At 75.6% G+C, this 56,413-nt stretch carries 48 protein-coding genes and 2 riboswitches (2 of these 50 only partly in view); of the genes, 25 read left to right on the top strand and 23 right to left on the bottom strand.

The features are described from left to right. Positions 1–1,740, bottom strand: the 5' portion of a protein-coding gene (locus ACPCUX_RS02260) for a phosphoketolase family protein (RefSeq protein WP_021482342.1). The gene continues 762 nt to the left of window position 1, outside the view; the window shows 1,740 of its 2,502 coding nt (coding positions 1–1,740); its start codon is at positions 1,738–1,740; the stop codon falls past the left edge of the window. Between the two features lie 260 nt (positions 1,741–2,000). On the opposite strand from ACPCUX_RS02260, the gene ACPCUX_RS02255 reads away from it, so the two are divergent. Both ACPCUX_RS02255 and ACPCUX_RS02250 read left to right on the top strand, forming a co-directional pair. Next, the gene (locus tag ACPCUX_RS02255) at positions 2,001–2,894 is read left to right on the top strand and encodes an SURF1 family protein (protein ID WP_051028280.1); all 894 of its coding nucleotides are present in this window, start codon (positions 2,001–2,003) and stop codon (positions 2,892–2,894) included. A 207-nt stretch (positions 2,895–3,101) separates the two neighbouring features. Continuing rightward, complete coding sequence (locus ACPCUX_RS02250; RefSeq protein ID WP_423388094.1) at positions 3,102–3,395, top strand: hypothetical protein; 294 nt, start codon at positions 3,102–3,104, stop codon at positions 3,393–3,395. Positions 3,396–3,532: 137 nt separating this feature from the next. On the opposite strand, the gene ACPCUX_RS02245 is transcribed toward ACPCUX_RS02250, so the two are convergent. Genes ACPCUX_RS02245 through ACPCUX_RS02235 form a run of 3 tightly spaced genes read right to left on the bottom strand, consistent with a single transcriptional unit; the run spans position 3,533 to position 8,123 of the window. Further along, the gene (locus tag ACPCUX_RS02245) at positions 3,533–4,570 is read right to left on the bottom strand and encodes a GNAT family N-acetyltransferase (RefSeq protein ID WP_198285639.1); all 1,038 of its coding nucleotides are present in this window, start codon (positions 4,568–4,570) and stop codon (positions 3,533–3,535) included. Between the two features lie 26 nt (positions 4,571–4,596). Then, on the bottom strand, positions 4,597–6,330 hold the full coding sequence (locus ACPCUX_RS02240; RefSeq protein ID WP_144722367.1) for an ABC transporter ATP-binding protein: 1,734 nt from the start codon (positions 6,328–6,330) through the stop codon (positions 4,597–4,599). Next, on the bottom strand, positions 6,327–8,123 hold the full coding sequence (locus ACPCUX_RS02235) for an ABC transporter ATP-binding protein (protein ID WP_194522193.1): 1,797 nt from the start codon (positions 8,121–8,123) through the stop codon (positions 6,327–6,329). The genes ACPCUX_RS02240 and ACPCUX_RS02235 overlap by 4 nt, the downstream gene beginning before the upstream one ends. 121 nt (positions 8,124–8,244) lie before the next feature. On the opposite strand from ACPCUX_RS02235, the gene ACPCUX_RS02230 reads away from it, so the two are divergent. After that, positions 8,245–8,691, top strand: a complete 447-nt coding sequence (locus tag ACPCUX_RS02230) for a DUF3817 domain-containing protein (protein ID WP_423388093.1) — start codon at positions 8,245–8,247, stop codon at positions 8,689–8,691. Continuing rightward, positions 8,688–10,001: a ThiF family adenylyltransferase gene (locus ACPCUX_RS02225; RefSeq protein ID WP_423388092.1), complete on the top strand. Its 1,314-nt coding sequence runs from the start codon at positions 8,688–8,690 to the stop codon at positions 9,999–10,001. The genes ACPCUX_RS02230 and ACPCUX_RS02225 overlap by 4 nt, the downstream gene beginning before the upstream one ends. Before the next feature lie 99 nt (positions 10,002–10,100). Here the strand turns inward: ACPCUX_RS02225 and ACPCUX_RS02220 are convergent, their stop codons facing one another. From ACPCUX_RS02220 to thiO, 3 genes are all read right to left on the bottom strand, one after another. Further along, on the bottom strand, positions 10,101–10,943 hold the full coding sequence (locus tag ACPCUX_RS02220) for a thiazole synthase (RefSeq protein WP_423388091.1): 843 nt from the start codon (positions 10,941–10,943) through the stop codon (positions 10,101–10,103). A gap of 9 nt (positions 10,944–10,952) precedes the next feature. Beyond that, a complete protein-coding gene (gene thiS, locus ACPCUX_RS02215; protein WP_076405108.1) occupies positions 10,953–11,186 on the bottom strand; it encodes a sulfur carrier protein ThiS in 234 nt (77 codons plus the stop codon). Positions 11,187–11,191: 5 nt separating this feature from the next. Further along, positions 11,192–12,466, bottom strand: a complete 1,275-nt coding sequence (thiO, locus tag ACPCUX_RS02210) for a glycine oxidase ThiO (protein WP_423388090.1) — start codon at positions 12,464–12,466, stop codon at positions 11,192–11,194. Next, a riboswitch (TPP riboswitch) is annotated at positions 12,456–12,558 on the bottom strand. It overlaps the preceding gene by 11 nt. 44 nt (positions 12,559–12,602) lie before the next feature. On the opposite strand from thiO, the gene thiE reads away from it, so the two are divergent. Continuing rightward, the gene (gene thiE / locus ACPCUX_RS02205) at positions 12,603–13,313 is read left to right on the top strand and encodes a thiamine phosphate synthase (RefSeq protein WP_423388089.1); all 711 of its coding nucleotides are present in this window, start codon (positions 12,603–12,605) and stop codon (positions 13,311–13,313) included. Positions 13,314–13,355: 42 nt separating this feature from the next. After that, a complete protein-coding gene (gene guaA / locus ACPCUX_RS02200) occupies positions 13,356–14,969 on the top strand; it encodes a glutamine-hydrolyzing GMP synthase (protein WP_044144565.1) in 1,614 nt (537 codons plus the stop codon). A 4-nt stretch (positions 14,970–14,973) separates the two neighbouring features. Here the strand turns inward: guaA and ACPCUX_RS02195 are convergent, their stop codons facing one another. Further along, positions 14,974–16,134, bottom strand: a complete 1,161-nt coding sequence (locus ACPCUX_RS02195; RefSeq protein WP_423388088.1) for a glycosyltransferase family 4 protein — start codon at positions 16,132–16,134, stop codon at positions 14,974–14,976. 207 nt (positions 16,135–16,341) lie between these two features. On the opposite strand from ACPCUX_RS02195, the gene ACPCUX_RS02190 reads away from it, so the two are divergent. Continuing rightward, positions 16,342–17,148: a hypothetical protein gene (locus tag ACPCUX_RS02190; protein ID WP_423388087.1), complete on the top strand. Its 807-nt coding sequence runs from the start codon at positions 16,342–16,344 to the stop codon at positions 17,146–17,148. A gap of 147 nt (positions 17,149–17,295) precedes the next feature. Here the strand turns inward: ACPCUX_RS02190 and ACPCUX_RS02185 are convergent, their stop codons facing one another. After that, a complete protein-coding gene (locus ACPCUX_RS02185) occupies positions 17,296–17,946 on the bottom strand; it encodes a hypothetical protein (protein WP_396050749.1) in 651 nt (216 codons plus the stop codon). After that, entirely contained in the window at positions 17,946–19,727 is a 1,782-nt protein-coding gene (locus ACPCUX_RS02180) for a PspC domain-containing protein (RefSeq protein ID WP_423388086.1), read from the bottom strand. The genes ACPCUX_RS02185 and ACPCUX_RS02180 overlap by 1 nt, the downstream gene beginning before the upstream one ends. A gap of 137 nt (positions 19,728–19,864) precedes the next feature. Between ACPCUX_RS02180 and ACPCUX_RS02175 the strand changes: the two genes are divergently transcribed. Both ACPCUX_RS02175 and ACPCUX_RS02170 read left to right on the top strand, forming a co-directional pair. Then, the gene (locus ACPCUX_RS02175) at positions 19,865–21,226 is read left to right on the top strand and encodes a PspC domain-containing protein (RefSeq protein ID WP_423388085.1); all 1,362 of its coding nucleotides are present in this window, start codon (positions 19,865–19,867) and stop codon (positions 21,224–21,226) included. Then, entirely contained in the window at positions 21,223–21,921 is a 699-nt protein-coding gene (locus ACPCUX_RS02170) for a LuxR C-terminal-related transcriptional regulator (RefSeq protein WP_021483838.1), read from the top strand. The genes ACPCUX_RS02175 and ACPCUX_RS02170 overlap by 4 nt, the downstream gene beginning before the upstream one ends. A 16-nt stretch (positions 21,922–21,937) precedes the next feature. Here the strand turns inward: ACPCUX_RS02170 and cobA are convergent, their stop codons facing one another. The 5 genes from cobA to ACPCUX_RS02145 are packed head-to-tail and all read right to left on the bottom strand — an operon-like array spanning position 21,938 to position 28,401. After that, positions 21,938–23,335 carry a uroporphyrinogen-III C-methyltransferase gene (cobA, locus tag ACPCUX_RS02165; protein ID WP_255180706.1) on the bottom strand — a complete coding sequence of 466 codons (1,398 nt, stop codon included), beginning with the start codon at positions 23,333–23,335 and terminating at the stop codon, positions 21,938–21,940. A gap of 20 nt (positions 23,336–23,355) precedes the next feature. Further along, entirely contained in the window at positions 23,356–24,744 is a 1,389-nt protein-coding gene (locus ACPCUX_RS02160) for a sulfate adenylyltransferase subunit 1 (protein WP_081600048.1), read from the bottom strand. Then, a complete protein-coding gene (cysD, locus tag ACPCUX_RS02155) occupies positions 24,744–25,739 on the bottom strand; it encodes a sulfate adenylyltransferase subunit CysD (RefSeq protein ID WP_085388368.1) in 996 nt (331 codons plus the stop codon). Before cysD ends, ACPCUX_RS02160 begins: the two co-directional genes overlap by 1 nt. Positions 25,740–25,747: 8 nt before the next feature. Next, entirely contained in the window at positions 25,748–26,635 is an 888-nt protein-coding gene (locus ACPCUX_RS02150) for a phosphoadenylyl-sulfate reductase (protein ID WP_423388084.1), read from the bottom strand. Further along, entirely contained in the window at positions 26,632–28,401 is a 1,770-nt protein-coding gene (locus ACPCUX_RS02145; RefSeq protein WP_043655373.1) for a nitrite/sulfite reductase, read from the bottom strand. The genes ACPCUX_RS02150 and ACPCUX_RS02145 overlap by 4 nt, the downstream gene beginning before the upstream one ends. 411 nt (positions 28,402–28,812) lie before the next feature. Between ACPCUX_RS02145 and ACPCUX_RS02140 the strand changes: the two genes are divergently transcribed. The 5 genes from ACPCUX_RS02140 (at position 28,813) to pcrA (ending at position 33,923) form a co-directional block, all read left to right on the top strand. Continuing rightward, entirely contained in the window at positions 28,813–29,175 is a 363-nt protein-coding gene (locus tag ACPCUX_RS02140; protein WP_085388366.1) for a hypothetical protein, read from the top strand. Positions 29,176–29,275: 100 nt separating this feature from the next. Continuing rightward, on the top strand, positions 29,276–29,836 hold the full coding sequence (locus tag ACPCUX_RS02135; RefSeq protein WP_034653349.1) for a PadR family transcriptional regulator: 561 nt from the start codon (positions 29,276–29,278) through the stop codon (positions 29,834–29,836). Further along, positions 29,833–30,591 (top strand): alpha/beta fold hydrolase, encoded by a 759-nt coding sequence (locus tag ACPCUX_RS02130; protein WP_085388365.1) that lies wholly within the window; start codon positions 29,833–29,835, stop codon positions 30,589–30,591. The genes ACPCUX_RS02135 and ACPCUX_RS02130 overlap by 4 nt, the downstream gene beginning before the upstream one ends. Positions 30,592–30,618: 27 nt before the next feature. Continuing rightward, positions 30,619–31,101, top strand: a complete 483-nt coding sequence (locus tag ACPCUX_RS02125) for a DUF456 domain-containing protein (protein ID WP_034653344.1) — start codon at positions 30,619–30,621, stop codon at positions 31,099–31,101. Positions 31,102–31,169: 68 nt separating this feature from the next. Then, a complete protein-coding gene (gene pcrA / locus ACPCUX_RS02120; protein WP_043655379.1) occupies positions 31,170–33,923 on the top strand; it encodes a DNA helicase PcrA in 2,754 nt (917 codons plus the stop codon). Between the two features lie 90 nt (positions 33,924–34,013). Here pcrA and ACPCUX_RS02115 read toward each other — a convergent pair whose 3' ends face one another. From ACPCUX_RS02115 to ACPCUX_RS02105, 3 genes are all read right to left on the bottom strand, one after another. Beyond that, positions 34,014–34,727 carry a DUF6518 family protein gene (locus tag ACPCUX_RS02115; protein ID WP_232422971.1) on the bottom strand — a complete coding sequence of 238 codons (714 nt, stop codon included), beginning with the start codon at positions 34,725–34,727 and terminating at the stop codon, positions 34,014–34,016. A 172-nt stretch (positions 34,728–34,899) separates the two neighbouring features. Beyond that, positions 34,900–35,475: a Clp protease N-terminal domain-containing protein gene (locus ACPCUX_RS02110; protein WP_034653342.1), complete on the bottom strand. Its 576-nt coding sequence runs from the start codon at positions 35,473–35,475 to the stop codon at positions 34,900–34,902. A gap of 1 nt (position 35,476) precedes the next feature. Further along, on the bottom strand, positions 35,477–35,698 hold the full coding sequence (locus ACPCUX_RS02105; protein ID WP_034653339.1) for a helix-turn-helix domain-containing protein: 222 nt from the start codon (positions 35,696–35,698) through the stop codon (positions 35,477–35,479). A gap of 209 nt (positions 35,699–35,907) precedes the next feature. On the opposite strand from ACPCUX_RS02105, the gene sucC reads away from it, so the two are divergent. The 3 genes from sucC to ACPCUX_RS02090 all read left to right on the top strand — a co-directional run bounded on the left by sucC (position 35,908) and on the right by ACPCUX_RS02090 (position 39,422). Next, positions 35,908–37,077, top strand: coding sequence for an ADP-forming succinate--CoA ligase subunit beta (sucC, locus tag ACPCUX_RS02100; protein ID WP_021482339.1), 1,170 nt, complete (start codon positions 35,908–35,910; stop codon positions 37,075–37,077). Positions 37,078–37,114: 37 nt separating this feature from the next. Continuing rightward, on the top strand, positions 37,115–38,005 hold the full coding sequence (gene sucD / locus ACPCUX_RS02095; protein WP_021482340.1) for a succinate--CoA ligase subunit alpha: 891 nt from the start codon (positions 37,115–37,117) through the stop codon (positions 38,003–38,005). 166 nt (positions 38,006–38,171) lie between these two features. Next, the gene (locus ACPCUX_RS02090; RefSeq protein WP_423388083.1) at positions 38,172–39,422 is read left to right on the top strand and encodes a DUF6350 family protein; all 1,251 of its coding nucleotides are present in this window, start codon (positions 38,172–38,174) and stop codon (positions 39,420–39,422) included. 65 nt (positions 39,423–39,487) lie between these two features. Here the strand turns inward: ACPCUX_RS02090 and ACPCUX_RS02085 are convergent, their stop codons facing one another. Beyond that, on the bottom strand, positions 39,488–40,081 hold the full coding sequence (locus ACPCUX_RS02085) for a hypothetical protein (RefSeq protein ID WP_423388082.1): 594 nt from the start codon (positions 40,079–40,081) through the stop codon (positions 39,488–39,490). 52 nt (positions 40,082–40,133) lie between these two features. Continuing rightward, positions 40,134–40,745, bottom strand: coding sequence for a hypothetical protein (locus ACPCUX_RS02080; protein ID WP_423388081.1), 612 nt, complete (start codon positions 40,743–40,745; stop codon positions 40,134–40,136). Positions 40,746–40,883: 138 nt separating this feature from the next. On the opposite strand from ACPCUX_RS02080, the gene purN reads away from it, so the two are divergent. Continuing rightward, on the top strand, positions 40,884–41,525 hold the full coding sequence (gene purN, locus ACPCUX_RS02075) for a phosphoribosylglycinamide formyltransferase (protein ID WP_415298137.1): 642 nt from the start codon (positions 40,884–40,886) through the stop codon (positions 41,523–41,525). Here the strand turns inward: purN and ACPCUX_RS02070 are convergent. Beyond that, entirely contained in the window at positions 41,522–42,142 is a 621-nt protein-coding gene (locus ACPCUX_RS02070) for an ArsR/SmtB family transcription factor (RefSeq protein ID WP_415298139.1), read from the bottom strand. The two genes, purN and ACPCUX_RS02070, sit on opposite strands and share 4 nt — an antisense overlap. Before the next feature lie 104 nt (positions 42,143–42,246). Between ACPCUX_RS02070 and ACPCUX_RS02065 the strand changes: the two genes are divergently transcribed. Then, entirely contained in the window at positions 42,247–43,641 is a 1,395-nt protein-coding gene (locus ACPCUX_RS02065) for an MFS transporter (RefSeq protein WP_423388080.1), read from the top strand. A gap of 4 nt (positions 43,642–43,645) precedes the next feature. Continuing rightward, a riboswitch (ZMP/ZTP riboswitch) is annotated at positions 43,646–43,734 on the top strand. A gap of 60 nt (positions 43,735–43,794) precedes the next feature. Beyond that, entirely contained in the window at positions 43,795–45,489 is a 1,695-nt protein-coding gene (gene purH, locus ACPCUX_RS02060; RefSeq protein WP_415298143.1) for a bifunctional phosphoribosylaminoimidazolecarboxamide formyltransferase/IMP cyclohydrolase, read from the top strand. A 78-nt stretch (positions 45,490–45,567) separates the two neighbouring features. Here purH and ACPCUX_RS02055 read toward each other — a convergent pair whose 3' ends face one another. Beyond that, on the bottom strand, positions 45,568–46,971 hold the full coding sequence (locus tag ACPCUX_RS02055; protein WP_423388079.1) for an FAD-dependent oxidoreductase: 1,404 nt from the start codon (positions 46,969–46,971) through the stop codon (positions 45,568–45,570). Between the two features lie 54 nt (positions 46,972–47,025). Here ACPCUX_RS02055 and ACPCUX_RS02050 point away from each other — a divergent pair, with 54 nt between their 5' ends. After that, the gene (locus ACPCUX_RS02050) at positions 47,026–47,457 is read left to right on the top strand and encodes a DUF3017 domain-containing protein (protein ID WP_051876960.1); all 432 of its coding nucleotides are present in this window, start codon (positions 47,026–47,028) and stop codon (positions 47,455–47,457) included. Between the two features lie 139 nt (positions 47,458–47,596). On the opposite strand, the gene ACPCUX_RS02045 is transcribed toward ACPCUX_RS02050, so the two are convergent. After that, on the bottom strand, positions 47,597–48,655 hold the full coding sequence (locus tag ACPCUX_RS02045) for an MIP/aquaporin family protein (protein ID WP_423388078.1): 1,059 nt from the start codon (positions 48,653–48,655) through the stop codon (positions 47,597–47,599). A gap of 373 nt (positions 48,656–49,028) precedes the next feature. Here ACPCUX_RS02045 and ACPCUX_RS02040 point away from each other — a divergent pair, with 373 nt between their 5' ends. The 4 genes from ACPCUX_RS02040 to pulA all read left to right on the top strand — a co-directional run. Continuing rightward, positions 49,029–50,246 carry an NADP-dependent isocitrate dehydrogenase gene (locus ACPCUX_RS02040; protein ID WP_378226769.1) on the top strand — a complete coding sequence of 406 codons (1,218 nt, stop codon included), beginning with the start codon at positions 49,029–49,031 and terminating at the stop codon, positions 50,244–50,246. Positions 50,247–50,393: 147 nt separating this feature from the next. Further along, positions 50,394–51,380, top strand: a complete 987-nt coding sequence (locus tag ACPCUX_RS02035) for a malate dehydrogenase (protein WP_423388077.1) — start codon at positions 50,394–50,396, stop codon at positions 51,378–51,380. A gap of 173 nt (positions 51,381–51,553) precedes the next feature. Further along, on the top strand, positions 51,554–55,210 hold the full coding sequence (locus ACPCUX_RS02030; protein WP_423388076.1) for an ATP-binding cassette domain-containing protein: 3,657 nt from the start codon (positions 51,554–51,556) through the stop codon (positions 55,208–55,210). A 278-nt stretch (positions 55,211–55,488) separates the two neighbouring features. Then, a protein-coding gene (pulA, locus tag ACPCUX_RS02025; RefSeq protein WP_423388075.1) for a pullulanase-type alpha-1,6-glucosidase crosses the window boundary here: on the top strand, positions 55,489–56,413 show its start. Its footprint extends 5,267 nt past the window's final position; only the first 925 of its 6,192 coding nucleotides appear in the window; the start codon lies at positions 55,489–55,491; the stop codon falls past the right edge of the window.

The raw sequence follows: 56,413 nt of genomic DNA, 5'->3' as shown, positions 1-56,413 counted from the left end.
CAGCGTGTTCGCGTCCGGCGGCAGGTAGACGCGGACGATCTCGGCCTTCTTGTTCACGACGTGGTCGATGAAGCCCGGGTCCTGGTGGCTGAAGCCGTTGTGGTCCTGGCGCCACACGTGGCTCGACAGCAGGTAGTTGAGGCTCGCGACCGGGCGCCGCCACGGGATGTGGTTCGTGACCTTGAGCCACTTCGCGTGCTGGTTGAACATCGAGTCGACGATGTGGATGAAGGCCTCGTAGCTCGTGAACAGGCCGTGCCGCCCGGTGAGCAGGTAGCCCTCCAGCCAGCCCTGGCACTGGTGCTCCGACAGCATCTCCATGACGCGGCCGGCGCGCGCGAGGTGCTCGTCGACGTCGGGCCCGAAGAAGTCGGCGTTCCACTGCTTGTCCGTGACCTCGTACACGGCCTGGAGGCGGTTCGACGCCGTCTCGTCGGGGCCGAAGATCCGGAAGTTGTCCGGGTTCTTCCGCACGACGTCGGTGAGCCACTGGCCGAGGACGCGCGTCGACTCGGCGATGCTGCTGCCCGGCCCCGTGACGTCCACGGCGTAGTCGCGGAAGTCCGGCAGGCGGAGGTCCTTGAGCAGGAGGCCGCCGTTCGCGTGCGGGTTGTCGCTCATGCGGAGCGTGCCCTCGGGGGCGAGCGCGGCGACGTCGTCGACCAGGCGGCCGTCCTCGTCGAACAGCTCGTCGGCCCGGTAGGACTCGAGCCAGCCGCGCAGCACCTCGAGGTGCTCCGGCGTGTCCCGGGCGCTCGCGAGCGGCACCTGGTGCGCGCGCCACGAGTCCTCGGTCTTCTTGCCGTCGATGACCGGCGGGCACGTCCAGCCCTTCGGCGTGCGGAACACGATCATCGGCCACGCGGGACGCTCGTCGTTCCCCGCCGCGGCGTCGGCCTTGATCTGCGCGATGTGGTTGAGCACCTCGTCGAGGAGCTGCGCGAAGCGGCGGTGCACCTCGAAGTGGTCCTCGCCGTCGAACCCGCCCGTGAAGAAGTAGGGCGTGTGGCCGTAGCCGATCATGAGGTCGCGCAGCTCGTCGTCGCTGATGCGCGCGAGCACCGTCGGGTTGGCGATCTTGTAGCCGTTGAGGTGCAGGATCGGCAGGACGACGCCGTCGTTGCGCGCGTTGACGAACTTGTTCGAGTGCCAGCTCGTCGCGAGCGGGCCCGTCTCCGCCTCGCCGTCGCCGACGACCGCGGCGACGAGCAGGTCGGGGTTGTCGAACGCGGCGCCGTACGCGTGGGAGAGCGCGTAGCCCAGCTCACCGCCCTCGTGGATCGACCCGGGCGTCTCCGGCGCGACGTGGCTCGGGATGCCGCCCGGGAAGGAGAACTGGCGGAACAGCCGGCGCAGGCCCTCGGTGTCCTGGGTGACGTCCGAGTAGGTCTCGGAGTACGTCCCCTCGAGGTACGCGTTCGCGACGAGGCCGGGGCCGCCGTGGCCGGGGCCGGCGACGTAGATCGTCGACTGGCGGCGCTGCGCGATCGCGCGGTTGAGGTGCGCGTAGAGGAAGTTGAGGCCCGGCGTGGTGCCCCAGTGGCCCAGGAGGCGCGGCTTGACGTCCTCGCGGTCCAGCGGCGTGCGCAGCAGCGGGTTGTCGAGCAGGTAGATCTGGCCGACCGAGAGGTAGTTCGCCGCGCGCCACCAGGCGTCGACCCGACGCAGGGTGTCGTCGTCGAGCGGTGCGATCTCGGCGGGCTGCCAGGCGGTGGACTCGGTGACGGTGGTCGTGCTCATCTCACGCTCCTGCGGGGGAAGGGTCCGTGAACGACTACGGCTTCATACAACCCCATCGACCGGGGGCCTGCACTATTCCTCCTGGCGCCCGGCGGTGTGACCTGCGCCCGCGACGGCACAAAAGGTCCAAGGTCCCGCGCCCGGGAACCACGGCCGAGGACGTTGTCCCCGGCCTCGAGGGCCGGTGGGCGGCGTGTGACGTTCGCCCGCCAGGCGGTCCGGATGCGGGGACCCGCCCGCGCCCCGGATACCGTGGGGTCGTGCCCGAGCCCACCGCGCCCCGCTCGTTCTGGGCGGTCGCCCGCCAGCCCCGGGTCGTCGGGCTGCTCGTGCTCCTCCTCGTCGCCGCGGCCGTGTGCGCGCGGCTCGGCGTCTGGCAGCTCGACCGCGCCCAGCAGCGTGCCGAGCTCGCGGCGCAGCACGAGGCCGCCGAGCTTGAGGCCGCCGGCCCCGAGGGCGTCGGCGTGCTGCTCCCGCCGCAGTCCACGTTCCCCGGCGAGCTCGTCGGGCGGCAGGCCTGGGTCGAGGGCGAGTACGACGCGGAGGGGCAGCTCCTCGTCGAGGGCCGCGCGCTCGACGGCCGCACCGGCTACCTCGTGCTCACCCCGCTCCACGTGACCGACGACGGCACCCAGGGCGCGTCGTGGGCCGACCTCTCGGGCGCCCCGGTCCTGCCCGTCGTGCGGGGCTGGGTCGAGTCGCCCGAGGAGAGCGCCGCGCTCGACCCGCCGGACGGCGTCGTGCGTCTGACCGGCTACCTCCAGGCCTCCGAGGCCGCCGGGCAGGGCGGCTCCGCCCCCGGCCGCACCGACGCGATCTCCACGGGCGAGCTGGTCAACGCGTGGGGCGGGCCGATGTACTCGGGCTACCTCGTGCTGCTGTCCTCGGACCCGGCGCAGCCGTCGGCGGCCGACGGCGGCCCGGCCCAGCTCCCGCGCCCGACGATCGAGGGCGGCACGGGGCTCAACCTGCAGAACCTGTTCTACGCGCTCCAGTGGTGGGTGTTCGGCGGGTTCGCCGTGCTGCTGTGGGTCCGGCTCGTGCGTGACGAGGCGGCGGGCGGCAAGCGCCGCGCGCGCGGGGAGGACGCGGGGATCGCCGGCCTCCCCGGCCCGGCCGACGCCGGCGCGACGGGCCCGCGAACGACCCCCTGAGGACGGGCCCGCGAACGACCCCTGAGAGCGGGTCGGGAGCGCACGCGCCGCGTCCCGGGGCGGGAGCGGACGGACCACCGTCTCACCACGTGACACACCGCTTGCCGGACATATGTACGGACCTCAGTCTTATCCCGCCCGGACAGAGCGTCCGGGCGGTCCGCCGGTCGACGTCGCCCGGCGGTCGGAGAGACACGGGGGTACTCCATGAAGAAGCGTCTTGCACCGTTCGCGGTGGCAGCGGTCACGATCGGTCTGGTCCTCGCCCCGGCGGCGAGCGCGAGCGCGGCGAGCAGGACCACGCCGTACAACTGCGGCACGCGCGACGCGAAGATCACGGCGAGCGCGCCGACGAACGTGTCGCTCCGGGTCAACGGGACGACCAACAGCGCGCGCAACAGCGCGGGCGCGGCGGTGACGATGTACGACGACGACGGCCAGGGCACCGCCTACGCGACGTCGACCGACGCGTCGGTGGCGATCCACGTCTCGTGCTTCTGACGCGCTCGTCCCATCGGGTCGTCTGACTCCGCCAGGCCACCCGAGGCCGCGTCACCCGGTGCCCGGTCGTCGTCCGCGACGGCCGGGCACCGGCGCGTCCGGGCCCGCGACCGGCTGCGCGTCCCGGCCGCCCGCGGTCAGCCGTCGAGGTCGAGGTCCTTGAACCACGACTCGGTGACGTAGTCCGTCTCCCAGCCGAGCGAGCGGTAGAGCTGGTCGGCCTTCGTGGGGGAGTCGGCGTCGACCTCGAGCGCCACGCGGTCGCGACCGTCCCGGGCGGCGTCCGCGATCACCGTCGCGAGCAGCGACTTCGCCACGCCGCGGCCGCGGGCGGCGCGCGTCACCCCGATGTACTCGACGTAGGTGCCCCGCGCGCCGCTCTCGCCCGCGGCGATCGACGAGCACACGACCGTGCCCGCGGGGACCCGGTGGCCGTCGTCGGTCTCCACGTACGCGAGCCACCAGTGGTCCCAGCTGTGGCCCGGGTCCTCGCGGAGCCGCTGCACGAACTCCGAGAAGCTCTCCCGGTAGGAGTTGAAGTGGTCCTGGAAGGACGTCTCCAGCATCTGGTGCACGACCTGGAGGTCGGCCGCGACAGGCATCCCGTTCTCGTGCCGCTCGACCGGGCGGACCATGACCCCGGCGCGCGGGGCGAGCGCGGCCTCGTCCGGGACGACGGGGCGCGTCATGTGCAACCAGCTGCGCCGCCGCGCGTACCCGGCCCGGGTCAGCCACTGCGCCTGGCGCGTGTCGTCGGCGAACGGGCTCTCGTCGAGGCGCGTCGCCGTCACGCCGCGCAGGCGCGCCATCGCGACCGCGGTGCGCTCCGCCCAGCGGTAGAACGCGTCCGCGATCGCGTCGACCTCGGCCACGTCGCGGTCGAAGTAGCCCCAGACGGTGGCCCGCCCGGCGGCACGGTCGTGCACGGTCACCCAGGCGCGCGGGACGTCGTCGGGCCCGACGGCGACCAGCTGGCGCCGCGTCCAGGAGGCCAGCCCTGCGACCTCGGACTCGATCCCGGCGGGGTCGACGTGCGTCGAGCCCGTGCCCTGGAGCTCGTCCAGGCGCCGCAGCCGGACGAGCGCGTCGATGTCGGCGTAGCCGGGGACCCGGGCCCGCCAGGGGCTCGGGAGGGTCGGGAGGTCGTGCGGGGTGGCGCTCGTGGTTCCAGGCATCGGCACCATCTTGGCACCGACCGGCGCTACTCCTGCTGCCAGGAGTGCCAGAGCCGCGCGTAGTCGCCGCCCGCGGCGACGAGCTCGTCGTGCGGGCCGATCTCGCTGATGCGGCCGCCGTCGACCACGGCGACGCGGTCGGCGTCGTGCGCGGTGTGCAGGCGGTGCGCGATCGCGACGACCGTCCGGCCGGCCAGCACGGCGTCGAGCGAGCGCTCGAGGTGGCGGGCCGCCCGGGGGTCGAGGAGCGACGTCGCCTCGTCGAGCACGAGCGTGTGCGGGTCGAGCAGCACGAGGCGCGCGAGCGCGAGCTGCTGCGCCTGCGCCGGGGTGAGCACGTGCCCGCCCGACCCCACGGCCGTGGCGAGGCCCTCGGGCAGCGACTCGGCCCACCCGCGCGCGTCGACGGCGTCGAGCGCGTCGAGCAGCTCGGCCTCGTCCGCGTCGACCTTCGCGAGGCGCAGGTTGTCCGCGAGCGTGCCGACGAACACGTGGTGCTCCTGCGTGACGAGCGCGACCTCGCGCCGCAGGTCCTCGAGCGGCAGGTCGACGAGCCGCACGCCGCCGGAGCGGACGGACCCCGCCGTCGGGGGGTGGATGCCCGCGAGCATGCGGCCCAGGGTCGACTTGCCCGCGCCCGACGGCCCGACGACGGCGAGCCGCTCGCCCGGTTCGAGGTCGAGCGAGACGCCGTGCAGCACGGGGTGACCCTCGCGGTAGGCGTACTCGACGTCGCGCGCGACGAGGCGGTCGCCGTCGGGCACGTCGCCCGTCGGGGTGCGGTCGCCGGGCACCTGCGCGACGCCGACGATGCGCGCGTACGACGCCGCGGCGACCTGGATCTCGTCGAGCCAGAAGATGAGGTTCCACACCGGCCCGGCGAGCTGGAACGCGTAGGTCGTCACCGTGGCCACGGCGCCGAGCGTCGTCTGGCCCTGCGAGAGCAGCCACGCGCCCCACACGAGCGCGGCGACGGGCGCGATCGCGATGGCGAGGTCGATGCCCGGGAACAGCACGGTGCGCAGCCCGAGGGTGTACCGCTCGGCCTCGAACGCCTCGGTGAGGTCGGCGCGCACGCGCGCCTGGCGGCGCTCGGTGAGCGAGAGCGCGTCGACCGTGCGCGCGCCCTCGACGCTCTCGGTGATGGTGCCGTTGAGCGTCGCGTAGGCGGCGGCCTCGCGCTGGTAGCCGGCCGACGCGCGCTTGAGGTACCACCGCGACACGACGACGAGCAGCGGCACGCCCACGAACAGCGCGAGCGCCACGAGCGGCGCGACGACGACGGCCGCGACCGCCGTGAGCACGAGCGTGACGACCGCGACGAGGAGCTGCGGCACGCCGAACCGCACGGCGTGCTGGATGCGGTCGACGTCGTTCGTCGTGCGCGCCACGAGGTCGCCCGTGCCCGCGCGCTCGACCGTGGACAGCGGCAGCGACGTCACCGTCTCGACGAGGTCCTCGCGGAGCTCGGCGAACACGGTCTCGCCGAAGACCATGGACAGGCGCTGCGCGTACCGGCGCAGGACGGCCTGCGCCAGGACCGCGCCCGCGCCCACGGCGACGACCGTCGTCACGTACGACGACGTGGTGCCCTCGGTGACGGCGTCGACGAGCCGGCCGAGGAGCCACGGCCCCACGAGGCCCGCGACCGCGGCCAGGGTGTGGAGGACGGCGATGAGCACGAACGTGCCGCGGTGCCGGGCGAACAGGCGTCCGGCGGCGGCGCGGACGGCGGGGCCGTCGGCGACGGGGAGCCTCATGCCTGGCCTCCTTCGGGTGCGGTGCGGGCGAGTGCGGGGGTGTCGTCGAGCGAGCGCCCGACGACGCGCAGGTACCGGGCCGCGTCGTCGTCCGGTGCGGTCGCGGGGGAGTGGGCGCGGTCGACGAGGTCGCGGTGCGTGCCGCGCGCCGTGACCCGGCCGTCCTCGAGGAGCAGCACCTCGTCGACGTGCTCGAGCACGAGCGGCGACGCCGTGACGACGAGGGTCGTGCGCCCGCGACGGGCCTGCGCGAGGCTCGCGGCGATCCGCGCCTCGGTGTGCGCGTCGACGGCGCTCGTCGGCTCGACGAGGACGAGGATCTCCGGGTCCGTGAGGAGCGCCCGGGCGAGCGCGACGCGCTGGCGCTGGCCGCCCGAGAGCGACCGCCCCTTCTCGGGCAGCTCGCCCGCGAGGCCGTCGGGCACGGAGTCGAGCACGTCGTGCGCGTCGGCCGTGCTCACCGCGGCGAGCACCTCGGCCTCCGTGGCGGTGCCGCGCGCGTCGAGCTCGTCGCGCAGCGCGCCCGAGAAGAGCTGCGGCGTCGCCTCGGCGACGACGACGCGGCGCCGGAGCGCGTGCTTGTCGAGCGCGGCGAGCGGTGTGCCGCCGAGCCGCACGGGCGTGGCCGCCTCCGCGGCGTCGTCGAACCGGCCCAGCCGGGTCGCGACGGCCGCCGACGCGTCCGGGTCCGCCGAGACGAGCGCGACGACGCGTCCCGGCTCGAGCACCAGGCCGCTCGTCTCGTCGACGAGGGGGCTGCCCTCGGGCGGCATGGGCGCGGTGGCCGGGCTCGCGCCCGCGGCCGGCTCGACGGCGAGGACGCGCACGATCTTGCGCGCGGCGACGTGGGCGCGCGTCGCGATGTTGAGCATCTGCGTCGCGACCTGGAGCGGCCAGCCGAGGAACGCCGCGTACCCGTAGAACGCGACGAGCTGGCCGGGCGTGATCTCGCCGCGCAGGGCCGCCGTCGCGCCGAGGTAGACGACGAGCACGACGAGCAGGCCGGGCAGCAGCACCTGGAGCGCGTCGAGCGTGGCCTGCGTGTGCGCGACCTTCACGCCGGCCTCGCGGACCTTCTGCGACTGCCGCGCGTAGCGGCCCACGAACACGCCCTCGCCGCCGATGCCGCGCAGGATCCGCAGGCCCGACACCGTGTCCGCGCCGAGCGTCGTCAGGCGACCTTGCGCCTCGCGCTGCGCGGCCTGGCGCTGCTGCAGCGGCTTGACGAGCAACGCGAGCACCGCGGCCACGACCGGCAGGCCCAGCACGACGACGAGCCCGAGCTGGAGCGACGTCGAGAGCATGATGACCGCCACGACCACGTACGCGCCGAGCGCGCCGAGGAACTGGCCCATCATCGAGAAGAGCTGGCCCACGCGCATCGCGTCGCTCGCGACGGTGGACACGACCTCGCCCGTCGGGAGCTCCTCGGTGATCGCGTCGCCCGAGCGGGCCGTGACGTCGCCCACGAGCTGCGACGTCGTGAGCGCCGAGCGCAGCCAGTTCGCGATGTCGAACCGGTGCTGCGTCACGCCCGTGACGACGATGCCCAGGCCCAGCGCGAGCAGGAGGCCCGCCCAGCGCCACAGCTCCGCGCCGAACCCGGCGGTGAGCCCCTCGTCGAGCGCGCGGCCGAGCATGTACGGCTGGAACGCCTGGCACGCGAAGTTCACGAGCCCGAGCAGCACGGACACCGTGAGCACCGTCCACTGGCGCCGGGCGATCCAGAGGAGGTAACGGGACGGGCCGCGCAGGTCGGGGGTCCCCGGGTCGGGGAGAGGGAGGGGTCGCACGGTGTTCTACCCTAGGTTCGGCGTCCGACACGCGGCGACGGTTTAACACGGCGACTGCGTCACGCCACCGCACGCGGCGGAGACCGCCGCGGCCGTCTCGCCCGGAACGAGGACCTCTCCCATGACCACGCAGGACCCGGCCACCCCGACCGACGCGCCCGTCGTCGCCCCCGCCGACGCGGCGGCCCCCAGCACGGAGGCGGCGCGCACCGCGATCCGCAAGGCGCGCGGCGCGCTCGCGCGTTACCGGGTCCTCGCGATCATCACGGGCGTGATGCTGCTCATCCTGTGCGTCGAGATGATCGTCAGGTACGGCGTGGGCCAGTTCGTCGACGTCGACGGGATCATGCGGTACGTGTCCTGGATCCCCTTCGCGCACGGCTGGATCTACGTCGTGTACCTCGTCACGGTGCTCGACCTGTGGACCAAGATGCGCTGGGGCTGGGGTCGCCTCGCGACGATGGTGTTCGCCGGCGTCGTCCCGGTCATGTCGTTCATCCTCGAGAAGAAGGTGCACGCCGAGGCCGACGCGAAGCTCGTCGCGCTGGAGGAGCAGTACGCGGCATGACGACGCCGCTCGCGCCCCTCGTCGCGCCCGGTCCCGAGCTCTCGACGCCGGAGCTCGAGCGCTACGCGCGCCACCTCGCGCTGCCGGGCGTCGGCACCGAGGGCCAGCGGCGGCTCGCGGCCGCGCGCGTGCTCGTCGTCGGCGCGGGCGGCCTCGGCAGCCCCGCGCTGCTCTACCTCGCCGCCGCGGGCGTCGGCACGATCGGCATCGTCGACGACGACGCCGTCGACACGTCCAACCTCCAGCGCCAGGTCATCCACGGCGGGTCGGACGTCGGGCGCCGCAAGGTCGACTCCGCGCGCGAGAGCATCGCGGACCTCAACCCGCACGTCCACGTCGTCGAGCACGCGCTGCGGCTCGACGCGGACAACGCGCTCGAGGTGCTGCGCGGCTACGACGTCGTGCTCGACGGCGCCGACAACTTCCCGACCCGCTACCTCGTCTCCGACGCGGCCGAGGTCCTCGGCCTGCCCGTCGTCTGGGGCTCGATCTACCGCTTCCAGGGACAGGTCAGCGTCTTCTGGGCCGCGCCCCGGTTCGCCGTGCCCGACGACGCCGCGCACCCGGGCGCCGCGGGTCCCGACCCCGCGGGGCCGGGAGAGCGAGGTCCGCGCGGGGTCACCTACCGCGACGTGTTCCCCGTCCCGCCGCCCCCGGGCGCGGCACCCGACTGCGCCACCGGCGGTGTGTTCGGCGCGATGTGCGGCACCGTCGGCTCCGTCATGGCGACCGAGGCGATCAAGCTCGTCACCGGCGCCGGCACGACGCTGCTGGGCCGCCTCGCCGTCTACGACGCCCTCGACCTCTCGTGGCGCCAGCTCACCGTGCGCGCCGACCCGACGCGCGAGCCCGTCACCGCGCTCCTGCCGGGCGACGACGCCTACGCCGCGTTCTGCGGGCTCCGGCCCGCGGCGCAGGCCGTGGCGACGCCCGGTGCCGGGGCGGGGCCGACCGGGGCAGCGGGGCCCGCGCCGCGCGACGTGTCCGCCCCTGACGCGGCCGCCCTGCTGCGGGCCGACGACGCCGCACCCTTCCTGCTCGACGTCCGCGAGGACTGGGAGGCGCAGGTGCGCCCGCTCCCCGGGTCGACGCTCGTCCCGAGCGGCGCGTTCCTCGGCGGCGCGCAGGACCCCGGTGCCGCCGCGGCGCTCGCGGACCTGCCCGCCGACCGCCCGGTGCTCGTGGTGTGCGCGGTCGGCGGCCGGTCGGCCCGCGTCGCCGACGCCGCCCGCGCCGCGGGCTTCGACGCACGCTCCGTCGTCGGCGGCGTCCCCGCCCTCCTCGCCGCCCTGGAAACTCTCGCCCCCTAGCGTCCCCCTGCACGTCGACCAGGTGGTCGTGGTGCGTCCTGGTCGGCGGACGAGCCGGGATGGCCTGCTCGGCCCGCCGGGACGGCCTGGTGGACGGGGTCAGAGAGCCAGGTCGAGGCGGCCCTGCGGGGACGAGCTCGCCAGGGCGCCCTCGCGGCGGGGGATGCGCCCGGCGCCCGCGGCGAGCCGGCCCGACTCGACGGCGAGGCGCATCGCGCGGGCCATGCGGACCGGGTCGGCGGCGCGCGTGACGGCCGTCGCGAGGAGCACGCCGTCGCAGCCGAGCTCCATGGCGAGCGCGGCGTCGGACGCCGTGCCGATCCCCGCGTCGAGGATCACGGGCACCCGTGCCGCGGCGGCGATCGCCTCGATGTTGCGCGGGTTGAGGATGCCGAGCCCCGTGCCGATGGGCGCCCCGAGGGGCATGACGGCGGCGCAGCCGACGTCCTCCAGCCGTCGGGCGAGGATCGGGTCGTCGTTCGTGTAGGGCAGCACGACGAACCCGTCGCGCACGAGCTGGTCGGCCGCCTCGACGAGGCCGACCGGGTCGGGCAGGAGGGTCACGTCGTCGGCGATCACCTCGAGCTTGACCCACTCGGTGCCGCACGCCTCGCGCGCGAGGTGCGCGGTGAGGACGGCCTCCCGCACCGAGAAGCACCCGGCGGTGTTGGGCAGCGCGCGGATGCCGAGGCGCGCGAGCAGCGCCCAGATCCCGGCGTCGGGGCTCGCGTCCCCGCCGGCGCGGACGGCGACGCGTCGCATCGCGACGGTCGTCAGGGCGGTGCCCGACGCGACGAGCGCGTCCTCGAGCGTGAGCAGGTTCGCGGCCCCGCCGGTGCCCATGACGAGGCGCGACCCGATCGGGGTGCCGGCGACGACGAGCGGGTCGTCGGCGCCGGCCGGGCCGCTCGCGGTGGCGGGGGAGACGTCGGTCGTGGTCATGGGTCCTCCTCAGCCGCCCTGGACGGCGGTGACGATCTCGATGCGGTCCCCGGGCGCGACGACGGTCGTCGCCCAGGCGCCGCGCGGCACGACGGCGTCCCCGACGGCCACCGCGACGCCCTGCGGCGTGCCGTCGGCGACGTAGGCGGGGACGAGCGCGGCGACGAGCCGCTCCAGGTCGACGTCGCCGTCGAGCGGGTAGGGCTCGCCGTTGACGAGCGCGGTGGGTGCGGGTGCGGTCACGGGTCTCACCTCGGTGTGGTGGCGGTGCGGGCGAAGCGGTCGGTGCGGGCGGTGGCGAGGGCGGTCGCGACGTCGTCGCCGGCCTCGGTCCCGCCCAGGCCGGAGAGCCCGCCGAGCCCGGCGACGACGGCGTCGGCCGTGAGCGGGGCGAGCAGGATGCCGTTGCGGCCGTGGCCCGTCGCGAGGTGCAGCCCCGGGACGTCCGTCGGCCCGACGAGCGGGAGGTTGTCCGGGGTCGAGGGGCGCCCCCGCGGCGTCACCTCGACCAGCGCGGCCTCGTCGATCCCCGGCAGGAGGGCGCGCGCGTCCCGCAGGAGCGCGAAGACCCCGCCGGCGCTGGCGCGGCGGTCGTCCGGGTTCTCGTCGGTGGTGGCCCCGACGACGACCTCCCGGTGCCCGGCGCGCGGCCCCGCCGGCTCGGGGTCGCGCGGCACGACGTACACCGGCCGCCCCTGCACGAGCCCGCGCACGACGTGCTCCAGCGCGAGGTCCGGGCCGGCGTCGAGCCGCAGCGTCTGGCCCTTCACCGGCCGCGTGGGCACGACGACGCCCGGCACGTCCGCGAGCAGGGCGCCCGACTGCCAGCCCGCCGCGACGACGACCGCACCCGCGCGGTGGAGCCGGCTTGCGTCGTCGTGCACGCCGACCACGCGCCCGGCATCGAGCGCGAGCCGGGTCGCGGACGCGCGGACGACTCGGGTCCCGGCGGCCGAGCCCGCACCCGCGGCGTCGCGTCCGCCGAGCGCCGCGAGCAGCGCGGCGTGCGTCGCGCGCGGGTCGACGGCGTGGTCCGCGGGGGCCCACGCCGCCCCGGCGACGCGCGGGCCCAGGTACGGCTCGCGGCGGCGCGCGTCCGCGACGGTGAGCTCGTGCGACGCGAGACCGTGCGCGGCGTGCAGGGCGAGGACGCGGCGGAGCAGCGCGAGGTCGTCCGCGTCGTAGGCGAGGGTGAGCGTCCCGGCGGTCCGCAGCCCGACGTCCGCCCCCGTCGCAGCGCGCAGGTCCGCGGCGAACGCCGGCCACGCCGCGGCGGCCGCGAGGTGGAGCCGCAGGGCGGCCTCCTCCCCGAAGTCGGCCTCGGTCACCGGTGCGAGCATCCCCGCGGCGGCGTGGGTCGCGCCCGCGCCCGGCGCCGGGTCGAGCACCGTGACGGTCATGCCCGCGCGCGCGGCGCGCCACGCGACGGCGAGACCCACGATCCCGCCCCCCACGACGACGACGTCGCGCGCGCCGTCGGGCACGACGGAGCCACCCGCGGACGGGTGGACGGACAGGCTCATGTGCGCTCCCTTCGCTGGCATGACCCAGATCAGGTTCGACGGTCGGCGGCGACGCCCTCTCAGCCCCGTGCGGGGCTCCCGTGCTGTCGGCCACAGTACCTCCTGCCGAGGAGCCGCCGAGGCTAGGCTCCCGCGGGTGAGCTCCGAGACCTCCACCACCCCGGCCACTCCCGCCCCGTCGGCGGACGCCGCACGCGCCCGGCTCGCCGACGCGCGGCTCTACCTCTGCACGGACGCGCGCGAGGAGCGCGGCGACCTCGAGGACTTCCTGCGGGCGGCGCTCGCGGGCGGGGTGGACGTCGTGCAGCTCCGCGACAAGACGCTCGACGTCGCGCGCGAGCTCGAGCTCCAGGAGCTCGTCGCGCGCGTAGCGACGGAGCACGGCGCGCTGTGGGCCGTGAACGACCGGGCGGACGTGGCGTCGGTCACGGGCGCGCCGGTCGTGCACATGGGCCAGGGCGACCTGCCGGTCCCGGCCGTGCGGGCGCTGCTCGGCGCGGGGCCCGCGCTCGGCCGGTCCACGCACTCGGCCGCGCAGGCGGCCGCGGCAGAGGCCGACCCGGCGGTGGACTACTTCTGCGTGGGTCCGCTGTGGGCGACCCCGACGAAGCCGGGGCGGGCCGCCGTCGGCCTGGACCTGCTGCGCGACGTCGCGGCGACCCGGCCCGCGACGCCCTGGTTCGCGATCGGCGGGATCGACGCGGACCGGCTCGACGCGGTCCTCGACGCGGGCGCGACCCGGATCGTGGTGGTGCGCGCGATCACGGCGGCGAGCAACCCGGAGGCGGCCGCCCGCGCCCTGCGCGAGCGCGTCGCGGCGCGCGCCGAGGTGCGCACCGGCGCCTGAGACGCGGGACGAGCCCCGCCGCACGGCGACTATCCTGGACGGGTGACGTCACCCGCCACCGCTCCCGACACCCCCACCACCGCCGAGGTGGCCTCGACCCCGCGGCCCGTGCTCGTCGTCGACTTCGGCGCCCAGTACGCGCAGCTCATCGCGCGCCGCGTGCGCGAGGCCAAGGTCTACTCCGAGATCGTGCCGCACACCTTCACGGTCGAGCAGATGCTCGCCAAGGACCCGGCCGCGATCATCCTCTCGGGCGGTCCCTCGTCCGTGTACGCGACGGGTGCCCCGTTCGTCGACCCGGCGCTGTTCGAGGCCGGCGTGCCCGTCATGGGCATCTGCTACGGCTTCCAGGCCATGGCGAAGGCGCTCGGCGGCGAGGTCGCCCAGACGGGTCTGCGCGAGTACGGCGGCACCGAGGTCGAGGTGTGCGCCGCGGGCGTGCTGCTCGACGGCACACCGCAGAACCAGACCACATGGATGAGCCACGGCGACGCCGTGCACCGCGCGCCCGAGGGCTTCGAGGTCCTCGCGACGTCGTCGGGCTCGCCGGTCGCCGCGTTCGAGGACCGCGAGCGTCGCCTCTACGGCGTGCAGTGGCACCCGGAGGTCAAGCACTCCGCCCATGGCCAGACCGTGCTGGAGCACTTCCTGTACGACGGCGCGGGCCTCGCACCGGACTGGACGCCCGGCAACGTCATCGCGGACCAGGTCGCTGCGATCCGCGCCCAGGTCGGCGACGCGCGCGTCATCTGCGCCCTCTCGGGCGGCGTGGACTCCGCCGTCGCCGCGGCGCTCGTGCAGCGTGCGGTGGGCGACCAGCTCACGTGCGTGCACGTCGACCACGGGCTGATGCGCGCGGGCGAGGTCGAGCAGATCGAGCGCGACTTCGTCGCGGCGACGGGCGTCAACCTCGTGATCCGCGACGAGAAGGAGCGGTTCCTCACCGCGCTCGCCGGGCACAGCGACCCGGAGACCAAGCGCAAGATCATCGGCCGCGAGTTCATCCGCGTGTTCGAGGACGCGGCGCGCCAGATCGTCGAGGACGCGGGCGAGCACGGCGCTGAGGTCAAGTTCCTCGTGCAGGGCACGCTCTACCCGGACGTCGTCGAGTCCGGCGGCGGCGAGGGCGCGGCGAACATCAAGAGCCACCACAACGTCGGCGGCCTGCCCGACGACCTGCAGTTCTCGCTCGTCGAGCCGCTGCGCACCCTGTTCAAGGACGAGGTCCGCGCGGTCGGCCGCGAGCTCGGCGTGCCCGAGGAGATCGTCGCGCGCCAGCCGTTCCCCGGCCCCGGGCTCGGCATCCGCATCGTCGGCGAGGTCACGGCGGACCGCCTCGAGACGCTGCGCGCCGCTGACGCGATCGCGCGCGAGGAGCTCACGAAGGCGGGTCTGGACGACGAGATCTGGCAGTGCCCGGTCGTGCTGCTCGCCGACGTCCGCTCGGTCGGCGTCCAGGGCGACGGCCGCACCTACGGCCACCCGATCGTGCTGCGCCCCGTCTCGTCCGAGGACGCGATGACGGCCGACTGGACTCGCCTGCCCTACGACGTGCTGTCCGTCATCTCGACGCGCATCACCAACGAGGTCTCCGAGGTCAACCGCGTCGTGCTCGACGTGACGAGCAAGCCCCCGGGCACCATCGAGTGGGAGTGACCCCCTAGCGGGACGGACGGGCCCGACGATCCACGGCGATCGTCGCGGCCCGTTCGTATGCCCGCTCCACGTCGGCGAGCACGCGCGGCCAGCCCGCCGACGACGGCACGTCCCGGTTGTGGGCGACGATCCGGTCGAGCAGGCCGTCCTCGGCCGCGAGGCGCACGAGCGCGTCGGCGAGGCCGGCGTCGTCGTCCGCCACGAGCGCGTCGACGCCGTCGGTGAGGCGCTCCGCGACGCCCGACTGCGAGCGCGTGAGCACCGCCAGCCCGGCGGCCTGGCCCTCGAGCGCGGCGATGCCGAACGCCTCCTCGACGGCGGGCGCGGCGAACACGTCGGCGCGCGCGTAGAGCCGCTGGAGGCCCGTCGCGTCCAGGCGGCCGGGGAGCGACACGACCGACCCCAGCCCGCGCTCGGTGACGTAGCGCCGCGCGTCGGCCAGCTCGGGTCCGTCCCCGGCGAGCGTCACGTGCAGCGCCCCCTCGGGGAGGCGCGCGACGGCGTCGCGCACGACCTCGAGGAACGGCAGCACGCGCTTGCGGGGCGCGAACCGCGTCGCGGCCACGACGTGGACGGCCGGGCCCTCCATGCGGTCGGCGCGCTCGGTGCGCGGGACGCGCCACGCGTCGAGGTCGAGGCCGTTGTGCAGCACCACGACCTCGCCGTGGTCGCCGACGATGCGGCGCAGGGGAGCGGCGGTCAGCTCGCTCACGGCCGACCACAGCACGGGCCAGCGGGACCAGCGGACCACGCGGTCGAGCCCGGCGAACGCGCGCTCCGCGCCGCCCCAGACGCTGTGCACGGTGAGCACCGCGGGCAGCCCCGCGCGCACGACCGTCCGCAGCGACGCCTGGGTGGAGGGCGTCAGCACGCCCATGTGCAGGTGCACGACGTCGGGCCGGTCGGCGCGCAGGACCTGCGCCACGTGGTGCGGCGCGCGCGGGTGCACGGGGTAGCCGCCCGGGACGCGCGCGGCGAGCCGGTGCACCGTGACGTCACCGTCCCGCTCGGTCGACACGCCGTGCGCGCCGGGGCGCGCGGGCGTCGTGCAGACGACCGCGACGTCGTGACCGGCGGCCGCCTGCTGCTGCGCGAGCCGCGCGACCTGGGTCTCGATGCCGCCGAGCAGCGGCAGGTAGCAGTCGGTCAGGTGGGTGATGCGCACGGACCGCATCCTCCCATCCCGGCCCCGGCGGGCCGCGCGGTCGCCGCCGCGCCCGCCCTGAGGTGCGCGTTCGCCGCGCGGTGCTCCGCTCCCGTCGCTACCGTGGGCCCCGTATGGGTGGTTCGACCGTCCCGTGACCGACCCGCACCCGCGGGCGGTCTCGTGCGGGCGGTTGCAGGTGGGTCCTGACGAAGGGGAGAACGCGCCATGTCGAGCACCGTCACCGTCACACCGACGAAGGGGGCACGGGGCATCGGTCTCGTGTCGATCATCGCGGGCATCATCCTTCTCCTCGCGGGCATCGGCACATGGATCGTCGTGTCGAACCAGCTGTCCGCCGAGGAGATCACCGTCTCCGACGACGCGTCGTTCCTCGCGGGGCGCCACGTCAACGGGCCGCTCACCGCGTACGCGCAGGCCGAGGTCATCAACAAGCACGCGCTCGAGGCGAGCGGCGGCAAGACCTACGCCGAGCTCGGTCAGGACGACCCGACGCGCCAGACCGTCATGACGGCCTCGTTCCTGCGCGCGTCGCTGTTCACGTCCGTCGTCGCGTTCGGGGTGTGCGCGCTCGTCATCGGGCTGGGCATCCTGTTCATCCTCGTCGGCATCGCGCTCCGGCGGCTCGCGGGCGGGCCGAGCGTCGCCGTCGAGACCCCGGGCGGCTACTCGTCGTCGGGCGACCTGTCGGACGCCGGTCGGCACGCCGCGCCCGCGCACGCCGCGCCGGGGCACGTCGAGCCGTCGCCGACGGCGCCTCCCGTGCGTCCCGAGCCGACCTCCCCGGGCCGCCCCTCCGCGCTCTCGACCCCCGGCGCCGAGGCCCGCGCGGCCGCTCCCGGCACGACGGCGACGCCCGTCGAGCCGACCGGTGCCGCCGGCACGGGCACGCCGAGCGCACCGGGCTCCTCGCCCGCGGCCTCGCCCGACACCACGACGACGACGACCGGGCCTACCACGCCCGAGCACCGGGCCGACGGCCCGACGCGGCGGGGCGAGGAACCGACCCCCTGACCGTCCCGGCAGCCCGTCCGGGCGCCGAGGACCCGCTCCCACCGGGTCGCACCGGGGAGAGCGTGCGGGGCGGCGTCGCTCGGGCACACCGAGGGCCGTGGCACGACGTGCCACGGCCCTCGGCGTGTCCGCAGGTCCCGGTGCGGCTCAGCCCCGACGGCGCCGTGCCCCGGAGACGATCGACCCGACGACGAGCGTGACGCCCGCCGCGGCGAGCACGACGATCGTCGCGAGCCCCAGGTCGACCCGGGCACCGAGCGCGGCCGCGAGCACCACGACGGCGAAGGCGACGATGACGAAGCCCCACACGATCGTGGCGACGCGCGGGCCGCGCCGCGGGAGCGGGCCGGGGTCCGCGACCCCACCCGCGCCGGGCGTCCCGCCCGCGCCGGGCGTCCCGCCCGTGGACGACGGGTCGGCGCCCGACGTCGTCGGGGCCGCGCCGTAGAGCGGCGCACCAGTCGACGGGGCACCGGCCGACGGGGCACCGACGGGCGGCGCGTCGACGGACGATCCGTCGACCGACAGCGGGTCGGCCGGCGGCGTGGCGGGCAGCGGCGTGGCAGGCAGTGGCGTCGTGGCCTCGGTGTCGGTCAGCGGTGCCGCGGCCGGGAGCGGGGTCGTCGCGCGGGCGTCGGCCGCGGGCGTCACGGCGGGGAGCGGGACCGTCGCGTCCGTCCCGGACGCCTCCCGGCGTTCCTGCCGCTGAGCCGGCTCGGGGTCCTGCGCGGGGGCAGGGTCGAACAGCTCGTCCCCGAGCGGCCGCGTGTCGTCGTCGCGGCGGTTCTCGTCGTTCATCAGTCCTCCTCGATCGTGACCTGGCCGGCGCCAACCTCGACCTGCAGCACGAGCAGCGGGTCGTCGCCCGCCTGGACCTCGTCGTTGTCGAACGTCACCGGCTGCGTGCTGACCCCGCCGATCTCCTGGCGGTCGCCGTCCACGTGCCAGCGCGCGTTGCCCGCGAGCACCTGGACCTCGGCGCGGACGGGGACGCCGTCCGGCACGACGACCGTCGCGTCGCCCGCGCCGAGCCGGACGGGGACCTCGACGGGCGAGCCGGTGGTCGCCTCCGACAGGTCCAGGTCGGACAGGTCGATGCGCGGGTCGCCGAACGACACGCCGAACCCCTGCTCGGCGACGTCGGGGTCGGTGATGCGGTGCGTGCCGTCGGTGACGGTCCGCACGGAGTCGTCGACGAACACGGTGAACGGGGTCGTGCGCCACGCCGAGGCGGGGAGCGCGACGACGAGCAGGACCACCGCGAGCCAGCCGAGGCCGCCGCTCGTCCGCCCGCGGAGCCCGCTCACCACGATGGCGAGGCCCGCGAGGATCCCGCTGAGGCCCGCCCAGGTCAGGAACACCGGCCAGGGCAGCTCGCCCTGGCGGTCGAGCACGAGGAGCAGCGCCCCCAGGAGGAGGCTCAGCCCGACGACGACGCCGGTCGTCGTCGCACCCGGGCCGCGCGGGCGCGGGGGCTTCGGCGGGCGCGGGGCCCGCGCGGGCTGCGGCGGGAGCGGCGGCTGCGGCGCGCCGCCCTGCGGGGACGGGGCGTACGGCGCGTGCGGGGGGAGGGGCGCGGTCACGCCGGGCGCGGGGGCGGCGTACGGGCTCGCCTCCGCCGACCAGACCGCGTCGTCCTGCGTCCCCGTCGGCGCACCGCCCACGGGCGACCCGCCGGGGGTGCCGGACGTCGTCGGGCCGCCCGGGTACGCCGGGCCGCCCGGGTACGCGGGGCCGCTCGGGTACGCCGGGCCGGCGCTGCCCCACGGGGCGTCCGAGGGCGCGCCGCCCGCGGGGGCGCCGGGGGTCGCCGTCGGGCCGCCCGGGGCGTACGGGCCCTGCGCCGGACCGGCACCGCCCGGGCCGTGACCCGGACCACCCGGGCCGTGACCCGGACCGCCCGGACCGTGTCCCGGACCGCCCGGCCACGGCGGAGCCTGCGGAGGCGTGCCCTGGCCACCGCGGGGGCCGCGCTGCGTGAGCGCCGAGACAGCGACGACCGCGACGGTGACGAAGGCCGCGACCCAGAACAGGCCGGTCAGCCAGCCCAGGTGGAGCGCGTCCCACCACGACCACCATCCGCCGCCCCACGAGAACCCGACCACGACGAACGCCGCGGCGCCGAGCAGCGCGACGTCGACGTTGCCGCGGAACGCCTCCTGGAGGTGGATGCGTCCGTCGCGACGCTCGGGCAGCAGCGCCCACGCCGCGCCGTACAGGACGAGCCCGGCGCCGGAGAGGAAGAACGTCACGAACAGCAGGCCGCGCACGACCAGCGGGTCGATCCCGAACCGCTCCGCCACGCCGGACGCGACGCCGCCGATCCAGCGGTCGTCCGAGCGGTAGATGCCGACGCGGCGCACCGCGTCGAAGAAGCCGTCGGTGCCGCTCGGACGCCGGGGTGCCTCGCCCGGTGAGCCCGGAGGCGGGCCGGCGGGGCCGGTCCAGCCCGGTCCGCCGCCGTGGTCGGGGCCGCTCGGCCCCGGGGGGACGGTGCCCGGCTGCGCGCCGGGTGTCTCGGTGTCGCCGCCGGAGCTCCCGGGCTGGGCGCCGGGTCCGGGGAGGTCGGGAGTGCTCATGACCACCATGCTGGTGCGCCGGGGGGCGCCGCCGGTATCGGGTGCCACCCTGACCCGACCCTGAACCGTCCGGGGCCCGACCCTGGTTTCCCCGCCCGGGGGCGCTCGGGGCGTCCGCGCCGTGTGACGATCGGGGGGTGACGACAGCTGCCCGGCCCGGCGCCCGACCGCGCGACCTGCCGCTGCGCCGCCCCGAGCGCGGCCGGTGGGTGGGTGGCGTGTGCGCGGGCCTCGCGGCGCACCTCGGCGTCGGCGGCGGGGTCGTGCGCCTCGTCATGGCGCTCCTCGCGCTCGCGGGCGGCGCGGGCGTCGCGCTGTACGTGTTCTGGTGGCTCACCGTGCCGACCGGCGACCCGCTGGCCGCGCGCGACGAGCAGCGCCCCGCCTCCCTGTCCCGGCTCGCGCCGCGTCTCCAGGGGAGCGTGCGGCGCCTGCCCGTGCGCGACGTCGCGATCGGCGTCGTCCTGCTGGGCGGCGCGGCGCTGCTCGTGGCTCTGCGCACGGGTGTCGACGTCGAGGTCTCCTGGGTCATCCCGGTGCTCATCGCGCTCGCGGGCGCGGCGCTCGCGTGGAGCCAGCTCGACGCCGTCGAGCGGGGCCGGCTGCTCACGCGAGCGGGCGGGCGCACGCCCGCCGGGGTCGTGCGCATCGCGGGCGGCGTCGTGCTCGTGCTCGTCGGCATCGTGCTGCTCGTGGGGCAGGACGCGCGGCCCACCCAGATCGTGCGCGCCGCGGTGGCCGCGGTCGCGGTGCTCGCCGGCGTCGCGATCGTGCTCGCCCCGTGGTGGCTGCGACTCGTGCGCGAGCTCGGCGACGAGCGCGCCGCCCGGGCGCGCGAGGCCGAGCGGGCCGACATCGCCGCGCACCTGCACGACTCCGTGCTCCAGACGCTCGCCCTCATCCGCGCCCGGTCCTCCGACGCCGACACGGTCGCGCGCCTCGCGCGGGCCCAGGAGCGCGAGCTGCGCGAGTGGCTCTACGACGACCGCCCCTCGCCGGGGACGTCGCTCGCCGCCGAGCTGCGCGCGCTCGTCGCGGAGGTCGAGGACGGGCGCGTGGGCCGCCGCGCCGAGCCGATCGGCGCGGCGCCCGGTGCCCCCGAGCCGGGGCCGGTCGTCGTGGACGTCGTCGTGGTGGGGGACTGCACCCCGACGCAGGAGACGGCGGCGCTCCTCCAGGCGACGCGCGAGGCGCTCGTCAACGCCGTCGCGCACGGCGGGCCGCCGTACTCCGTCTACCTCGAGGTGAGCGACGCCGCGGTCGAGGTGTTCGTCCGCGACCGGGGCGAGGGCTTCGACATGGACGACGTCGCCCCCGACCGGTTCGGGGTGCGCGAGTCGATCCTCGGGCGCGTGCAGCGCCGCGGGGGCAAGGCCGAGATCATCAGCCGGCCGGGGTGGGGCACCGAGGTACGGTTGCGCGTGCCGCGGGCCGTGTCGACGGACGTGCCGACGGACCCCGGCCCGGCGCGGACCGCACCGAGCGAGGAGACCCCGTGACGACCATCCCCAGCGCGACGCCCGACGGCGCACCCGCCACCGGGCCGGTGCCCGTGGTGCTCGTCGACGACCACCACATGTTCCGGGCCGGTGTGCGCGCGAGCCTCGACCCGGCGCTCGTCACGGTCGTGGGCGAGGCGGACGACGTGGGGTCGGCGGTCGCGCGCGTGCACGAGCTGCGGCCCCCGGTCGTGCTGCTCGACGTGCACCTGCCCGGCGGGAACGGCGGCGGGGGCGCGGAGGTCATCCAGCGCTGCGCCGACGTGCTGGGCGACGTGCGGTTCCTCGCGCTGTCCGTGTCGGACGCCGCGGAGGACGTCGTCGCGGTCATCCGTGCCGGCGCGCGCGGGTACGTGACGAAGGCGATCTCGGGGCCGGACCTGTCGGCCGCCGTCGGGCAGGTCGCGGGCGGCGACGCGGTGTTCTCGCCGCGGCTCGCGGGCTTCGTGCTCGACGCGTTCGGCACGGGCGCGGGCGACGTCGCCGTGCACGACGACGAGCTCGACCGGCTCTCCGCGCGCGAGCAGGAGGTCATGCGCCTCATCGCGCGCGGGTACACGTACCGCGAGGTCGCGTCGGAGCTGTTCATCTCGATCAAGACCGTCGAGACCCACGTCTCCGCGGTCCTGCGCAAGCTCCAGCTGTCGTCCCGTCACGAGCTCACCCGCTGGGCGGCCCAGCGCCGCCTCCTCTGAGCCGCGGCCCCCGCGCTCAGCGCGGGGCGGGCGGGGTGCGGGGCGGCCAGGCGGGGGAGAGGGTCACCACGTCCCCGACGACGGTCACGGCCGGGGGCCGCACTCCGGCCTCGCGGGCCCGCTCGGCGATGGTCGCGAGCGTCCCGACCGTCGTCCGCTGGCGCGGGCCGTAGCCGTCCTCGACGACCGCGACCGGCGTCTCGGGCGAGCGGCCCTGCGCGACGAGCGCCGCGGCCGTCTCCGCGAGGCGCGAGACACCCATGAGCAGGACGACCGTGTGGTCGCTCGCCGCGGGGACCTTCCCGACGTCCTCGTGCCCCGTGAGCACGGTGAACCCGCGCGACAGGCCCCGGTGCGTCACCGGGATCCCCGCGGCGGCGGGCACGGAGACGGCGCTCGTCACGCCGGGCACGACCTCCACCGGGACGCCGTGGGCGCGGCACGCGTCGAGCTCCTCGCCGCCCCGCCCGAACACGTACGGGTCGCCGCCCTTGAGCCGGACGACCCGCTTCCCCACGAGGGCGTGGTGCACGAGGATCCGGTTGATCTCGTCCTGCGGCACGGGGTGGTTGCCCGACGTCTTGCCGACGTCCACCACCACGACGTCGTCGCCGAGCTCGGCGAGCAGCGCACGCGGCGCGAGCCGGTCGACCACGACGACGTCGGCCTCCGCGAGCACGCGTCGCCCGCGCACGGAGATCAGGCCCGCGTCGCCCGGCCCCCCGCCGACGAGGGCGACGGAGCCCACGGGCCGCACGAGCGGCGCGGTGACGGACCCCGCCCCCGTCGCCTCGTGCCCGGCGTCGCCCGACGCCGCGGCGACGGCGCGGGCCGGCCGCACCGCCCGCAGCGGCAGCTCGCCCGTCTCGAGGAGCACCGCGACGGCGTCGCGCACGCGCTGGGCGCGCCGCGGGTCCCGACCGGCGTTGACGGCCACCGTGACCTCGGCCTCCCCGGCCCCGGGCGCGGCGCCCGGCACGAGCGTGCGCGCGACGGCCGGGACCCACGCGGTCGCGCGCTCGGCGTCGCCCGCGGTGACGCAGAAGACGCGGTCCGCCTCGGCGTCGGCCGCGACCTCGGCGTCGACGCGGGCGTCGCCCGTCGCGGTGTGGACGAGCCACGCGCCGTCGAGGTCGCCCGTGAGGTAGTCGCGCCGCACCCAGGAGAGCCGGGCGTCCCGCGCCGGGACGGCCGCCGGGGCGTGCGCCGCGTGACCGGCGGTCCCCGGGCCGTGGGCCGCGAACAGCTCGGCGAGGTCCTCGCACACGTACGGCGCGACGACGGTCACGACCGCGCCCGCGTCGAGGAGGCCCCGCGTGCGGCGTGCGGCGACGGGGCCGCCGCCGACGACGACGACGCGGCGGCCGTCGAGACGCAGGCCGAGGGGGTACGTCTCGTGGATGGGTGCGGTCACGGTGCCAGCCTAGGTGTCGTCTAGATCGCGTAGGAGCCGGGGCGTTCCGCCGGGCGACGGGCGGCGGCGAGCGCGTCGCCGACCATGCCGGCGGCGAGCGTGCCGCCGTCCTGCGCGTCGACGAGCAGGAACGCCCCCGTGCGGCGCGCCACGACGTACTCCTCCGCCGCGACGGGCGACGCGAGCCGCAGCGTCACGCGACCGATGTCGTTGAGCTCCAGGCGCTCGGCGGGCTCGAGCTCGGCCGTGTCCAGGTCGAGGCGCCCGACGACGTCGCGCACCACGGCCTGCACGGTGCGGGTCGTGTGCTTGAGCAGCACGCGCGCGCCGGGCAGGAGCGGACGGTCGCCCAGCCACGCCACCGTGCCCTCGACGTCCTGCGTGACGTCGGGGGCCTCGGCCGCGGACGCGAGGAGGTCGCCGCGCGCGACGTCCACGTCGTCGGCGAGGCGGATGGTCACCGACTGCGGGGCGAACGCCTCGGTGAGCTCCGCGCCGCTCGCGAGGGAGTCGGCGGTGTCGATCCCGACGACCGTCGTGCGGCGCCCGGAGGGCAGCACCACGACCTCGTCGCCGACCGTCACGACGCCCGACGCGACCTGCCCGGCGTACCCGCGGTAGTCGCGGTAGCGCTCGTCAGCCGCGGCCTGCGGGCGGATGACGACCTGGACGGGGAAGCGGAACGCCTCGGCCTCCGGGTCGTCGCCGGTCGGGAGCTCCTCGAGCAGCTCGAGCAGGCTCGGGCCGTCGTACCAGGGCGTGCGCGCGCTCGCCCGGTCCACGACGTTGTCGCCGACGAGCGCCGAGACGGGGATCGTGTGCACGTCGCCGACGCCGAGCGACGTCGCGGCCGCGCGGATGTCCGCCGCGAGCTCCTCGTAGCGCGCCTCGCTGTAGTCGACGAGGTCGATCTTGTTCACCGCGACGACGACGTGCGGCACGCGCAGCAGGCTCGCGACCGCGAGGTGGCGGCGCGTCTGCTCCAGCAGACCCTTGCGCGCGTCGATGAGCAGCACGACGACGTCCGCCGTCGACGCCCCCGTCACGGTGTTGCGCGTGTACTGCACGTGCCCGGGGCAGTCGGCGAGGATGAACGACCGGCGCGCGGTCGCGAAGTACCGGTACGCGACGTCGATCGTGATGCCCTGCTCGCGCTCGGCCCGCAGGCCGTCGGTGAGCAGCGCGAGGTCGGCGGTCTCCAGCCCGCGGTCGCGCGAGACGCGCTCGACCGCGTCGAGCTGGTCGGCGAGCACGGACTTCGAGTCGAACAGCAGGCGGCCCACGAGCGTGGACTTGCCGTCGTCGACGGAGCCCGCGGTCGCGAGGCGCAGGAGCGTGCCGCGGCGCGCGTCGTCGAGCGGGGGCGCCGCGTCGGCGGTGACGGTGCCGGTGGTGGTCTGGGTGCCCATCAGAAGTACCCCTCCTTCTTGCGGTCCTCCATGGCGGCCTCGGAGAGGCGGTCGTCGGCGCGGGTCGCGCCGCGCTCGGTGATGCGCGTCGCGGCGACCTCGGCGATGACGTCCTCGACGCCCGCCGCGTCCGAGCGCACGGCGCCGGTGCACGACATGTCGCCGACCGTCCGGTAGCGCACGGTCTCCGTCCGCAGCGACGCGGTCTCGGCGTCCGTGCGGGGCGCGGAGTACGGCCCGACGGCGAGGAGCATCCCGTCGCGGTCGAACACCTCGCGCTCGTGCGCGTAGTAGAGCCCGGGGAGCTCGATGCGCTCGCGCGCGATGTAGCGCCACACGTCGAGCTCGGTCCAGTTCGACAGCGGGAACACGCGGACGTGCTCGCCCGGGCGGTGCCGCCCGTTGTAGAGGTTCCACAGCTCCGGGCGCTGGTTGCGCGGGTCCCACTGGCCGAACTCGTCGCGCAGGGAGAACACGCGCTCCTTGGCGCGCGCCTTCTCCTCGTCGCGACGCCCCCCGCCGAACACGGCGTCGAACCGGTGCCCCGAGATGGCGTCGAGCAGCGGCTGCGTCTGGAGCGGGTTGCGCGTGCCGTCGGCGCGCTCGCGCAGCCGGCCGTCGTCGATGTAGTCCTGCACGCGCGCCACCTCGAGCCGCAGGCCGAGGCGCTCGGCCGTGGCGTCGCGGTAGGCCAGGACCTCGGGGAAGTTGTGCCCGGTGTCGACGTGCAGCACGGGGAACGGCACCGGGCCGGGCGCGAACGCCTTGACCGCGAGGTGCAGCATCACCACGGAGTCCTTGCCGCCGCTGAACAGCAGGACCGGTCGCTCGAACTCGGCGACGACCTCCCGCACGATGTGGATGCCCTCGCTCTCGAGCGCGTCGAGCTGGGCGAGGCGGCGCCCGCCGGGGAGCGCCGCGGCCGGGGTCGTGCCCGCGGCGGCGGAGGCGCCGGGCGAGCCCGGCGCGTCGGTCGTCAGGTCGATGGTCGTCATGCCCGTCCTCATACGTGGAGTCCGCACTCTGTCTTGTCGAGCCCCGCCCAGCGGCCGGCCCTCGGGTCCTCGCCCGGCGCGACGCGCCGGGTGCACGGCTGGCAGCCGATCGACGGGTAGCCGTCGTGGAGCAGGGGGTTGAGCACCACCTGGTGCCGCGCCGCGTACGCGAGCAGGTCGTCGAACGACCACGCCGCGAGCGGGTTGATCTTCACGAGCCCGTTCTTCTCGTCGAACGTGACGAGCGGCGTGCCGGTCCGCGTCGGCGCCTCGTCGCGGCGCACGCCCGTGACCCACACCTCGTAGCCCGCGAGCGTGCGGTGCAGCGGCTCGACCTTGCGCAGCTGGCAGCACAGCGCCGGGTCGCGGCCGAACAGGTCCTTGCCGTGCGCCGCGTCCTGCTGGGCGACCGTGAGCTCGGGCCGGACGTCGACGATCGTCACGTCCAGCTGCTGCTCGACGGCGTCGCGCGTCCCGACGGTCTCGGCGAAGTGGTAGCCCGTGTCGAGGAACAGCACGTCGACCCAGGGGATCTGCGCCGTCACGACGTGGGGGAGCACGGCGTCGGCCATGGAGCACGCGACCGCGACGGAGGTCCCGAACTCGCGCGCCGCCCAGGCGACGACCTCGTCGGCGGTCGCCTCCGGGCGCGTGGCGCCCTCGACGCCGGGCGTGCCCACGCCGTGCAGCAGCTCGGCGCCGCGCCGCGCGATCTCGCGCAGCTCGTCGGTCGAGCGCTTCTCCCGGCCCTGCGCGGCCTGCCGCGCACGCTCCGCGTGGTGCGCGGCCTTCGCCTCCTCGCGCTGCTCCGTCCGGGCCCGCGCCGCGGCGCGCAGCGCCGCGAGCGGGTCGGTGCCCGCGGATGCAGCGGTCCCGCCGGTCAGGTCCGCGGTCATCGGAGCGCCTCCTCGTCCGCGCGGTGCGCCCACTCGGCGAACGTCTCGGAGCCGTCCTTGTCGCTCTCGTAGCGCCGGACGACGCGCTCGACGTAGTCGGTGAGGTCGTCCGCGGTCACCTTCAGCCCGCGGACGGTCCGGCCCATGCCCGCGACCTCGCGGTCGTCGGAGGCCAGCCCGCCGCCCAGGTGGACCTGGAAGCCGGGGACCTGCTGACCGTCGTCGTCCATGACGAGCTGGCCCTTGAGGCCGATGTCCGCCGTCTGGATGCGCGCGCACGAGTTGGGGCAGCCGTTGACGTGCAGGGAGAGCGGCTTCATCTGGGACAGGTCCCCGAGGCGCTGCTCGAGCTCGTCGATCGTCGCGGTCGCGGTGTCCTTCGTGTCGACGATCGCGAGCTTGCAGTACTCGATGCCGGTGCACGCGATCGTGCTGCGCCGGAACGGGCTCGGCCGGGCGTCGAGGCCGTTCTCCTTGAGCGTCGACACGACGTGCTCGACGTGCTCGTCCGGCACGTCGAGGACCAGGAGCTTCTGGTGCGGGGTGAGGCGCACGCGGTGCGACCCGACCGACTCCGCGAGGTCGGCGACGTTCGCGAGGATCGTGCCGGACACGCGTCCGACGTACGGCGCGGCCCCGACGTAGTTGAGCCCGTCCTTCTGCTTGTGCACGCCCACGTGGTCGCCGGGGACGGACGGCTTGGGCGCCGGGGGGCCGTCGGGCAGCGCGTACCCGAGGTACTCGGTCTCGAGGACCTCGCGGAACCTCTCCGGACCCCAGTCGGCGAGCAGGAACTTCAGGCGTGCCTTGTTGCGCAGCCGGCGGTAGCCGTAGTCGCGGAAGATCTGCACGACGCCGTGCCACACGTCGGGCACCTGCTCCTCGGTGACGAACGCCCCCAGGCGCTCCCCGAGACGCGGGTTCGCGGACAGCCCGCCGCCGACCCACAGGTCGAACCCGACGCCCAGCTCGGGGTGGCGGTGGGCGACGAACGCGACGTCGTTGATCTCGTGGACGACGTCCTGGCTCGGGTGGCCGGTGAGCGCCGTCTTGAACTTGCGGGGCAGGTTCGCGAGCTCGGGGACGCCGATGTACTTCTCGGTGATCCCCGCGACGGCCGGGCCGATGTCGATGAGCTCGTCGGCGGCGATGCCCGCGACCGGGCTGCCGAGCACGACGCGCGGGACGTCGCCGCACGCCTCGGTCGTCTGCAGCCCGACGGACTCCAGGCGGCGCCAGATCTCGGGGACGTCCTCGACCTCGACCCAGTGGAGCTGGATGTTCTGGCGGTCGGTGATGTCCGCGCTGTCGCGGGCGAACTCCGTCGAGATGCCCGCGACGACGCGGAGCTGCTCGGTCGTGAGCGCCCCGCCGTCGATGCGGACCCGGAGCATGAAGTACCGGTCCTCGAGCTCGTGCGGCTCGAGCGTCGCGGTCCGGCCGCCGTCGATCCCGGGCTTGCGCTGCGTGTACAGGCCCCACCAGCGGAAGCGTCCGTGGAGGTCGTCGCCGGGGATGGAGTCGAAGCCGTCGCGCGCGTAGATCGTCTCGATGCGCTCGCGGACGGACAGGCCGCCGTCCTCCTGCTTCCACTTCTCGTTCGCGTTGAGCGGCTCGGTGCCGTCGACCTTCCACTGCCCGTTCGGTCGTGCGGCGCGCGCGGGGCGGTCTCCCGGCGTCCGGGCCGGGCGCTCGGCGGTGCGCGGCGGACGGGCGGGAGGAGTGCTGCCGTCCGTGGCCTCGGGCGCAGTCGGTGCCTGCGTCATCGGGGTTCCTCGTGTCCTCGTGGGGGGCGGGGACGCGCGACGGCGAGCGCTCAGCGAGGGTGCTGCGAGTGGCTGAGGACCGACGGCGCGCGCCGGTTCTCAGGGGTTCTCGGGAAGAGAGGCGAGCGATGGCTCGCGCTGAGTCGGGCGCGGTTCAGCGACAACAGCTCAGACACGTGTGCGCGCACGCCGGCGTCCCGTGACCGGAGGTCACGAGGAGGGTGCGGGCAGCCGTGGTCATGCCGAGAACAGTAGCCGCGGTCCGGACGCGTGGACAGCCCCGGTCCGCATGGTGGGAAACCGGAAATAGTAGACCGATTCAGTCTGCTTTGTCGAGCGTCGTGGATCACCGGGCGCATCTCACCTTGTGCAAAGTTTCACGACAGGGTCGTCAGCAAATACCATGGGCCCATGGAGTTCCTCTACAACGTCTTCGTCGCGCTGCACTTCATCGGGTGGGCCATCGTGCTCGGTGGCTACCTCGCGTCCCTGCGCTCGCCGGGCCTGTACAAGGGCGTCTTCCACGGGGCGCTCACCGCGCTCGTCGCAGGGGTCGTCATGGTTGGCATCAAGGAGATGGGTGACTTCGGGCGAGAGCTCGACATGGCCAAGATCGGCGTCAAGCTGGTCGTCGCCCTCGTCGTCGCCGTCCTCGCGTTCGTCGCCAAGCGGCAGGGGGCCAAGTCCTCCGACGGCGCCGTGGCGCCGGGCCTCAAGCACGCCATCGGCGGCCTGACCCTCGTCAACATCCTCGTCGCCGTGTTCTGGAACTGACCGCACCACCGGCACCCGGCCCGTCGACGCTCCGCGTCGGCGGGCCGTCGTCGTCTCGGGAAGCGTTGACCGGGATCTAGGTGCATGGTCCACTAGTCGCATGGTCCTTCGATACCTCGTGCTTGGGCTCCTCACGGTCCGGCCCATGACCGGCTACGACCTCAAGCGCGCGTTCGACACCTCCGTGCACCATTTCTGGGCTGCGGACCGCTCGCAGCTCTACCGCACGCTCGCGGCCCTCGTCGACGCGGGCCTCGCCGAGGTGGAGGTCGTGCCGCAGGAGAGCTACCCCGACCGCAAGGTCCACACGATCACCGCCGCGGGCCGCGCGGCGCTCCGCGACTGGCTCGCCGCGCCGCTCGAGCCGGAGGACGCGCGCGAGCCCTTCCTCGGGCGGTTGTTCTTCGCCGACCAGCTCGACGACGCAGGCGTCCGGGAGCTCCTCGCGTCCCGCCGCGCGCAGGCGGAGGAGGCGGTCGCGGCGCTCACCGCCGAGCAGGAGCGCGTCGCCGCCGTCCTCGCCGACGGCGGTCCCGACGCCGACCGCGTCCGCGGCACCCGCGGGCTCGCCCTGCGCCTCGCCACGCTCCGCCACGGCCTCGCGCACGCCCGGACCGAGCTCGCCTGGCTCGACGAGACCGAGCGCGAGGTGCTCGCGTGAGCGCGCCGGACGCCGTCACCGTCGTCCTGCTGCACGGCGGCAACGTCGCGTCGTGGATGTGGGAGCCGCAGGTCGAGCACCTCGCCGACCTCGACGTCCGGACGCCGGACCTGCCCGGCTTCGGGTCCCGCGCGGCCGAGGACGTCGTGTCGCTCGACGCCACCGCCGACGACGTGGCTGCCCTCGTCGCTGCGCTGCCCGCGGACCGGGCCGTGCACCTCGTCGGGCTGTCGTACGGCGGGATCGTCGCCCTCCGGGTCGCGGCACGGCACCCCGGGCTCGTGCGCTCCGTCCTCGCGTCCGGCGCGGCGGTCGACGGCGTGCCCGGGCTCGCCGGCGCCGTCGGGCGCGCGCAGCTCAGGGTGTGGGACCGGCGCTGGTACTGGGAGGCGCAGGCGCGAGCCTTCCGCCTCCCTGCCGACGCGCGCGACCTCTTCGTCCGGTCCGGCCTCGCGATCCGCCGCGACAACATGGCCCGCACGCTGCGCGACGTCTACGGCGGCTGCTGGCCGACGGGCCTCGAGGCGTCGGGCGCGCGCGTCCTCGCCGTCGCGGGCTCGCGCGACGTGCGCGCCGCGCGCTCCGCGCTCGCGACGATCGCCCGCCGGGTGCCGGACGCCGTCGTCCGCCTGGCGCCCGGCATGCACCACCAGTGGAGCGCGGAGGACCCCGACCTGTTCAGCGCGATGATCCGCTCGTGGGTGGTCGACGGCGTCGCGCACCCCCGGCTGGTCCCGCCCGCGGGGCGTGCGTAGCGCGCCGGACGTGCGAGGGTTTCCCCCGTGAGCGTCGGTGGAGAGGTCCTCGTCGGGCTGGCGATCCTGGTCGGGCTGATCGGGATCGTCGTGCAGATCCTGCCCGGGAACGTGCTCGTGCTCGGGGCGATCCTCGTGTGGGCGATCGTCACGGGCGGCACGGCCGCCTGGGTCGTCTTCGCGGTCGCGGCCGTGCTCGTCGTCGCCGCCGAGGTCTCCCAGTACGTGCTCGCGGGTCGGCACATGCGCCGGGCGGACGTCCCGTGGTCGACGCTCGTGTGGGGCGGCATCGCGGGCGTCGTCGGGTTCTTCGTCATCCCGGTGGTCGGGCTCTTCATCGGGTTCGTGCTCGCCGTGTTCCTCGCCGAGCTCGTGCGCCGTCGCGACCGGCGCGCCGCCTGGCGCGCGACGGTCGCCGCGATGCAGGCGACCGGCATCACGATCCTCGTCCAGCTCCTCGGCGGGCTGCTCGCCGCCGCGACGTGGGGCATCGGGCTCACGTTCACCTGACGCCTGCCGGTGGACGCGGCGGCCGGGCGGTGCCGGGTGTGGGCGCGGGCGCCTAGGCTGGAGGGGCTATGGCTTCGCTCTTCGAGAACCTCCCGCTGCCCGGCCTCGACACGCTGTTCGACGGCCCGCGCGTCGACCACGGCGGCGAGTCCCGCCTCCCGCGGACCGCCCCGCGCTGGACCGACGATCCGGCCGTGCCCGACGGCGCGGGGTCGCCCGCCGCGGACGGCGCGCCGGGCACGACCGGCGGTGCGCCGTCGGGCGAGCGTCGCGGCCGGTACGCGCACCTCGACCCCGACGCGCTGCTCGACGGGCTCAACCCGCAGCAGCGCGAGGCCGTCGTGCACGCGGGCGGGCCGCTGCTCATCGTCGCGGGCGCCGGGTCGGGCAAGACGCGCGTGCTGACGCACCGCATCGCGCACCTGCTCGCCACGGGCCGGGCGCGCGCGGGCCAGATCCTCGCGATCACGTTCACCAACAAGGCCGCGGCCGAGATGCGCGAGCGCGTCGAGGCGCTCGTCGGGCCGTCGGCGCGGAACATGTGGGTCTCCACGTTCCACTCGGCGTGCGTGCGCATCCTGCGGCGGGAGGCGAAGACGCTCGGCCTGCGGTCGAGCTTCTCGATCTACGACGCCGCGGACTCCCAGCGGCTCATCACCCTCGTCACGCGCGAGCTCGACCTGGACCCCAAGAAGTACCCGGCCCGGTCGCTCGCCAACAAGATCTCGGACCTCAAGAACGAGCTCATCGACCCCGAGACCTACGCGCGCGACTCCGGCGCCCACGCGACGGACGACGGCCTCGCGGCGCGGGCCGGCCAGCACGGCGCGAACGTGCCCGAGTTCGACCAGGTGCTCGCCGACGTCTACACGCGCTACCAGGCCCGTCTCGTCGCGGCCAGCGCGCTCGACTTCGACGACATCATCATGACCACGGTGAACCTGCTCCAGGCGTTCCCCGCGGTCGCCGAGCACTACCGCCGCCGGTTCCGCCACGTGCTCGTCGACGAGTACCAGGACACCAACCACGCGCAGTACGTGCTCGTGCGCGAGCTCGCGGGCGTGGGCGAGGACTCCGCGGCGACCGACGCGGCGACGAGCGGCACGGGCGAGGCGCAGGTCCCGGCGCTCGACCCGGCCGAGCTCACCGTCGTCGGCGACGCCGACCAGTCGATCTACGCGTTCCGCGGCGCGACGATCCGCAACATCCTCGAGTTCGAGGCCGACTACCCGGACGCCCGGACCATCCTGCTCGAGCAGAACTACCGCTCGACCCAGAACATCCTCTCGGCCGCCAACGCCGTCATCTCGCGCAACCCCGACCGCAAGCCCAAGCGCCTGTGGACGGACTCGGGTGCGGGCGCGAAGGTCATCGGCTACGTCGCGGACAACGAGCACGAGGAGGCGCGGTTCGTCGCGGAGGAGATCGACCGCCTCGGCGACACCGAGGGCGTGCGACCCGGCGACGTCGCGGTCTTCTACCGCACGAACGCGCAGTCCCGGGCGCTGGAGGAGGTGCTCATCCGCGTCGGCCTGCCGTACAAGGTCGTCGGCGGCACGCGCTTCTACGAGCGCCGTGAGGTCAAGGACGCCGTGGCGTACCTGCGCGCGATCGACAACCTCGACGACGACGTCAACCTGCGCCGCGTCCTCAACGTGCCCAAGCGCGGTCTCGGCGACCGCGCCGAGGGCGCCGTCGCGGCGCTCGCGGACCGCGAGCGCATCTCGTTCGGCGCGGCGCTCGCCCGCATCGACGAGATCCCCGGCCTGACGAACCGCACGCTCAACCCGCTGCGCGCCTTCGCGGAGCTCATGACGGGGCTGCGCGAGCTCGCGGACTCCGGCGCGAGCCCGTCCGAGATCCTCGGCGCCGTCCTCGACCGCACGGGCTACCTCGCCGAGCTGCGCGCGAGCGACGACCCGCAGGACGCGACGCGCGTCGAGAACCTCGCCGAGCTGCACGCCGTCGCGACGGAGTTCAGCGAGCTCGACCCCGAGGGCACGCTGTCCGACTTCCTCGAGCGCGTCTCGCTCGTCGCCGACGCCGACCAGATCCCCGCGGACGACGGCGCCGACGAGGAGGGCGAGGGCGAGGAGAAGGAGGACCCGGGCGTCGTCACGCTCATGACCCTGCACACCGCGAAGGGCCTCGAGTTCCCCGTCGTCTTCCTCACCGGCATGGAGGACGGCACGTTCCCGCACATGCGGTCCCTGCACGACGACGCCGAGCTCGCCGAGGAGCGCCGCCTCGCCTACGTGGGCATCACGCGCGCGCGCGAGCGGCTCTACGTGTCGCGGTCCGCGGTGCGCTCCGCGTGGGGCATGGCGAACGAGTTCCCGCCGAGCCGGTTCCTCGAGGAGATCCCCGAGGAGCTGTGGGACTGGCGGCGGCGCGAGTCGTCGATGGCGACGCTGCGCGCGGGCGGGTCCGTCTGGGGCCGCGGGTCGGGCTCGTGGTCCGGTTCGCGTTCCGGATTCGGGTCGGGGGCGCGGACAGGCGCCGACGACGACGGGTCTACCATCCGCGGCCCTCGTTCCTCGGGCCGCTCCCGCCAGACCCGCCACGACCCGTCGTCGTCGGCCCCTGCCCGCGCCGCGTTCGGCTCGCCTTCCGGCGGGGCGAAGTTCGGTTCGGCGACGCCGCGGGCCGACGGGGACGTGCCGAACCTCGCCGTCGGCGACAAGGTCACGCACGACGCGTACGGGCTCGGGACGGTCGTCTCGCTCGAGGGCGCGGGGCCGAACGCCGTCGCGAAGATCGACTTCGGAGCGGACGGCACCAAGCGGCTGCTGCTGCGGTACTCGCCCGTCACCAAGCTCTGACGCACCACGCTCCGACGCACCACGCGCCGACACGCAGGGCGCTCGACCGGCCGGTCGAGCGCTCTGCGTGCGCGCGGGACGTCCGCCGCGTCAGCCGATCGTGCCGAGCGCGCGGTAGGCGAGGACGAACGCCGTGGCGACGACGGCGGTGCCCCCTGCGGCGACGGCCACCGGGACGGGGCCGCGCAGGCGCCGGGTCAGCATCGCGGCGAGCAGGACGAGCGACGCAAGCCCGATCACCACCCAGTACGTGGCACCCGTCGTCTCGACGACCGTGGTGAGCCCGTACACCGACTCGCCGAGGCCGATGCCCGCGAGCACCGCCGTGCCGAGAGCCGCGCGCACGCCCGCGCGCCACAGCCACGCCGCCGCGACCCCGACGAACGGGCCGACGACGAGGCCGACCACCCCGAACAGCGTCGGGTCGTAGAAGAACCCGCGCAGGTCGGCGGCGACCGTGTACCCGAGGGTGAGCAGCACGAAGCTCGCCGCGCCCAGCACGGCGGCGTGCCAGGTCCGCGTCCGCGCGTCGCGCGCGGCCCAGGCGACGAGGAGCGCGGTGAGCAGGGTCCAGCCGCTCGCCGAGTTCGCGAAGGGGGCCGCGGCGTCGGGCAGGAAGCCCTGGGCGAAGGACGTGAGGCCGCCGAGCAGGAAGCTCGCGGCGAGCACGACGGCGCCCCGCGCCCAGGGCTGTCCACCGGGCACCGGGGCGCCGGCGTGGCGGCCCGGCGCGGAGCGCGTGCGGAGGGCGGAGGCGTCGGAGCGGGAGTCCGAGCGGCGGGGGAGCGCAGTCTGGTCGGGCACGCCCCGACGGTAGGTGCGCCGGGCACCGCGGGGCGTCAGCCCGTCGTCGGGCACGGGCGCGCGCCCGGTCCTCCCGTGGCACGACGACCGAGCCCGAGGAGCCTGCCGTGACGCTGCCGTCGGCCGCTCGCCCGCCCCTGGCCCGACCGCGACGTGCGGCGCGGCGTGCCGGTCAGGACGCCGCGCGGTGCCGGGTCGAGAGCGCGGCGCGCAGGCCGGCGTCGTCCGACCCGGCGGCCGTGAGCGCGCCGGTGAGCGCCCGGTGCGCCGTCGAGCCCGTGCTGCGCGCGACGGCCGCGAGGACGTGGCCCGAGTCGATCACGCGCGAAGCGTCGTGCACGGCCTCGCGGAGCGAGAGCTCGAGCACCTTCTTCGCCTCGGGGGTGAACGGGATGTGCGCGCGGCCTCGGCGGCGCCCGCGGCCCCGCGCGTCGTCCGCTGCCCGGTCGAGCGCGCCAGGGCCGAACGCGGCGTCCGTGCGGGCCCGGACCTGGTCCAGGTCGATCCCGAGCGCCGCGAGCGCGGGGCCGTCGAGCGGGTCGAGCCCGCCGGCGGCGTCGACCTCGCGCTCGAGGTCGGCCGGACTCACGCCGACCGCACCGAGCGCGGCCGCCCCGGCGCCGCCCTCCTGCCGGGCGAGCGACAGGAGCAGGTGCACCCCGTCGATGGTGTCGTCGCCGCGCTCCCGCGCGACCTCCTGGGCGCCGACCACGGTCTCCCGGGCGTCGGCGGCGAAGCGTTCGAACATGTCACGACCTCCTCGTGGTGCGGGACGCGCCGTACTTCTTGTGCACGGCCTGACGCGTGACGCCGAGCCGGTCGGCGATCTCCTGCCAGGACCAGCCGAGCGCCCGGGCGTGCTCGACCTGGAGCGCCTCGAGGCGCTCGGCCAGCACGCGCAGCGACCGCACGGCCCGCAGCCCGACGTCCGGGTCGGTGCTGCTCGCGGCGTCCATGTCGACGGGTTCCATGTGTGTCAATCTAGGTTGACGCTCGCCGTGATGTCAACAGTAGTTGACGCCCGCCGTACGGGGTGACGAAGGGAACACCGGTCCGCGAGCCGCCGCAGCGGCCCCGGATAGGCGCGCCCCGGAGCGGGGGCTACCCTGTACGGGGATGTCTTGATGTCGAGACATCGGTCATGCCGCACACGGCGCATCAGACGGAAGGACGCAGCAGGGTGGACCTGTTCGAATACCAGGCGCGTGACATCTTCGAGAAGCACGGCGTGCCCGTGCTGGGCGGGGTCGTCGCGACGACGCCCGAGGAGGCCCGCGCGGGAGCCGAGAAGCTCGGCGGGGGCACCGTGGTCGTCAAGGCCCAGGTGAAGACCGGCGGCCGCGGCAAGGCCGGCGGCGTGAAGCTCGCCCACTCGCCCGAGGAGGCCGCCGAGAAGGCGTCCGAGATCCTCGGCATGGACATCAAGGGCCACACCGTCCACCGCGTGATGGTGGCGCAGGGTGCCAAGATCGCCGAGGAGTTCTACTTCTCGGTGCTGCTGGACCGCTCGAACCGCAACTACCTCGCCATGTGCTCCGTCGAGGGCGGCATGGAGATCGAGCAGCTCGCCGTCGAGCGCCCCGAGGCGCTCGCCAAGGTCGCCGTCGACCCGATCGTGGGCATCGACGAGGCGAAGGCGCGCGAGATCGTCGACGCCGCGGGCTTCGCCGAGGAGCTCAAGGCGCCGGTCGCCGACGTCATCCGCTCGCTGTGGACCGTGTTCACGGCCGAGGACGCGACGCTCGTCGAGGTGAACCCGCTCGTCCGCACGGAGGACGGCTCGATCATCGCGCTCGACGGCAAGGTCACGCTGGACGACAACGCGTCGGAGGTCCGTCACCCGGACCACGAGGCGCTGGAGGACAAGGAGTCGACCGACCCGCTCGAGGCCAAGGCCAAGGAGAACGGCCTCAACTACGTCAAGCTCGACGGCGAGGTCGGCATCATCGGCAACGGTGCCGGGCTCGTCATGAGCACGCTCGACGTCGTCGCGTACGCGGGCGAGGAGCACGGCGGCGTCAAGCCGGCCAACTTCCTCGACATCGGCGGCGGCGCGAACGCGCAGGTCATGGCGAACGGTCTCGACGTGATCCTCAACGACCCGCAGGTCAAGTCGGTCTTCGTCAACGTCTTCGGTGGCATCACCGCGTGCGACGAGGTCGCGAAGGGCATCGTGGGCGCGCTCGAGATCCTCGGCGACGAGGCGACCAAGCCGCTCGTCGTGCGCCTCGACGGCAACAACGTGGAGCTCGGCCGCGCGATCCTGCGCGAGGCGAACCACCCGCTCGTGACCCTCGCCGAGACCATGGACGGCGGTGCCGCCAAGGCGGCCGAGCTGGCCAACGCCTGATCGCCCGTAGACGCGGAAAGCTGAGACAGAGAACACCATGTCGATCTACCTGAACTCCGACTCCAAGATCATCGTCCAGGGCATCACCGGCGGGATGGGTGCCAAGCACACCGCCCTCATGCTCGACTCGGGCGCGCAGATCGTCGGCGGCGTCAACGCCCGCAAGGCCGGCACGACCGTCACGCACAAGGACCACGAGGGCAACGACGTCACGCTGCCGGTGTTCGGCACCGTCGCCGAGGCGATGGCCGAGACGGGCGCGAACGTGTCTGTCCTGTTCGTCCCGCCGGCGTTCACCAAGGACGCCGCGATCGAGGCGATCGACGCCGAGATGCCGCTCATCGTCGTCATCACCGAGGGCGTGCCCGTCCAGGACACGGCCGAGGTCTGGGCCTACCTGCAGGGCAAGGGCACGCGCATGATCGGCCCGAACTGCCCCGGCATCATCACGCCGGGCGAGTCGCTCGCCGGCATCACCCCGCACACCATCACGGGCAAGGGCCCGGTCGGTCTCGTGTCGAAGTCGGGCACGCTGACCTACCAGATGATGTACGAGCTCAAGGACCTCGGCTTCTCGACCGCCATCGGTATCGGCGGCGACCCGATCGTCGGCACCACGCACATCGACGCGCTCGAGGCGTTCGAGAACGACCCCGAGACCAAGGCGATCGTCATGATCGGCGAGATCGGCGGCGACGCCGAGGAGCGCGCCGCGGCGTACATCAAGGAGCACGTGACGAAGCCGGTCGTCGGCTACGTCGCGGGCTTCACCGCCCCCGAGGGCAAGACGATGGGCCACGCCGGCGCCATCGTCTCCGGCTCCGCGGGCACCGCCCAGGCGAAGAAGGAGGCCCTGGAGGCCGTCGGCGTCAAGGTCGGCAAGACGCCGTCCGAGACCGCCGCGCTCCTGCGCGAGGTCCTCGCCTGACCCTTGGCTCCGTCGGGCCGCACGGCCCGCTGCCACGCCGTACGACGCCCCGCGACCGGTCCGCCGGTCGCGGGGCGTCGTCGTCCCCGGGGCCGGTGGCGCCGGTAGTCTGGCGCGCCGGGGCGAATGCCCCGAACCGACCTCTCGATCGACGACGATGGGCACCATGAGCACCACCAGCACGACTCGCGGTGCGCGCACGCGCACCGTGGAAGGCAGCCCGGCACCCGCACCCGTCGGGGTGCGCCGTGCACCGTCCGGCGCGCTCGCCGCGCTCCAGGCGCTCACCCTGTCGCTCGCCGTCGTCGTGCTCCCGGGCGTCGTCGCGTTCCTGGCGTCCTCGACCGGGGCGTCCGAGGGGACGGGCTGGGGACAGTCGGTCACCGTCGCGGCGGGCTTCTGGCTCCTCGGCCACGGCGTCCCGCTCGTCGCGAGCGGCACGACGGTCACGCTCGTCCCGCTCGGTCTCACCGCCCTCGCGCTCTTCTGCTGCTTCGCGTCGGCACGCCGCTCGGCGCACACCGCGGTCTCCGCCTGGGTGGCCGGCACCGTCACGTACGCGCTCACGACGCTCGGCGTCGCCCTGCTCGCCGGCTCGACGCCGCCCTGGGGCCTCGGGGTCGCCGTCGTCGGGGGAGCCGTCGTCGGAGGGCTCGGGCTCGGCGGCGGGATTCTCGCGCGCCCGGACGCGCCGTTCGTCGCCGACCTCGCCGCGCGTCTCGACCGGGTCGTGCCACCGACGGTGCGCCTCGGGCTGCGGGGGGGTCTGCTCGGCACGAGCCTGCTCGCCGGGGCGTCCGCGGTGGTGGTCGGCGCGTGGCTCGTCGCGGGCCGCGCGACGTCGGGCGACATCGTCGCCGGGCTCGTGCCCGGCACGGTCGGGGGGATCGTCCTCGCGCTCGGCCAGCTCGCCGTGCTGCCCAACCTCGTGGCGTGGGCCGGGGCGTGGCTCGTCGGTCCCGGGTTCGCCGTGGGCGAGGGGAGCACGTTCGCGCCCGGCGGGTCGGAGCCGGGTGCGCTGCCCGCGATCCCGCTCCTCGGGGCGCTGCCCGGCGACGACTGGACCAACGCCCTCACGCCCTGGGTGCCGGCCGGCGTCGTCGCGCTCGGCGTCGTCGCGGGCGTGTTCGTCTGGCGGCGCCTGCGCGACGTGACGGGCACCCACCCGGACGACGTCGTCCCCTGGTCCGCCGTCGTCCTCGCGCTCGCCGGCGTCGCGCTCGCGTCCGGCCTGCTCGTCGGGCTCGTGAGCTGGCTCGCCGGGGGAGCGGTGGGCCCCGGCCGGCTCGAGGTCGTAGGCGCGGACGCGCTCGTCGTCGGCGCGCTCGCCGCGGCCGAGATCGGCGGCGGCGCCGCGCTCGCCGTCCTGTGGTCCCGGCTCGAGGTCCTGGGCCGGCGCCACGGCGACGCCGGCTGACCCGCGGAGGCGACACGGCGGGTCGGGCCGGGCCCGGTCCTGCCGGGTGTCGTCGTCCGCGGCGGTCAGCCCGAGGGCGGGGTGCGCGGCGGGGTCGCGTCGAGGCCGACGACGGACGCCGGGACCGCGCACCCGGGAGACGCGGCGAGGTCCATCCTCGTCACCGCCGACCAGCCGTCCTCGGTGAGCGGGAGCTCGAACGGGGCGTCCTCGCCGGCCGCGGTGCTCGCCGCCCAGGCCGCGAGCCCGTCCGCGAGGGCCGACCAGTCCTCGGCCCAGGACCGTGCCGGCCGGTCGGCGTCGAGGACGTCCGCGGGCAGCGCGCCGACGGCGGCGGCGAGCGCACGGGCACCCTGGGCGACGTCGAGCGCGGCGGCGGCGCGTCCCTCGGGAGACGTCGCTGCGGCGAGCGTCACGCCGGCCTCCTGGACGCGCGCACAGGGATCTGCCGCCACGGTCAGGACCCGGCCGTCCTCGACGAGCTCGGGCGCGTCGTGCGCCGCGAACGGCACGACCACCGCGACGACGCCCGCCACCAGGGCGACGACCGCGACGGGGACGGCGAGCCACCACCAGCGCGACCCCGCGCGACGCAGCCCTTCCCGCGGCACGGGCGGGAGCGGTGGGGGAGCCTCGGGCGGCGTCGTCGGCGCGGTCACGCGCTCACCCTAGGGGCGCGACGTCACGAACCGGTGACGGAGCCTCGACGCGTCAGGAGGACGCGGGGGCGGGGGTGGGGAACCAGCGGGCGAACTTCTCCTCGAGCGCGTGCGTGCGCTCGACGTCGCAGCGCTTCTCGGCCGAGACGGTGATCGCGCCGTCGAGGCACTGCTGGTGCGCGAGCGCGACGTCCCACGTGACGAGCGTCGAGACCATCTGGAGCGCGAGCATGGCCGAGAGCCCGACGCCGATCCCGAGGGCCGGGACGAGCGCGCCGCGCACGCGGGCCCGCCAGACGGCGAGCAGCGCCCGGATGCCCACGACGATCGCGCCGAGCGCGAGCGCGAGGCTCACGGCCTGCCACGGGAACGGCATGGTGCTCACGACGATGACGGCGAGCAGGAGCAGGCCGAAGTGCAGGGTGCGTCGCGTCGCCTGCCGGGCGAGCTCCGGGTCGGGCTCCGCGGGCTCGGGCGGCACGGGGCGCCGGTGGCCCGGCCCGGCCTGCTGGTCCGGGCGCGCGGGCGGCGGGGGGACCGGCGCGGGGGCGGGGCCCGGTGCGGGCGCCGGCGCGTCCGGACGCGCTCCGTCCTCCGGCTGCGCGGGCTCGGGTCGAGGCTGCTGCGGCGCGTCGGGACGGGGCGGTGCGTACGGGTTGCCCACGGGCAGCTCCTCGGTCGGTCGGGCGGCTCGCGGTACATTCTCCCATCGGAGGCTGCGTGCCCCGACGGGTGTCCCACCGGCCCGCCGCCGCGGTCGCGCTCCGTGACCCGCGACCCCTCGAAACCCCGCAGGAGCACCGTGCAGACGCCGTCCGGCCACCTCGTCGAGTCCACCTCCGCCGCCCGCGTCGTCGTGCTGGTGTCGGGGGCGGGCAGCAACCTCGCGGCGCTCCTCGCCGCGCACGACGACGCCGCGTACGGCGCGCGCGTCGTGGGCGTCGTCTCCGACAAGGCGGACGCCGGCGGCCTGGACCTCGCCCGCGAGGCGGGCGTCGCCGCCGTCGTCGTGGCCCCCGGCGACTTCGCGGACCGGGCCGCGTGGAACGAGGCCGTCGCGCAGGCGGTCGACGTGTTCCGGCCCGACCTCGTGGTCCTCGCCGGGTTCATGCGCATCCTCGGCCCCGCGTTCGTGGGCCGCTTCGCGGGCCGCACGCTCAACACCCACCCCGCGCTCCTGCCGTCCTTCCCCGGCGCGCACGGCGTGCGCGACGCGCTCGCCTACGGCGTCCGCGTCACGGGCTGCACGGTCCACGTGGTCGACGACGGCGTCGACACCGGCCCGATCGTCGCCCAGGTCGCGGTGCCGGTCGAGGACGGTGACGACGAGTCGTCGCTGCACGAGCGCATCAAGGTGGCCGAGCGGGCGCTGCTCGTCGAGACCGTGGGGCGCGTGGCGCGCGAGGGCCTGCGCATCGACGGTCGCCGGGTCGTGCTGGGCTAGTCGGCGGGCGCCTCGGCCTGTCGGCCGGAGGCGACCTCTCCCGGCGGGGGCGCGGGGTCGTCGTCGTCCGCCGGGGGCAGATCGCGCGGGGCGAGCACCGCGAGGACCTGGTAGGTCTCGCGGCGCGCCTCGGGGTCCGCGCGCCCCTCGTCGAGCGCGCGCGTGTTCCAGCGCTCGACGAGCTCTTGGAGCTCGCGCGACATCGTCGCCGCCTGCTCGGGGCTGAGCACGAGCGTGCTCAGCGCGAGGATCCGGTCCTCCCGCGCGCCCATCGCGCTCCCGCGGCGGAACGTCTCCTCGGCCCAGGCGAGCGCCGGGCGGACGACGTGGCGCACCGCGTCCGGCGTCCCGGGCTCCACCGCGTAGCTCTCCGCGACGTTCTTCCAGACGCGGTCCCGGCGGTCCCGGGCGTGCTCGGGCGCCTCGACGATCATGCCCGCCCGGGCGAGGACCCGGAGGTGGAAGCTCACGGAGTTGGCCGGCTCTCCGGTGGCCCGGGCGAGGTCCGCCGCGCGCGCGTGCCCGAGGACGGCGAGCTCCATGAGGATCCGCTGGCGCAGCGGGTGCGCGATCGCGCGCAGCGCCGCGGGGTCCTGGACGTGGAAGGTCTCGAGCACAGGCCGAGGCTAGCAACGCCCGAGTGGTCCGCACGGGGGAGTGCTCACCACAAAGTGCGCAATGACTATTGCGCAACTCTCGTTGCGCACGTAGGTTCTCCTCCATGTCGAACCCGCCCCCCGCGCCCCCGGGACCCCGCACCGCTCCGTCGTCCGCCCCTGGTGCCACGGTCGGCCTCGCGCCGGACGCGCCGCCCTCGCTCCTGCGCAACCGGTCCTACCTGCTGCTCATGACCGGGCTGACCGCGGAGTCGCTCGGCGCCGGGGTGGCGCTCTTCGCGGTGCCGCTCGTGGCGTACGGGCTCACCGGGTCCGTCGTGCAGGCGGGGGTGGTGGCCGCCGTCGGGCAGGTCGGGGCGCTCCTGGCGACGCTGCCCGCGGGCGTCGTCGCCGACCGCGTGGACCGCCGGCGCCTCGTCGTGGCCGCGGCGACCGTCGGGGCGCTGCTCTGGACGACCGTCTCGGTGGCCGCCGGCACCGGCTCGCTCTCCGCGTGGCACCTCGCCGCCGTCCTGTTCGGGGCCTCCGTCGTCGGCGCGCTCGTGGACCCGGCGACGAGCGGCGCGTTCCGCTCGGTGGTCCCGGTGCCGCAGCTCCCGACGGCGCTCGCGGCCGCCCAGGGCCGGGACGCGGTGGCGAGCCTGCTCGCCGGCCCGCTCGGCGGGGCGCTCTACGCCGTCGCGCACGCCGTGCCGCTCGCCGGGGCCGCGATCGGGCACGCGGCGACCGCGGTGTGCACGTGGCTCGTGCGCGAGCCGCTCAACGGCGACGTCGCGGCGGCGCGCGCGACCCGGCCCGTCGCGGCGCTGCGCGACGGGTTGCGCTTCGTGTGGTCCGTGCCGCTGTTCCGCGCGCTGCTCGGCCTTTTCGTCGTCATCAACGTCGCGTTCGGCAGCCTCATGGTCGGCATCAACCTCGAGCTCGTGCGCACGGGCACGGCGCCGCTCCTCATCGGCCTGGTCGACCTCGCGGTCGGCGTGGGCGTGCTCGTCGGCGCGGTGCTCGCGCCCCGGCTCGTCGCCCGGGTCCGCGCGGGGGCGCTCGTGGTCGCGGCGCTCGGCGTGCTCGCCGCGGGGTCCGTCGTCATGGCCGTGCTGGAGTCGTACGCGGCCTACCTGGCGGTGCTGCCGTTCGCCCTCCTGCTCGTCCCGGCCGTGAACGCGGGCCTGTCGGGGTACGCCGCGGCCGTCACCCCGCCGCAGCTCCAGGGCCGGCTCGCGTCCGTGCTCGGGCTCACCGGCCTCGCGGCGGGCCCGCTCGTCCCGCTCGTCGGCAGCGGGCTCCTCGAGCGGTTCGGGCTCGGGACCGCGCTCGCGGTGCTCGCGGGGCTGCTCGTCGTCACGGTCGCGGTCCTCAGCACGGTCCGGTCGCTCTGGCGGGTCGGCACCCCGGACACGTGGGCCGACGACGCGGCCGCCCTCGCGGCGTCGGGGGTCGTGCCGAGCGCGGTGCCGGGTGCGGTCCCGGCAGAGCCGGGGACGCCGCCGTCGGGCCGCTAGACTGGACGACGGCCGCGACTGGCGAGGGTGGGAACGACCACCGGGGAGCGGCCGGATCTACCTGCTGGAGCGTCGACCGCCTGGGCGCCTGGGTTCTGCCACTCGCGTCGGCTCCGTCGGCGCGGCGACCGCGACCCAGAGGAGCCCCTCGTCATGTCCCACCCGGCCCCGCACGTGCCCTCCGCCCCCGACGTCCAGCTCACCGACGACTCGCGGCGCCCCGTGCGCCGCGCGCTCCTGAGCGTCTACGACAAGTCGGGCCTCGTCGAGCTCGCCACGGCGCTGCACGCCGCGGGCGTCGAGCTCGTCTCCACCGGCTCGACGGCGTCGACCGTCGCGGCCGCGGGCGTCCCGGTGACGAAGGTCGAGGACCTCACCGGGTTCCCCGAGTGCCTCGAGGGCCGCGTCAAGACGCTCCACCCGCGCGTGCACGCCGGCATCCTCGCGGACTCGCGCAAGGCCGACCACCTCGCGCAGCTCGACGAGCTCGGCATCGCGCCGTTCGAGCTCGTCGTCGTCAACCTCTACCCGTTCGCCGCGACCGTGGCGTCGGGCGCGGGGCCGGACGAGGTCGTCGAGCAGATCGACATCGGCGGCCCGTCGATGGTCCGCGCGGCGGCGAAGAACCACCCGAGCGTCGCGGTCGTCGTGGACCCGGCCCGGTACGACGACGTCGTCGCGGCCGTGCAGGCGGGCGGCTTCACCTACGCGCAGCGCAAGGCGCTCGCCGCCGCGGCGTTCGTGCACACCGCGACCTACGACGTCGCCGTCGCGTCCTGGATGGGCAACGTCGTCGCACCGACGGACGCCGTCCCGGTCGAGGGCGGCGCCGAGGGCGAGACGGTGAGCACGGGCTTCCCGGCGTGGATCGGCGCCACGTGGGACCGCGCCGACGTGCTGCGGTACGGCGAGAACCCGCACCAGCGCGCCGCGCTCTACACGGTCGGCCACGGCGCGACGGGGCTGGCCCAGGCGACGCAGCTCCACGGCAAGGCGATGAGCTACAACAACTACGTCGACGCCGACGCCGCGTGGCGCGCCGCGCACGACCACGACGAGCCGGCCGTCGCGATCATCAAGCACGCGAACCCGTGCGGCATCGCGGTCGGCACGGACGTCGCCGAGGCGCACGCGCGCGCCCACGCGACCGACCCCGTGTCGGCCTACGGCGGCGTCATCGCCGCGAACCGCGTCGTGACGAAGGCAGCCGCCGAGCAGATCGCGCCCGTCTTCACCGAGGTGGTCGTGGCGCCCGGGTTCGAGCCGGACGCGCTCGAGGTGCTCCGGGCGAAGAAGAACCTGCGTCTCCTCGTCGTCGACGCCCCGCCGACGACGACCGTCGAGACCCGCCCGGTCAGCGGCGGGCTGCTCGTGCAGAGCACGGACCGGGTCGACGCCGTCGTGACCGACGCCGAGGGGAACGTCACCGGCGGCGACGCGCCCGAGCACTGGACGCTCGTCACGGGCGACGCTGCGGACGACGCGACGCTCGCCGACCTCGCGTTCGCGTGGCGCGCGATCCGCGCGGCGAAGTCGAACGCGATCCTCCTCGCGCGCGACGGGGCCGCCGTCGGGGTCGGGATGGGGCAGGTCAACCGCGTCGACTCGTGCCGCCTCGCGGTCGAGCGTGCCAACACGCTCGCGGACGGCGAGGAGCGGGCCCGCGGCGCCGTCGCGGCGTCCGACGCGTTCTTCCCGTTCGCGGACGGCCTGCAGATCCTGCTCGACGCGGGCGTGCGCGCCGTCGTCGCGCCGGGCGGGTCGATCCGCGACGCCGAGGTGATCGAGGCCGCCCGCGCCGCGGGCGTGACGATGTACTTCACGGGGACGCGTCACTTCGCGCACTGACCCGGCTGCTCGACGGCCCGCCGGTCCGCGGACCGGCGGGCCGTCGAGCTCGGGGTCGCGGGGGGTCGGGCGCGGGCGTCAGGCGAGGGCGTCGCGCAGGCGCCCGGCCGGGTCGAGCGCGACGTCGAGGTCGACGCGCAGGCGGCCCGTCCGGTTCATCGCCTTGCGCACGGGGCCGACGTCGCGCGGCGAGTCGACCAGGAGCACGGCCCGGACGTCGGTGACCCGGGCGGCCGGGTCGGCGGCGGGACTGCCGGGTCCGGAGCGCGCCGCGGGCGCGAGGTAGAACGCGGCCCAGCCCTCGTGGCCGGTGGCGCCGCCCGCGGGGTCGCCGCGCAGCACGACCTCGTCGCCCTCGGCGGGCACCCCGAACAGCGCGAGGTCGTGCCCGAGCTGCTGGGAGAACACGTACGGCGCGTGCGCGGCCCGCTCGCCGTCGTCGCCGAGCAGCGCCGCGACGGTCGCGTCCGGGTCGTGGAGCGCCGCCGACCAGTGCCCGCCCGGGACGGGACCGAGCACGGGGTGGTCGCGGTTCGCGCAGTCGCCGACCGCCCAGAGGCCGGGCAGCCCCGGCACGGCGCCGTCCGCGTCCACGGGGACGCCGCCGCGCGCGTCGCGGGGCACGACGCCGTCGAGCCAGTCGGTGGCGGGGCGTGCGCCCACGGCGGCGAGCACGACGTCGGCCGGCAGCTCGCGGCCGTCGGCGAGCCGGACGCCGTCGGGCCGGACCTCCGCGACGGTGGCGCCGGTGACGAGCTCGGCGCGCGCGGCCGCGTACCAGGGCGCGAGGTGCGCCCCGACGTCCGGGCCGAGCTGGCGGTGCAGCGGCGCGCCCGCGGCCTCGACGACGGTGACGTGCGCACCGGCGCCCGCCGCGACCCCGGCGAGCTCCGCGCCGATCCACCCGGCCCCGACGAGGACGAGGCGCAGGCCCGGCCGGAGCGCCGCGCGCAGGGCGTCGGCGTCGGCCGCGGTGTGGAGCACGCGCGCGTGCTCCCAGCCGCGCGGCCGTACGGGCACGGAGCCGACCGCGAGCACGACGGCGTCGGCGACGAGGCGGTCGCCCGACCGCGTCTCGACGGACCAGACCGGAGCGTCGGGGGCCCCGGTCCGCTCGAGGCGCACGGCCGGGTCGGCGAGGCGGACGTCGTCGGCGAGCGCGTCGACGTCCACCCCGAGGTCGTCGGCGAGCCACGCGGGGGAGGGCCGGCTGAGGAGCTCCTTCGACAGGGGCGGGCGGTCGTACGGCGGCACGCCCTCCGCGCCGAGCAGCGTGACGCGCCCGGTGTAGCCGCGGCGGCGGAGCGCGGCGAGGGTCTGGGCGCCCGCGAGCCCGGCGCCGACGACGACCACGGACGACGGCGGCCCGCCGTCGTGCCGGGTGGTCGCCGGGCCGGTCGCGGGGTCGGCCGCAGGGCAGGTCGCGGGGTCGGTCGAGGTGGCGGGGGGAGCGGACGGGACCGGCGGCACGACGGACGGCATGCACGTCACGCTAGGGCACGACGGTAGGCTTCCGGGCGTGGAAGGTGCAGCAGCGTGAGCGACGTCACCGCGGACGGGGGGACGCGGCACCGGCCACGCGCGACGCTCGTGCCGGTGTGGCACCACGTGGACGACGAGACCGGCGACGGGACGGCTCCCGAGGGCGCTCCGGTGCCCGACGACGCGACCCCGCCCCCGGTGCCCGAGCCGCCCGCGAGCCTCGCGCCGTCCCGCCAGCCCGCGATGTGGCTCGTCCTCGCGGGCGTCGCCGTCGCCACGGTCGTGGCCGTCCTCGCCGGTGCGCGGGCGGGCTGCTTCGCGCTCTCCGGGCTGCTCGCCGTCGCGGGCGTGTGCCGCGCGGCGATGCCGGGCCCCGGCCCGGTCGGCATCACGGTCCGGTCGCGCGGGCTCGACGTCTTCTTCTTCCTCGCGCCCGCCGCGGTCATGGCGTTCCTCGCGCTGAGCCTGGACCAGGGCGAGCTCTGACGTCCCCGCGCGGAGCGCGGCCGACGTGCGGCCCGCGCGACGAGCGCCCCGCACGCCGGGAGACCCGCACGACGAGACCCGCACGACGACGGGCCCGGACCGCGTGCGCGGTCCGGGCCCGTCGGGCGTGCGAGCAGGGTCAGGCCCGCGGGGCCGTGCCCTCACCGGGGGCCGGGGCGTCGGGGTCGTCCGTCTCGACGACCTCCTCGACCGCGACCACGTCACCGTTCTCGTCCGTGACGACGACCGCCTCCTCGACGACGGTGCCCGCACCGGCGCCGACGACGGCCGCGCCCGCACCGGCGGCGGAGCCACCGGCGACCTCGGCCTCGGTCAGCGTGACGACGTGGTCCTCACCGAGCAGGTCGTCCTGCTTCGGGGCGAACGCGAACGCCCGGTAGAAGAGGCCCGCGATCGCGGCGCCGAGGAGCGGCGCGACCCAGAAGACCCACTGCTGCTTCCACAGGTCCCCGTCGCCCGCGAAGACGGCCGACGCCATGGAGCGGGCCGGGTTGAGCGACGCGTTCGTGACGGGCACCGCGACGAGGATCAGGGCGGTGAGGGTGAGGCCGATGACGACCGGCGCGTACTGCACGGTCGCGCGCTTGTCGGTCACGCCGAGGATTACGCCGACGAACACCGCGGTCGCGATGGTCTCGATGAGCAGCGCGGCGAGCAGCCCGAACTCGGTGCCGCCCTGCGACGCCGTGGAGAGGGACGAGAAGTCGCCGTAGCCGTTCGCGGTCGAGACGAACAGGCCGCCGCGGTCCTCCTGCCCGACGAGCGCGGGCAGCGAGTTCGGGACGGTGGCGAGCAGGACGAGGCCCGCGAGGAGCGCGCCGACGAGCTGCGCGACCCAGTAGGGCAGCACGTCGCGCCACGCGGTGCGGCCGCCGATGGCGGCGCCGAGCGTCACCGCCGGGTTGAAGTGGCCGCCGGAGACGTTGCCGACGGCGGCGGCGCCGGCCAGCAGCGCGAGGCCGCCCGCGAGAGCGACCGCGAGGGCGTTCTGCTGGCTGACGAAGGTGTACAGCGCCACACCGATGATCGCGAGGACGAGGAAGAACGTGCCGAAGACCTCGGCGCCGAGGCGCGCGAGGAGGCTGGGCTGGACGACAGCGACGGCCTCGGTCTGCGCGGGGCGCGCGTCGTCGACGTAGCCCTCCGGTGCGCCGGGAGCGGTGGTGTCCTGGGACATGATGATCCTGTCTGGTTCGGTGGGAACTTCGGGCAGTCCCGGCCCGGTGTGCCGCGGTGCGGCACCGGCGGGCCGTCGGGACGACGGCACGATGCCTGACCGAGTGCCCGGCCATTCCGGCATCTGGGGGCATCTTGCCACCACCACCCGGGAGATGCGTGGAAATCTGCGGTGCTGCACCTGAGAACGGACGCCAAGTCTCACGATCCGAACGGTCCCCCGGGCGTCGCCAAAGTATCTTGACGTCGAGAAGTCGAGTACCCTGGACCGCGGTCAGCAACGCCCTCGTGTGCGACGGACCGGGCCCACGGGCCGCACGGTCGCCGTCCGACACCCGGGGGCTCCAGTCCCCGACAGTTGGAGCGATCTGCGCATGGGCAAGATCAAGGTCGTCAACCCGGTCGTCGAGCTCGACGGCGACGAGATGACGCGCATCATCTGGCAGTTCATCAAGGACCGCCTCATCCACCCGTACCTCGACGTGGACCTCAAGTACTACGACCTGTCGATCCAGAACCGCGACGCGACCGACGACCAGGTCACGATCGACGCCGCGCACGCGATCAAGCAGTACAACGTCGGCGTCAAGTGCGCGACGATCACGCCCGACGAGGCGCGCGTCGAGGAGTTCGGCCTGAAGAAGATGTGGGTCTCGCCGAACGGCACGATCCGCAACATCCTCGGTGGCGTCGTCTTCCGCGAGCCGATCATCATCTCCAACATCCCGCGCCTCGTGCCGGGCTGGAACAAGCCGATCATCATCGGCCGTCACGCCCACGGCGACCAGTACAAGTCGACGAACTTCAAGGTCCCCGGCCCGGGCAAGATCACGATGACGTTCGAGCCGGCCGACGGCTCCGAGGCGCAGAAGTTCGAGGTCGTGACCATGCCCGAGGAGGGCGGCGTCGCGATGGGCATGTACAACTTCAACGAGTCGATCCGCGACTTCGCGCGCGCCTCGTTCGCGTACGGCCTCCAGCGCGAGTACCCCGTGTACCTCTCGACGAAGAACACGATCCTCAAGGCCTACGACGGCGCCTTCAAGGACATCTTCCAGGAGGTGTTCGACGCCGAGTTCGCCGAGGCGTTCGCCGCCAAGGGCCTCACCTACGAGCACCGCCTCATCGACGACATGGTCGCCTCGGCCATGAAGTGGGAGGGCGGCTACGTCTGGGCCTGCAAGAACTACGACGGCGACGTCCAGTCCGACACCGTCGCGCAGGGCTTCGGCTCGCTCGGCCTCATGACGTCGGTCCTCATGACCCCGGACGGCCAGACCGTCGAGGCCGAGGCCGCGCACGGCACGGTGACGCGCCACTACCGCCAGCACCAGCAGGGCAAGCCGACGTCGACGAACCCGATCGCGTCGATCTTCGCCTGGACGCGTGGCCTCATGCACCGCGGCAAGCTCGACGGCACGCCCGAGGTCACCGAGTTCGCGCAGACGCTCGAGGACGTCGTCGTCAAGACGGTCGAGTCCGGCAAGATGACGAAGGACCTCGCGCTCCTCATCGGCCCGGACCAGGAGTGGCTGACGACGGAGGAGTTCCTCGCCGCACTCGACGAGAACCTCAAGGCGCGCCTGGGCTGATCCGGCCCGCACCGCACGCCCGACGGCGGCGTCCCCTGCGCAGGGGGCGCCGCCGTCGTCGTGCCGGGGCCTGTGGGAGCGAGAGGGGCACCGGCGGGCGCGCCGCCCCGCGCGTCCGGGCGGGTCGCGTTGTGGGAGAGTGAGCGCATGACTTCCCCCGTGAACGTGACGGTGACCGGCGCGGCCGGTCAGATCGGTTACGCGCTGCTGTTCCGCATCGCGTCGGGCCAGATGCTCGGCCCCGACACCCCCGTGCGCCTGCGCCTGCTCGAGATCCCGCAGGGCGTGAAGGCCGCCGAGGGCACGGCCATGGAGCTGGACGACTGCGCGTTCCCGCTGCTCGCCGGCATCGACATCTTCGACGACCCGACGCCCGCGTTCGAGGGCACGAACGTCGCGCTCCTCGTGGGCGCCCGCCCGCGCGGCCCGGGCATGGAGCGCGGCGACCTGCTCGAGGCGAACGGCGGCATCTTCAAGCCGCAGGGCCAGGCGATCAACGCGGGCGCGGCGGACGACGTCCGCGTCCTCGTCGTCGGCAACCCCGCGAACACGAACGCGCTCATCGCGGCGTCGAACGCGCCCGACGTCCCGAAGGACCGGTTCACCGCGATGACGCGCCTGGACCACAACCGCGCGCTCACGCAGGTCGCGAAGCGTGCGGGCGTCCCGGTGTCCGAGGTGCGCAAGATGACCATCTGGGGCAACCACTCGGCCACGCAGTACCCCGACCTCTTCCACGCGGACGTCGCGGGCACGCCGGGCGCGCGGCTCGCCGAGGACCGCGAGTGGCTGGAGGGCACGTTCATCCCGACGGTCGCGAAGCGCGGCGCGGCGATCATCGACGCGCGCGGCGCGTCGTCGGCGGCGTCGGCGGCGAACGCGGCGATCGACCACGTGCACGACTGGGTCCTCGGCACGCCCGAGGGCGACTGGACGAGCGCGGGCGTCGTGTCGGACGGGTCCTACGGCGTCCCGACCGGCCTCATCTCGTCGTTCCCGGTGGTCTCGCGCGGCGGGTCGTGGGAGATCGTCCAGGGCCTGGAGCTGTCGGACTTCTCGCGCGGGCGCGTCGACGCGTCGGTCGCGGAGCTCCAGGAGGAGCGCCAGGCCGTCGAGGAGCTCGGCCTGGTCTGAGCCGTACCTGCGCGGCCCGGGTCCTTCGGGACCCGGGCCGCGCTGCGTCCGGGGCCGGGCAGGGCCGACGCGAGCCGGCCCGGCTCGGCCCCGCGCCGACCGGGCCGGGCAGGGCTGCGGGCAGCGAAAATCCCTGCGTCGGCGGGGGTGGGTCGCCGTAGGGTCGTAGGGCCATGATCGACGCCTCCCTGCCGACCGAGCAGCCCACGAACCCCCCGTCCGACCCGCACGCCGCGCCGTCGGCCGCCGCCCCGCGCTCGCCCGACCCGGCCCGGCGCCTGGACTGGCGCCGCCTGCGGGGGCCGCAGGCCGTCGTCGCGCTGCTCGCGCTCGCCGTGGGCGCGGTCGGCGCCGCGCTGGGCACCGTCATCGCCGGGTGGCTCGCCGAGGACCCGACGACGGCGACGCTCCAGCTCCTCGCCGCGTGCGTCGTCGGCGCGGCGCTGCTCGACACCGTCGGCCAGGTCGTGTGGGCGGGCGTGGTCGACCGCGCCGAGGGCCGCCTGCGCGGCGACCTCCTCACCGCGGCGCTGCACCAGCCGCTCGCCACGCTCACGGAGCAGGCGGTCGGCGAGGTGCTCGACCGCGTCGACGACGACACGCACGCCGTCGGCACGCTCGTGCGCCGTCAGCTCTGGGGCGCGGGCCGCACCGTCGTCGGCGTGCTGCCGATGTGGGTCGTCGCCGGCCTCACCTGGTGGCCCGCGTGGGTCCTCTTCCCGGTGCTGGGGGCGGTCGCGTGGTTCATCGTGCGCCCGATGCTGGGCGAGATCGCGCGCCGCAAGGTCATCGAGGAGATGGCGTGGACGGACCACGCGGCAGCGTTCGAGGAGTCCGTGGCCGCGCGGGACGACCTGCGCACGAGCCTCGGGCAGTCGTTCGCGATCCGGCGCCTCGCCGAGCGCTCTGCCCGGGTGCACCGGAAGTTCGAGGCCGTGCTCGTCGTCGAGGCGCGCATGCTCCGCCGTGCCGGCCTCGTGCTCGCCTCGCTGCTCGCGGGCGTGGCCGTGGCGGGCGCCGCGCTCGCCGCGGACGGCGACCTGGGCGTCGACCGGCTCGTCACCCTGTTCCTCGTGACCGCGCTCTTCGTCGGGCAGGTGGACAACCTGGTCCACCACCTCCCGGACATCCAGGAGGGCCTGGGCGCGCTCACGCGCATCCGGCAGATGCTCGCCGTCGAGCCCGAGCCGACGGGCGGGCGCACGCTGCCCGCCGGGCCGGTCGGGATCGAGGTGCGCGACCTGCACTTCTCCTACGCCGAGGGCACGTTCGCGCTCGACGGGGTGGACCTGCACGTGCCCGCGGGGGAGACGGTCGCGCTCGTCGGGCGCACCGGCTCGGGCAAGTCGACCCTCGCGTCGCTGCTCTCGCGCGCGGTCGAGCCGCCGCGCGGCGCCGTGCTCGTCGGCGGCGTGGACGTGCGCGACCTCGACCTCCAGGCGCTGCGCGCGGCGGTCGGCGTCGTCACGCAGCGCACCGAGATCCTCGCGGGCACGCTCGCGGAGAACGTCGCGCTGTTCGCGGACGTCCCGCGCTCCGACGTCGAGGCCGCCGTGCGCGAGCTGCGGCTCGACGACTGGGTCGCGGGCCTGCCCGACGGCCTGGACACGCTGCTCGGTCCCGGCGGGACGTCGCTCTCGGCGGGGGAGGAGCAGCTCGTCGCGTTCGCGCGCCTGCTGGTGCGCGACGTGCAGGTCGTCGTGCTCGACGAGGCGACGGCGCGCATGGACCCGCTCACGGAGGCGCGCGTCGTCGCCGCGTCGGAGCGGCTGCTCGCGGGGCGCACGGGCGTGCTCGTGGCGCACCGGCTCACGACGATCGAGCGGGCCGGGCTGCTGGCCGTCCTCGACCACGGCCGGGTCGTGCAGCAGGGCGAGCGCGCCGCGCTCGCCCACGCCCCCGGTCCCTACCGCGACCTGCTCGTCGCGAGCGTCGCGCAGGACGGCGGCCCGGGCGGCGACGACGTCGACGACCTCGCCCCCGGCGACCCGGCGCCCGCCGCCGTGCCCGCGGCGTCCGCGGCCGTGCAGGACCACGCGGTCGCGCAGGACGACGCGGGCGCCGAGGGCGAGACGCCCGCGGCCCGCGCCTCCGACGCGGTCGGCGGACGCCGGCGGCGTGGCGAGCCGCCGGTCCTCGACGACCCGGGCGACGGGCCGAGCCTCGCGCGCGGCGTCGCGCACGCGCTGTTCGTCCGCCCGGCGTGGGGCGTCGTGGGCGCGGTCCTGTTCCTCGTCACGAGCCTCGTCTCGGCCCAGGGTGCCGTCACCGGCTTCCTCTGGGGACAGGCGGTCCAGGACCTCGGCTCCGGCTTCCCGGCGCGTCATCTCGTGCCGCTCGCCGTGCTGCTCGTGGTCGCGCCCCTGTGCCTCGCGTGGGCGCTGTACGTCTACCCGCGCTGGTGGGTCGAGGTGCTGCTGCGCGTGCGCATGGCGGTCATGGCGGGCCAGACCCGTCAGCACCGGCTCACGGCCACGCCGCCCGGCGAGGTCGTCGCCCGTGCCATGGACGCCGACCGGTTCGTCCGGTATGCCGACCGCTGGGTCGACTTCGTCAACGGCCTCGTCATCGCGGGCGTCACCGCGCTGCTCAGCCGGTCGTGGCTCGCCGGCGCGGTGCTCCTCGCCGTCATGGTCGTGTCCGCGGCGGCGTCGGCGCTCGGGCGGCCGATCGCCGGGCGGTCGGCGACGCGGTCGTCGGCCGCGCGCGCCCGGTTCGGCCGCGCGCTCGTCTCGGCGCTCGACTCCGCGCGGACGGTGAAGCTCGCCGCCCGCACGCCGCAGGTGCACGCGCACCTGCGCGAGGTGGACGCCGGGCGCGTGCGCGCCGCGGTCTTCGAGCACCGCGTGCAGGCCGCGCTCGACGGCGTCCCGCTCGTGATGATCCAGCTCGGCGTCGTCGCGGCGTGGGCCGGGCTGCTCACCGGGACGTGGGACCTCGCGACGGCGCTCCTCGTCGCCAACGCCGTGACCGGCTTCGGCTGGTTCGGGGTCGTCGCGGGCGCCGTCGTGACCGAGGCGCCCGGCACGCGCTCGTGGCAGCGCGCGACGAGCCGGTTCGCCGCCGGGACGGACCTCATGGACCTGCCGCCCGGCGTCGACCTCCTCACCGGCGCCGCCCCCACGCCCGACCCGGGCCCCCGGCGGCCGCTCGAGCGGATCGACCTGGACGGCGTGACGGCGCTGCACGACGACGGCACGATCGGCGTCCAGGACGTCGACCTGTCCGTCGCCCGCGGCGAGCTCGTCCTGCTGCTCGGGCAGGTCGGCGCGGGCAAGTCGAGCCTGCTCTCGGCGCTCGCGGGCCTCATGGAGCACACGGGCCGCATCCGCTGGAACGGCACGGACGTCGTCGACGCCCAGACGTTCCTGCGGCCGGGCCAGGTCGCGCACGTCGCGCAGGTGCCGCGCGTGCTGTCCGGGACGTTCGCGGACAACGTGCGGCTCGGCCACGAGCGCGACGTCCACGGGCCCGTCGCGGCCGCGCGGCTCGAGCGGGACGTCGTCGAGGCGGGCGGGCACGAGGCCCTCGTCGGGCACCGCGGCGTCCGGCTCTCGGGCGGCCAGGTCCAGCGGCTCGCCCTGGCGCGGGCGCTCGCGACCGACGCCGAGCTGCTGCTGGCCGACGACGTCTCCAGCGCGCTCGACGCGGCGACGGAGATCGAGCTGTGGGAGTCGCTGCGCGAGCGGGGGACCACGGTCGTCGGCGCGACGTCCAAGCGCGCCGCGCTCGCCCGGGCCGACCGCGTGGTCGTGCTCGACGAGGGCCGGGTCGCCGCCGTCGGGCCGTGGTCCGAGCTCGCCCCGCGCTGGGGCCATCTCGCGGGCTGACCACCGCGACCTCCCGGACCCGGGGCCGCCCCCGTCAGGACTTCCTGAGCGGGGCGACCCCGGGTTCGTCGTGTCCGGGCAGCGGCGCGGCACGACGCGCGCCCGCCCTTTGCCGAACCTTGCTGCAACTTTCTGCAACCAGTACAGTTCGGCTCAGCCGTACGCTGAGAAAGCCGCGGTCGACGTCGCCCGCTGCTGGTCCCGTCGTCCGCGTCCTTGCCGGCACCTGCCTGCTCACGCCTGCGGTCCCGCACCAGCCACCGGACGAGGGAGTCCTCATGACCTCCACGCCGCGACGTCGCCGCGTCCCGCGCACACCGTCGCCCCACCCATCCGACACCACGCCCCGCCGCACGCGCGGGGCCCGCACGACGGCGTCGGTCACCGCCGTCGCGCTCGCCACCTCCGGCCTGGCGGGCGTCACGCTCGCCGCGTTCGCCGCCCCCGCCGCGGGGGCCGACGAGCGCACGCTCGCCCTCGTGGGCGACCTCCAGTCCGAGCTCGGCTGCGCCGCCGACTGGGACCCCGCGTGCGCGGCGACCGAGCTCGCGCCCACCGACGCCGCCGGCGTCTGGTCCGCCGACTTCGAGGTGCCCGCGGGCACCTACGAGTACAAGGTCGCCTACGACGACGCGTGGGACGAGGCGTACGGGCGCGAGGGCAGCCAGGACAACGCGCCCCTCGTGCTCGGCGGCGACGCGACCGTGCGCGTCACGTTCGACGAGTCGACCCACCGCATCGCGCTCACGCCGCTCGGGCTCGCGGGCGGCTACGACGAGGCGCAGGACGCCGACCTCGTGGTGCCCCCCGTGCGCCAGCCCGGGTCGGACGAGCGCTTCTACTTCGTCATGACCGACCGGTTCGTGAATGGCGACCCGTCGAACGACACGGCGGGGCTCGGCGACGACCCGCTCGTCTCCGGGTTCGACCCGACGAACAAGGGCTTCTACCAGGGCGGCGACATCGCGGGCCTGCGGCAGAACCTCGACTACGTCGAGGGCCTCGGCACGACGGCGATCTGGCTCACGCCGTCGTTCAAGAACCAGCCGGTCCAGGGGACGGGCGCCGACGCGTCGGCGGGCTACCACGGCTACTGGATCACCGACTTCACGCAGATCGACCCGCACCTCGGCACCAACGCCGAGCTCGAGGCGCTCATCGACGAGGCGCACGACCGCGGGATCAAGGTCTACTTCGACATCA

The sequence above is a fragment of the Cellulosimicrobium sp. AB352 genome, from assembly GCF_049538415.1.
Lineage (GTDB): Bacteria > Actinomycetota > Actinomycetes > Actinomycetales > Cellulomonadaceae > Cellulosimicrobium > Cellulosimicrobium funkei.
This window is presented reverse-complemented; position numbering and strand designations above follow the sequence as displayed.

Excerpts from the sequence above, each read along its gene's own strand:
- ACPCUX_RS02250 (WP_423388094.1), top strand. The coding sequence starts at position 3,102 with ATGAAGAAGCGTCTTGCACCGTTCGCGGTGGCAGCGGTCACGATCGGT.
- ACPCUX_RS02245 (WP_198285639.1), bottom strand. The coding sequence starts at position 4,570 with ATGCCTGGAACCACGAGCGCCACCCCGCACGACCTCCCGACCCTCCCG.
- ACPCUX_RS02240 (WP_144722367.1), bottom strand. The coding sequence starts at position 6,330 with ATGAGGCTCCCCGTCGCCGACGGCCCCGCCGTCCGCGCCGCCGCCGGA.
- ACPCUX_RS02230 (WP_423388093.1), top strand. The coding sequence starts at position 8,245 with ATGACCACGCAGGACCCGGCCACCCCGACCGACGCGCCCGTCGTCGCC.
- ACPCUX_RS02225 (WP_423388092.1), top strand. The coding sequence starts at position 8,688 with ATGACGACGCCGCTCGCGCCCCTCGTCGCGCCCGGTCCCGAGCTCTCG.
- ACPCUX_RS02220 (WP_423388091.1), bottom strand. The coding sequence starts at position 10,943 with ATGACCACGACCGACGTCTCCCCCGCCACCGCGAGCGGCCCGGCCGGC.
- thiO (WP_423388090.1), bottom strand. The coding sequence starts at position 12,466 with ATGAGCCTGTCCGTCCACCCGTCCGCGGGTGGCTCCGTCGTGCCCGAC.
- ACPCUX_RS02190 (WP_423388087.1), top strand. The coding sequence starts at position 16,342 with ATGTCGAGCACCGTCACCGTCACACCGACGAAGGGGGCACGGGGCATC.
- ACPCUX_RS02185 (WP_396050749.1), bottom strand. The coding sequence starts at position 17,946 with ATGAACGACGAGAACCGCCGCGACGACGACACGCGGCCGCTCGGGGAC.
- ACPCUX_RS02180 (WP_423388086.1), bottom strand. The coding sequence starts at position 19,727 with ATGAGCACTCCCGACCTCCCCGGACCCGGCGCCCAGCCCGGGAGCTCC.
- ACPCUX_RS02160 (WP_081600048.1), bottom strand. The coding sequence starts at position 24,744 with ATGGGCACCCAGACCACCACCGGCACCGTCACCGCCGACGCGGCGCCC.
- cysD (WP_085388368.1), bottom strand. The coding sequence starts at position 25,739 with ATGACGACCATCGACCTGACGACCGACGCGCCGGGCTCGCCCGGCGCC.
- ACPCUX_RS02150 (WP_423388084.1), bottom strand. The coding sequence starts at position 26,635 with ATGACCGCGGACCTGACCGGCGGGACCGCTGCATCCGCGGGCACCGAC.
- ACPCUX_RS02145 (WP_043655373.1), bottom strand. The coding sequence starts at position 28,401 with ATGACGCAGGCACCGACTGCGCCCGAGGCCACGGACGGCAGCACTCCT.
- ACPCUX_RS02140 (WP_085388366.1), top strand. The coding sequence starts at position 28,813 with ATGGAGTTCCTCTACAACGTCTTCGTCGCGCTGCACTTCATCGGGTGG.
- ACPCUX_RS02135 (WP_034653349.1), top strand. The coding sequence starts at position 29,276 with ATGGTCCTTCGATACCTCGTGCTTGGGCTCCTCACGGTCCGGCCCATG.
- pcrA (WP_043655379.1), top strand. The coding sequence starts at position 31,170 with ATGGCTTCGCTCTTCGAGAACCTCCCGCTGCCCGGCCTCGACACGCTG.
- ACPCUX_RS02110 (WP_034653342.1), bottom strand. The coding sequence starts at position 35,475 with ATGTTCGAACGCTTCGCCGCCGACGCCCGGGAGACCGTGGTCGGCGCC.
- ACPCUX_RS02105 (WP_034653339.1), bottom strand. The coding sequence starts at position 35,698 with ATGGAACCCGTCGACATGGACGCCGCGAGCAGCACCGACCCGGACGTC.
- sucD (WP_021482340.1), top strand. The coding sequence starts at position 37,115 with ATGTCGATCTACCTGAACTCCGACTCCAAGATCATCGTCCAGGGCATC.
- ACPCUX_RS02090 (WP_423388083.1), top strand. The coding sequence starts at position 38,172 with ATGAGCACCACCAGCACGACTCGCGGTGCGCGCACGCGCACCGTGGAA.
- ACPCUX_RS02065 (WP_423388080.1), top strand. The coding sequence starts at position 42,247 with ATGTCGAACCCGCCCCCCGCGCCCCCGGGACCCCGCACCGCTCCGTCG.
- purH (WP_415298143.1), top strand. The coding sequence starts at position 43,795 with ATGTCCCACCCGGCCCCGCACGTGCCCTCCGCCCCCGACGTCCAGCTC.
- ACPCUX_RS02055 (WP_423388079.1), bottom strand. The coding sequence starts at position 46,971 with ATGCCGTCCGTCGTGCCGCCGGTCCCGTCCGCTCCCCCCGCCACCTCG.
- ACPCUX_RS02045 (WP_423388078.1), bottom strand. The coding sequence starts at position 48,655 with ATGTCCCAGGACACCACCGCTCCCGGCGCACCGGAGGGCTACGTCGAC.
- ACPCUX_RS02040 (WP_378226769.1), top strand. The coding sequence starts at position 49,029 with ATGGGCAAGATCAAGGTCGTCAACCCGGTCGTCGAGCTCGACGGCGAC.
- ACPCUX_RS02035 (WP_423388077.1), top strand. The coding sequence starts at position 50,394 with ATGACTTCCCCCGTGAACGTGACGGTGACCGGCGCGGCCGGTCAGATC.
- ACPCUX_RS02030 (WP_423388076.1), top strand. The coding sequence starts at position 51,554 with ATGATCGACGCCTCCCTGCCGACCGAGCAGCCCACGAACCCCCCGTCC.